Source organism: Rhodoferax fermentans (assembly GCF_002017865.1).
GTDB classification, from domain to species: domain Bacteria; phylum Pseudomonadota; class Gammaproteobacteria; order Burkholderiales; family Burkholderiaceae_C; genus Rhodoferax; species Rhodoferax fermentans.
Window position 1 is genome coordinate 2795777 of the sequence record NZ_MTJN01000002.1, and the last position, 56868, is coordinate 2852644.

At 61.8% G+C, this 56868-nt stretch carries 53 protein-coding genes (2 of these 53 only partly in view); 29 read left to right on the top strand and 24 right to left on the bottom strand.

Annotated elements, in window-relative coordinates; translation table 11 throughout:
- From nifH to RF819_RS13145, 5 genes are all read left to right on the top strand, one after another.
- Positions 1-602 carry the 3' portion of a nitrogenase iron protein gene (gene nifH, locus RF819_RS13125; protein WP_078365407.1) on the top strand. 313 nt of this gene lie to the left of the window's left edge, so only the last 602 of its 915 coding nucleotides appear in the window; the start codon falls outside the window, past its left edge; its stop codon occupies positions 600-602.
- Between the two features lie 168 nt (positions 603-770).
- Positions 771-2228 carry a nitrogenase molybdenum-iron protein alpha chain gene (gene nifD / locus RF819_RS13130; protein ID WP_078365408.1) on the top strand — a complete coding sequence of 486 codons (1458 nt, stop codon included), beginning with the start codon at positions 771-773 and terminating at the stop codon, positions 2226-2228.
- A gap of 156 nt (positions 2229-2384) precedes the next feature.
- Positions 2385-3941: a nitrogenase molybdenum-iron protein subunit beta gene (nifK, locus tag RF819_RS13135; protein WP_078365409.1), complete on the top strand. Its 1557-nt coding sequence runs from the start codon at positions 2385-2387 to the stop codon at positions 3939-3941.
- Positions 3942-4083: 142 nt separating this feature from the next.
- Complete coding sequence (locus RF819_RS13140) at positions 4084-4431, top strand: 2Fe-2S iron-sulfur cluster-binding protein (RefSeq protein ID WP_078365410.1); 348 nt, start codon at positions 4084-4086, stop codon at positions 4429-4431.
- 325 nt (positions 4432-4756) lie between these two features.
- Positions 4757-5458 (top strand): GntR family transcriptional regulator, encoded by a 702-nt coding sequence (locus tag RF819_RS13145; RefSeq protein WP_078365411.1) that lies wholly within the window; start codon positions 4757-4759, stop codon positions 5456-5458.
- Positions 5459-5510: 52 nt separating this feature from the next.
- Here the strand turns inward: RF819_RS13145 and manD are convergent, their stop codons facing one another.
- Positions 5511-6716 (bottom strand): D-mannonate dehydratase ManD, encoded by a 1206-nt coding sequence (gene manD / locus RF819_RS13150; RefSeq protein WP_078365412.1) that lies wholly within the window; start codon positions 6714-6716, stop codon positions 5511-5513.
- A gap of 227 nt (positions 6717-6943) precedes the next feature.
- Between manD and RF819_RS13155 the strand changes: the two genes are divergently transcribed.
- The 10 genes from RF819_RS13155 to RF819_RS13200 all read left to right on the top strand — a co-directional run bounded on the left by RF819_RS13155 (position 6944) and on the right by RF819_RS13200 (position 15868).
- The gene (locus RF819_RS13155) at positions 6944-7915 is read left to right on the top strand and encodes a C4-dicarboxylate TRAP transporter substrate-binding protein (protein ID WP_078365413.1); all 972 of its coding nucleotides are present in this window, start codon (positions 6944-6946) and stop codon (positions 7913-7915) included.
- A 9-nt stretch (positions 7916-7924) separates the two neighbouring features.
- Positions 7925-8416: a TRAP transporter small permease gene (locus RF819_RS13160; protein ID WP_078365414.1), complete on the top strand. Its 492-nt coding sequence runs from the start codon at positions 7925-7927 to the stop codon at positions 8414-8416.
- Entirely contained in the window at positions 8413-9699 is a 1287-nt protein-coding gene (locus RF819_RS13165; RefSeq protein WP_078365415.1) for a TRAP transporter large permease, read from the top strand. Before RF819_RS13160 ends, RF819_RS13165 begins: the two co-directional genes overlap by 4 nt.
- A 201-nt stretch (positions 9700-9900) precedes the next feature.
- A complete protein-coding gene (nifE, locus tag RF819_RS13170) occupies positions 9901-11409 on the top strand; it encodes a nitrogenase iron-molybdenum cofactor biosynthesis protein NifE (protein ID WP_078365416.1) in 1509 nt (502 codons plus the stop codon).
- Positions 11410-11437: 28 nt separating this feature from the next.
- Positions 11438-12826 carry a nitrogenase iron-molybdenum cofactor biosynthesis protein NifN gene (gene nifN / locus RF819_RS13175; protein ID WP_078365417.1) on the top strand — a complete coding sequence of 463 codons (1389 nt, stop codon included), beginning with the start codon at positions 11438-11440 and terminating at the stop codon, positions 12824-12826.
- A 104-nt stretch (positions 12827-12930) separates the two neighbouring features.
- Positions 12931-13341: a nitrogen fixation protein NifX gene (gene nifX, locus RF819_RS13180; protein WP_078365418.1), complete on the top strand. Its 411-nt coding sequence runs from the start codon at positions 12931-12933 to the stop codon at positions 13339-13341.
- On the top strand, positions 13338-13832 hold the full coding sequence (locus RF819_RS13185) for a NifX-associated nitrogen fixation protein (RefSeq protein WP_078365419.1): 495 nt from the start codon (positions 13338-13340) through the stop codon (positions 13830-13832). Before nifX ends, RF819_RS13185 begins: the two co-directional genes overlap by 4 nt.
- A 2-nt stretch (positions 13833-13834) precedes the next feature.
- Positions 13835-14029, top strand: coding sequence for a CCE_0567 family metalloprotein (locus RF819_RS13190; RefSeq protein ID WP_078365420.1), 195 nt, complete (start codon positions 13835-13837; stop codon positions 14027-14029).
- Positions 14030-14055: 26 nt separating this feature from the next.
- Entirely contained in the window at positions 14056-14367 is a 312-nt protein-coding gene (gene fdxB, locus RF819_RS13195) for a ferredoxin III, nif-specific (protein WP_078365421.1), read from the top strand.
- Positions 14368-14482: 115 nt separating this feature from the next.
- On the top strand, positions 14483-15868 hold the full coding sequence (locus RF819_RS13200; RefSeq protein WP_200224458.1) for an MFS transporter: 1386 nt from the start codon (positions 14483-14485) through the stop codon (positions 15866-15868).
- A gap of 36 nt (positions 15869-15904) precedes the next feature.
- Here the strand turns inward: RF819_RS13200 and amrS are convergent, their stop codons facing one another.
- Genes amrS through RF819_RS13220 form a run of 4 tightly spaced genes read right to left on the bottom strand, consistent with a single transcriptional unit; the run spans position 15905 to position 19619 of the window.
- The gene (amrS, locus tag RF819_RS13205) at positions 15905-16981 is read right to left on the bottom strand and encodes an AmmeMemoRadiSam system radical SAM enzyme (RefSeq protein ID WP_078365422.1); all 1077 of its coding nucleotides are present in this window, start codon (positions 16979-16981) and stop codon (positions 15905-15907) included.
- Positions 16981-17571, bottom strand: coding sequence for an AmmeMemoRadiSam system protein A (gene amrA / locus RF819_RS13210; RefSeq protein WP_078365423.1), 591 nt, complete (start codon positions 17569-17571; stop codon positions 16981-16983). The genes amrS and amrA overlap by 1 nt, the downstream gene beginning before the upstream one ends.
- Entirely contained in the window at positions 17561-18373 is an 813-nt protein-coding gene (gene amrB / locus RF819_RS13215; protein ID WP_078365424.1) for an AmmeMemoRadiSam system protein B, read from the bottom strand. The genes amrA and amrB overlap by 11 nt, the downstream gene beginning before the upstream one ends.
- 55 nt (positions 18374-18428) lie before the next feature.
- A complete protein-coding gene (locus RF819_RS13220; RefSeq protein WP_078365425.1) occupies positions 18429-19619 on the bottom strand; it encodes an MFS transporter in 1191 nt (396 codons plus the stop codon).
- Positions 19620-19680: 61 nt separating this feature from the next.
- Between RF819_RS13220 and RF819_RS13225 the strand changes: the two genes are divergently transcribed.
- The 3 genes from RF819_RS13225 to RF819_RS13235 all read left to right on the top strand — a co-directional run bounded on the left by RF819_RS13225 (position 19681) and on the right by RF819_RS13235 (position 23170).
- Positions 19681-21021: an AmpG family muropeptide MFS transporter gene (locus RF819_RS13225; RefSeq protein WP_078365426.1), complete on the top strand. Its 1341-nt coding sequence runs from the start codon at positions 19681-19683 to the stop codon at positions 21019-21021.
- A 101-nt stretch (positions 21022-21122) separates the two neighbouring features.
- A complete protein-coding gene (locus tag RF819_RS13230; protein WP_078366937.1) occupies positions 21123-21830 on the top strand; it encodes a response regulator in 708 nt (235 codons plus the stop codon).
- Positions 21830-23170 carry a sensor histidine kinase gene (locus RF819_RS13235; protein WP_078365427.1) on the top strand — a complete coding sequence of 447 codons (1341 nt, stop codon included), beginning with the start codon at positions 21830-21832 and terminating at the stop codon, positions 23168-23170. Before RF819_RS13230 ends, RF819_RS13235 begins: the two co-directional genes overlap by 1 nt.
- 311 nt (positions 23171-23481) lie before the next feature.
- Here the strand turns inward: RF819_RS13235 and waaF are convergent, their stop codons facing one another.
- From waaF to RF819_RS13250, 3 genes are all read right to left on the bottom strand, one after another.
- Positions 23482-24513, bottom strand: a complete 1032-nt coding sequence (gene waaF / locus RF819_RS13240; RefSeq protein ID WP_078365428.1) for a lipopolysaccharide heptosyltransferase II — start codon at positions 24511-24513, stop codon at positions 23482-23484.
- Between the two features lie 89 nt (positions 24514-24602).
- The gene (locus tag RF819_RS13245; RefSeq protein WP_078365429.1) at positions 24603-24806 is read right to left on the bottom strand and encodes a zinc-finger domain-containing protein; all 204 of its coding nucleotides are present in this window, start codon (positions 24804-24806) and stop codon (positions 24603-24605) included.
- A gap of 5 nt (positions 24807-24811) precedes the next feature.
- Positions 24812-25750 carry a branched-chain amino acid transaminase gene (locus RF819_RS13250; RefSeq protein ID WP_078366938.1) on the bottom strand — a complete coding sequence of 313 codons (939 nt, stop codon included), beginning with the start codon at positions 25748-25750 and terminating at the stop codon, positions 24812-24814.
- A gap of 190 nt (positions 25751-25940) precedes the next feature.
- On the opposite strand from RF819_RS13250, the gene RF819_RS13255 reads away from it, so the two are divergent.
- Both RF819_RS13255 and RF819_RS13260 read left to right on the top strand, forming a co-directional pair.
- The gene (locus tag RF819_RS13255) at positions 25941-26564 is read left to right on the top strand and encodes an outer membrane lipoprotein (protein WP_078365430.1); all 624 of its coding nucleotides are present in this window, start codon (positions 25941-25943) and stop codon (positions 26562-26564) included.
- Between the two features lie 50 nt (positions 26565-26614).
- Positions 26615-27178, top strand: a complete 564-nt coding sequence (locus tag RF819_RS13260; protein ID WP_078365431.1) for an OmpH/Skp family outer membrane protein — start codon at positions 26615-26617, stop codon at positions 27176-27178.
- Here the strand turns inward: RF819_RS13260 and radA are convergent.
- On the bottom strand, positions 27172-28554 hold the full coding sequence (radA, locus tag RF819_RS13265; protein WP_078365432.1) for a DNA repair protein RadA: 1383 nt from the start codon (positions 28552-28554) through the stop codon (positions 27172-27174). The genes RF819_RS13260 and radA overlap by 7 nt on opposite strands.
- A 195-nt stretch (positions 28555-28749) precedes the next feature.
- Here radA and RF819_RS13270 point away from each other — a divergent pair, with 195 nt between their 5' ends.
- The 5 genes from RF819_RS13270 (at position 28750) to RF819_RS13290 (ending at position 35488) form a co-directional block, all read left to right on the top strand.
- Positions 28750-29415 (top strand): response regulator, encoded by a 666-nt coding sequence (locus RF819_RS13270; protein ID WP_078365433.1) that lies wholly within the window; start codon positions 28750-28752, stop codon positions 29413-29415.
- The gene (locus tag RF819_RS13275) at positions 29412-30770 is read left to right on the top strand and encodes an ATP-binding protein (RefSeq protein ID WP_078365434.1); all 1359 of its coding nucleotides are present in this window, start codon (positions 29412-29414) and stop codon (positions 30768-30770) included. The genes RF819_RS13270 and RF819_RS13275 overlap by 4 nt, the downstream gene beginning before the upstream one ends.
- 83 nt (positions 30771-30853) lie before the next feature.
- Positions 30854-32344 (top strand): Do family serine endopeptidase, encoded by a 1491-nt coding sequence (locus RF819_RS13280; RefSeq protein ID WP_078365435.1) that lies wholly within the window; start codon positions 30854-30856, stop codon positions 32342-32344.
- 17 nt (positions 32345-32361) lie between these two features.
- Positions 32362-32697: a hypothetical protein gene (locus RF819_RS13285; RefSeq protein ID WP_244899904.1), complete on the top strand. Its 336-nt coding sequence runs from the start codon at positions 32362-32364 to the stop codon at positions 32695-32697.
- A 163-nt stretch (positions 32698-32860) separates the two neighbouring features.
- Positions 32861-35488, top strand: coding sequence for a cation-translocating P-type ATPase (locus tag RF819_RS13290; RefSeq protein WP_078365436.1), 2628 nt, complete (start codon positions 32861-32863; stop codon positions 35486-35488).
- A gap of 12 nt (positions 35489-35500) precedes the next feature.
- Here RF819_RS13290 and RF819_RS13295 read toward each other — a convergent pair whose 3' ends face one another.
- Entirely contained in the window at positions 35501-36712 is a 1212-nt protein-coding gene (locus tag RF819_RS13295; protein WP_143541706.1) for an HD-GYP domain-containing protein, read from the bottom strand.
- Positions 36712-37854, bottom strand: coding sequence for an alanine racemase (gene alr, locus RF819_RS13300; protein ID WP_078365438.1), 1143 nt, complete (start codon positions 37852-37854; stop codon positions 36712-36714). The genes RF819_RS13295 and alr overlap by 1 nt, the downstream gene beginning before the upstream one ends.
- Positions 37855-37983: 129 nt before the next feature.
- Here alr and lplT point away from each other — a divergent pair, with 129 nt between their 5' ends.
- Positions 37984-39267 carry a lysophospholipid transporter LplT gene (gene lplT, locus RF819_RS13305; protein ID WP_078365439.1) on the top strand — a complete coding sequence of 428 codons (1284 nt, stop codon included), beginning with the start codon at positions 37984-37986 and terminating at the stop codon, positions 39265-39267.
- Between the two features lie 38 nt (positions 39268-39305).
- Positions 39306-39791: a glutathione peroxidase gene (locus RF819_RS13310; RefSeq protein ID WP_078365440.1), complete on the top strand. Its 486-nt coding sequence runs from the start codon at positions 39306-39308 to the stop codon at positions 39789-39791.
- Between the two features lie 74 nt (positions 39792-39865).
- On the opposite strand, the gene RF819_RS13315 is transcribed toward RF819_RS13310, so the two are convergent.
- On the bottom strand, positions 39866-40924 hold the full coding sequence (locus RF819_RS13315) for a 3-deoxy-7-phosphoheptulonate synthase (RefSeq protein WP_078365441.1): 1059 nt from the start codon (positions 40922-40924) through the stop codon (positions 39866-39868).
- 298 nt (positions 40925-41222) lie between these two features.
- On the opposite strand from RF819_RS13315, the gene RF819_RS13320 reads away from it, so the two are divergent.
- Positions 41223-42050 (top strand): PRC-barrel domain-containing protein, encoded by an 828-nt coding sequence (locus tag RF819_RS13320; RefSeq protein ID WP_078365442.1) that lies wholly within the window; start codon positions 41223-41225, stop codon positions 42048-42050.
- Positions 42051-42475: 425 nt separating this feature from the next.
- Here RF819_RS13320 and RF819_RS13325 read toward each other — a convergent pair whose 3' ends face one another.
- The 8 genes from RF819_RS13325 to glnK form a co-directional block, all read right to left on the bottom strand.
- Positions 42476-43717, bottom strand: a complete 1242-nt coding sequence (locus RF819_RS13325) for a hypothetical protein (RefSeq protein ID WP_143541707.1) — start codon at positions 43715-43717, stop codon at positions 42476-42478.
- Between the two features lie 519 nt (positions 43718-44236).
- Entirely contained in the window at positions 44237-44608 is a 372-nt protein-coding gene (locus RF819_RS13330) for a hypothetical protein (RefSeq protein WP_078365444.1), read from the bottom strand.
- Positions 44609-44764: 156 nt separating this feature from the next.
- Positions 44765-46021 carry a glycolate oxidase subunit GlcF gene (gene glcF, locus RF819_RS13335; RefSeq protein ID WP_078365445.1) on the bottom strand — a complete coding sequence of 419 codons (1257 nt, stop codon included), beginning with the start codon at positions 46019-46021 and terminating at the stop codon, positions 44765-44767.
- A 15-nt stretch (positions 46022-46036) separates the two neighbouring features.
- A complete protein-coding gene (gene glcE / locus RF819_RS13340; RefSeq protein ID WP_078365446.1) occupies positions 46037-47164 on the bottom strand; it encodes a glycolate oxidase subunit GlcE in 1128 nt (375 codons plus the stop codon).
- 129 nt (positions 47165-47293) lie between these two features.
- Positions 47294-48262 carry an SMP-30/gluconolactonase/LRE family protein gene (locus tag RF819_RS13345; protein WP_078365447.1) on the bottom strand — a complete coding sequence of 323 codons (969 nt, stop codon included), beginning with the start codon at positions 48260-48262 and terminating at the stop codon, positions 47294-47296.
- 63 nt (positions 48263-48325) lie between these two features.
- Positions 48326-49612: a glycerate kinase type-2 family protein gene (locus tag RF819_RS13350; protein ID WP_078365448.1), complete on the bottom strand. Its 1287-nt coding sequence runs from the start codon at positions 49610-49612 to the stop codon at positions 48326-48328.
- 275 nt (positions 49613-49887) lie between these two features.
- Entirely contained in the window at positions 49888-51459 is a 1572-nt protein-coding gene (gene amt / locus RF819_RS13355) for an ammonium transporter (protein WP_078365449.1), read from the bottom strand.
- Positions 51460-51492: 33 nt separating this feature from the next.
- Positions 51493-51831: a P-II family nitrogen regulator gene (gene glnK, locus RF819_RS13360; RefSeq protein ID WP_078365450.1), complete on the bottom strand. Its 339-nt coding sequence runs from the start codon at positions 51829-51831 to the stop codon at positions 51493-51495.
- 253 nt (positions 51832-52084) lie between these two features.
- On the opposite strand from glnK, the gene RF819_RS13365 reads away from it, so the two are divergent.
- Complete coding sequence (locus RF819_RS13365; RefSeq protein WP_078365451.1) at positions 52085-53620, top strand: YifB family Mg chelatase-like AAA ATPase; 1536 nt, start codon at positions 52085-52087, stop codon at positions 53618-53620.
- A gap of 30 nt (positions 53621-53650) precedes the next feature.
- On the opposite strand, the gene RF819_RS13370 is transcribed toward RF819_RS13365, so the two are convergent.
- The 4 genes from RF819_RS13370 to RF819_RS13385 form a co-directional block, all read right to left on the bottom strand.
- Positions 53651-54262, bottom strand: coding sequence for a CDP-alcohol phosphatidyltransferase family protein (locus tag RF819_RS13370; RefSeq protein ID WP_078365452.1), 612 nt, complete (start codon positions 54260-54262; stop codon positions 53651-53653).
- On the bottom strand, positions 54255-54899 hold the full coding sequence (locus RF819_RS13375; protein ID WP_078365453.1) for an ATP-binding cassette domain-containing protein: 645 nt from the start codon (positions 54897-54899) through the stop codon (positions 54255-54257). Before RF819_RS13375 ends, RF819_RS13370 begins: the two co-directional genes overlap by 8 nt.
- Before the next feature lies 1 nt (position 54900).
- Entirely contained in the window at positions 54901-56520 is a 1620-nt protein-coding gene (locus tag RF819_RS13380; protein WP_078366940.1) for an ABC transporter permease, read from the bottom strand.
- 108 nt (positions 56521-56628) lie between these two features.
- On the bottom strand, positions 56629-56868 hold the end of the coding sequence (locus RF819_RS13385) for an ABC transporter substrate-binding protein (protein ID WP_078365454.1). 951 nt of this gene lie beyond the right edge of the window; the window shows 240 of its 1191 coding nt (coding positions 952-1191); its start codon lies beyond the right edge, outside the window; the stop codon is at positions 56629-56631.

Below are 56868 nucleotides of genomic sequence, written 5' to 3' on the forward strand. Positions count from 1 at the left end.
TCACCTCGATCAACTTCCTCGAAGAAAACGGTGCCTATGACGGTGTGGACTATGTGTCCTACGACGTGCTGGGTGACGTGGTGTGTGGCGGTTTTGCCATGCCGATTCGCGAAAACAAGGCGCAGGAAATCTACATCGTCATGTCCGGCGAAATGATGGCCATGTACGCGGCCAACAACATCTCCAAGGGCATTCTGAAATACGCCAACTCGGGTGGTGTGCGTCTGGGTGGCCTGGTGTGTAACGAGCGCAAGACCGACAAGGAATACGAACTGGCCGACGCCCTGGCGGGCATGTTGGGCAGCAAGCTGATCCACTTTGTGCCACGTGACAACGTGGTGCAACACGCCGAACTGCGTCGTATGACGGTGATCGAATACGCCCCTGACTCCAAGCAGGCCGGTGAATACCGCACGCTGGCGCAGAAGGTCCACAACAACGCGGGCAACGGCACCATCCCCACCCCCATCACGATGGACCAGCTCGAAGACATGCTGATGGAGTTCGGGATCATGGATGTGATCGACGAATCCCTGGTCGGCAAGGCCGCCGCAGAACTGGCCGCTGCCCAAGCCGCCGCAGCGCAGCTGGCTGCCGCGTAATTGGCCCACCCCCCGTTGCTTGCTCACTGCGTGTAGCCGCATCCCCCCTCAAGGGGGCGGCCCCAGCGGCCTGGCATAGCCAGATCCGCGGGGCCCCTGGCAACGCTGTATCTCGCTGACCGCAGTACCGCTAGCAACGCCTACTTTTTTATCACCGGAGTTACCACCATGACCGCCACCGTTGAAGAGCGCAAGGCCACCAACAAGGCCCTGATTGAAGAAGTGCTGAAGGCCTACCCCGAAAAAATGGCCAAGCGGCGCGCCAAACACCTCAGCACTTTTGAAGAAGGTCGCCCCGATTGCGGGGTCAAGTCCAACATCAAGTCGCTGCCTGGCGTGATGACCATTCGTGGCTGCGCCTATGCGGGTTCCAAAGGGGTGGTCTGGGGCCCGATAAAGGACATGGTGCACATCAGCCATGGCCCGGTCGGGTGTGGCCAGTACTCCTGGGCCAATCGCCGCAATTACTACATTGGCACCACCGGCATCGACTCCTTTGTGACGATGCAGTTCACCTCTGACTTCCAGGAGAAGGACATTGTTTTTGGCGGCGACAAGAAGCTCGACAAAATCATCGACGAGATCCAGGTGCTTTTCCCGCTGAACAAAGGCATCTCGATCCAATCCGAGTGCCCGATTGGGCTGATTGGTGACGACATCGAGGCCGTCTCCAAGAAAAAGAGCAAGGAGTACGAAGGCAAGACCATCGTGCCCGTGCGTTGTGAAGGTTTCCGGGGTGTCAGCCAGTCGCTGGGCCACCACCTGGCCAATGACGCCATCCGCGACTGGGTGTTCGACCGCACCGACACCGGTCACACCTCGCAGTTTGTGTCGACACCGTATGACGTGGCCATCATTGGTGACTACAACATCGGTGGTGATGCTTGGTCCAGCCGCATCCTGCTCGAAGAAATGGGTCTGCGTGTGATCTCGCAGTGGTCCGGTGACGGCACCATCGCTGAAATCGAGAACACCCCCAAGGCCAAGCTCAATGTGCTGCACTGCTACCGCTCGATGAACTACATCAGCCGGCACATGGAAGAAAAGTACGGCATCCCATGGGTGGAGTACAACTTCTTTGGCCCGAGCAAGATCGAAGCCAGCCTGCGCGAGATCGCCAGCCACTTTGACGACAACATCAAGGCCAAGGCCGAAGAGGTGATTGCCAAGTACAAACCGCTGATGCAGGCTGTCATCGACAAATACAAACCCCGTCTGCAAGGCAAGAAAGTGATGTTGTATGTGGGCGGTCTGCGTCCGCGTCACGTGATTGGCGCCTACGAAGACCTGGGTATGGAAATTGTGGGCACCGGCTACGAGTTCGCCCACAACGACGACTACCAGCGCACCACCCACTACGTCAAAGACAGCACGCTGATTTATGACGATGTGACGGGTTACGAGTTTGAGCACTTTGTGGAAGGCATCAAGCCCGACCTGGTGGGCTCAGGCATCAAGGAAAAGTACGTGTTCCAGAAGATGGGTGTGCCGTTCCGCCAGATGCACAGCTGGGACTACTCCGGCCCCTACCACGGGTATGACGGCTTTGCCATCTTTGCCCGTGACATGGACATGGCGATCTCCAGTCCGGTCTGGGGTTTGACCAAGGCCCCCTGGAAGAAATGACTCCCCCCGTTGCTTGCTCGCTTCGCGTAGCCGCCTCCCCCCTCAAGGGGGCGCATCCAACGGCCCGGCAAAGCCGGTTCCGTGGATGCTCTGGCCGATGCGCGGCGAAGCGCGCTGAACGGATCAACCCACGCCCACTACCTTTAGGAGCCCACCATGCCTCAAGTTGCCGACAAAGTCATTGACCACGAAATGTTGTTTCGTGAACCCGAGTACCAAGACCTCTTCGAGAAGAAGAAGGCCTTTGAATTCAACCATTCCGAAGCCACCATCGGCCAGACCGTGGAGTGGACCAAGACCGAAGACTACAAACTCAAAAACTTTGCCCGCGACTCGCTCGTGGTCAACCCGGCCAAGGCCTGCCAGCCGCTGGGTGCGGTGTTTGCCGCCAACGGGTTTGCCAAAACCCTGAGTTTTGTGCATGGCAGCCAGGGTTGTGTGGCGTACTACCGCGCCCACTTCTCGCGCCATTTCAAGGAGCCCACCAGCTGTGTGTCGTCCAGCATGACCGAAGACGCTGCGGTGTTTGGTGGCCTGAACAACATGGTTGACGGCCTGGCCAACGCCTACAGCCTGTACAAGCCCGACATGATCGCGGTGTCCACCACCTGTATGGCCGAGGTGATTGGGGACGACGTTGACGCCTTCATCAAAACCAGCAAACAAAAGGGCAGCATTCCCGAAGAGTTTGACGTGCCGTTTGCCCACACCCCAGCATTTGTGGGCAGCCACATCACCGGTTACGACAATGCCCTGCTGGGTGTGTTGCGCCACTTCTGGGATGGCAAGGCCAAGACCACTGAGCCGCTGGTGCGCGTGCCCAATGACAGCATCAACTTCATCGGTGGCTTTGACGGCTTTGTCGTCGGCAACATGAAGGAAATCCGCCGCATTTTTGACCTGTTCGGTGTCCAGGTGAACATCATCTGTGACCCGTCCGAGAGCTGGAACACGCCCACCGACGGCGAGTTCCGGATGTACGCCGGTGGCACCACCAAGGAAGAGGTGGTGGCCGCCCTGCACGCCAAGGCCACCATCGTGTTCCAGGAATTCTGCTGCGAAAAAACCAGCAAATTCATCGCTGAACACGGCCAGGAAGTGGTCACCCTCAACGCCCCGGTGGGTGTGGCGGGTACCGACAAGTTCCTGATGGAGATCTCGCGCCTGACCGGCAAACCGATTCCAGCCGAGCTCGAAAAAGAACGCGGCCAGCTGGTGGACGCGCTGGCCGACAGCCAGGCGCATTTGCACGGCAAAAAGTTTGCCCTGTACGGTGACCCGGACCAGTTGCTGGGCTACGCCGCCTTCCTGCTCGAACTCGGTGCCGAGCCGACCCATGTGTTGTCCACCAACGGAACCCCCGAGTGGGCGGCCAAGGTGCAGGCGCTGTTTGATTCCACGCCGTACGGCAAGGGTTGCAAGGTGTATCCGAAGCGCGACCTGTGGCACCTGCGCTCGCTGCTGTTCACCGAACCGGTCGATTTCCTGATTGGCAACACGTATGGCAAGTTCCTCGAGCGCGACACCAAGGTGCCGCTGGTGCGCTTGGTGTTCCCGATCCACGACCGCCACCACCACCATCGTTACCCCACCTGGGGGTATGAAGGCGGCCTGCGGGTGCTGGTGATGTTGCTCGACGAGTTCTTTGAAGCACTCGATGCGAACACCATGGCCATCGGCAAGACCGACTACAGCTACGACATCGTCCGCTAAGGGGCCGCATCCGTCTATTGCGCGGGCCGATCATGCGTCTGCAGTCCTCGCCGTACGAGAGTACGGCTGCGGGCTTCAACGCAAGCTCGACAACGACGGCTGCAGCACCTCAAGGGCTTCCTGCAAACCAATTGAGAACATCATGGCGAACGTAACTTTTAGCTCTCCTCGAATGAAAAAAGACCTGACGGTGTATGCCGTGGCAGGTGACACCAAGACCTTGCTCGCCGTGGCCAAAGCCAATAACGTGCCGCTGCAGTCCGAGTGTGAAAACGGCGAATGTGGCTCCTGCCAGGTGCAGGTGTCGGTGTTGTCGGGCAAAACACCGATTGGTGTGGCGCTGACCGAAAAGGAAAAACTGGTGCTCAAGCTCGCTGGCAAGATCACCGCCCAGCAGATCGCTGATGCCGAGACCAAAGACCTGCCTCCCCCGTGGCGGCTGGCCTGCCAGATGGTGGTGCGCGACGAGGACATTCTGGTCAAGTTTTGACCCCAAAACACCGGTTCACGGGTGCCCCGTTTGGCGCGCTCACCGTGGCATTAAAAAACGCAGAGGGCAGACCAGTTGGATCTGCCCTGTTTTATATGGAAAAAGTGCCTCTAGCCCTTAATCTATAGGGGCTTGTAGCAATTGATTTCATAGCGTTGTGTGGCTACTGCGTTGGCCACGCAGCGCGCTTGGCTGGTGCGTGGTGGCTTTCCCCGCATGGCACAGGAACGGCAGACGGTGGTATGGAGCCAACACCTGCCATACAAGAGCCAACTTGCTGCCTTCAGAAGGCCTGTTTTGTCAAGCCAGGTGCGATACTTGAGCCATGCGTTCGAAAACCAAATCCGTTCGCGCTTTCCAGCACGTTGAACCTGTCTCCATCGGCACCCAGCTGCATCGGCACCTGCGCGGCGCCATCATCCGTGGTGAGTTGCGCCCGGGTCAGGCCCTGTCTGAATCTGAAATCGCCAAACGCTATGAAACCAGCCGCCAGCCGGTGCGCGAGGCCTTCATCAAACTGGCCGAGGAGCGGCTGGTGGTCATCTTGCCCCAGCGGGGTACTTTTGTGATCAAGATCTCCGTGGCCGACGTGCTCGACGCCCGTTTTGTGCGTGAAGCCATCGAGGTCGCTGTGGCTGAGGAGGCCGCCACCTCGGCACCGCCCAGCGCCATCCAGGACCTGCGTGATTTGATCGCACAGCAAGCCAAGGTGGCGCCCGGTTTGAACGAGGAGTTTCTGGTGCTTGACGAGGAGTTTCACCGCACCATTGCGCTGTCGGTGCGCCGCACCTACGCCTGGCGCATGGTGGAGAGCATCAAGGCGCAGATGGACCGCATCCGTTACCTGAGCCTGGATGACGCCACGCCCATCCACCTGATCATCGAGCAGCACAGCCGCATTGTCGATGGCATTGAGGCGCGTGACCCGGTGGCGGCGGCGGCGGCCACCCGCGCCCATCTGCGCGAAATCATTGTCTCGCTGCCCGATATTGCGGCGCAGTTCCCGGATCTGTTCGAGTCAGCCTGAGCGGACTGCGGCACACTGCTGACCCGGTGTCAGCAGCGGCCGAATCACGCTTTTACCAATTCCACAAGGTGCCGTCTTCCAGGCGGGCCACCGGCAGGTAGGCTGGCTCGTACGGGTATTTCTTGGCCAGTTCCTCGTCGATTTCTACACCCAGCCCTGGTTTGTCACCCGGGTGCATGAAGCCATCCTTGTAGCTCCAGCCACATTGGAAGACGTCCATGGTCTGTTCGTGGTAACCCATGTACTCCTGCATGCCGAAATTGGGCGCCCACAGGTCAAAGTGCAGCGCGGCACCCATACACACGGGTGACAGGTCGGACGGGCCGTGGCTGCCGGTGCGCACCTGGTACATCGCGGCAAAGTCAGCAATACGGCGCATGTGGGTGATACCGCCCGAGTGGGTGATCGTCATGCGGATGTAGTCGATCAACTGCTCTTCGATCAGCTGTTTGCAGTCCCAGATGCTGTTGAACACCTCACCCACCGCAATCGGGGTGGTGGTGTGCTGGCGGATCAGGCGAAACGCCTCCTGGTTTTCAGCTGGTGTCGGGTCTTCGAGCCAGAACAGGCGTGAGTCTTCCACCGACTTGCCCAGACGCGCGGCTTCAATCGGTGTCAGCCGGTGGTGCGCATCATGCAGCAGGTGGGTGTCGAAGCCAAACTTCTCGCGGATCGCTTCAAACAGCTTGGGCACAAAATTCAGGTACTTTTCGGTGTTCCAGACCTGTTCTTCAGGCCAGCCTTTGGTGGCGGGCTCATACGCTCCGCCTTTGGACACGCCGTAGACCGATTTCATGCCCGGCACGCCGCACTGGGCGCGAATCGCCTTGAAGCCTTTTTCCTGGTATTTGGCAAAGGCGTCCAGCGTTTCAGGGATGTCGCGGCCGGTGGCATGACTGTAGACCATCACGTGTTCGCGGGAGGCGCCACCCAGCAACTGGTAGACCGGCATGTTGGCCAGCTTGCCCTTGATGTCCCACAAGGCCATGTCCACGGCGGCGATGGCCGACATGGTGACCGGGCCACGGCGCCAGTAGGCACCTCGGTAGAGGTATTGCCAGATGTCTTCGATCTTTTGTGGATCGCGCCCGATCAGCAAGGGGCAGACATGGTCTTTCAAATACGACGCAACCGACAACTCGCGCCCGTTCAGCGTGCCGTCCCCGAGACCGGTCACACCCTCATCGGTCGTGATTTTCAAGGTCACAAAGTTGCGGCCAGGGCAGCAAACAATCACTTCGGCATCAATAATTTTCATCACATCACTCCTGTTCAAATCAATTCAGACAGAGGGAAAAGCTGGTTCAGCCGATCACGCTGGCACGTGAATCCGGAGCCTCAAAACCACTGCGGCAACCACCTAACTTTCCCATCAAAAAAGTGCAAATATGTTGCAAGCTCTCGAAAAGTATACTACCATACAAGTGCCAGCGGGGTAACCGCAGGGCAGCAAGTTTCAAACACCCAACGATCGAGGAAGCAACTATGAAGAAGATCAAATTGTTGTCATTAACAGCCGCCTGCGTTTTGCTGGCCGCTGCGGCCCACGCGGCAGATTTCAACCTGAACGTGAGCTCGTCCCTGACAGTGGATGACCCGATGTTCAAGGGTCTGCAGCAGTTCAAGGATGGTGTCGAGAAGAACTCGGGCGGCAAGATTTCTGTCCGTTTGTTCCCCAGCTCTCAGCTGGGTTCAGACGAAGACGTGCTTGAACAAGCCCGTTCCGGTGCCGGTGTGGCGGTGCTGGTGGACGGTGGCCGTCTGGCACCGTTTGTCAAAGAGTTTGGTGTGCTTGGCGCGCCCTACCTGACCCACGGTTACACCGAAATGCGCAAAGTGGTGACCTCGCCGTTGATGGACGACTGGAACAACAAACTGCGTGCTGCCAGTGGCCACCAGATCCTGTCCTTCAACTGGTACCAGGGTGACCGCCAGTTGTTGACCATGAAGCCGGTCAAAACACCCGCCGATCTGGCTGGTGTGCGTATGCGTACCCCTGGTGCGCCGGTCTGGCTGGAAACCGTTCGTGGCCTGGGTGCGACCCCCACCCCGATGCCTTGGGCAGAGGTCTACTCGGCCCTGCAGATGAAGGCCATTGACGCCGCTGAAGCACAAGCACCTGCCACCTACGGTCAGCGCCTGTTTGAGGTGGTGAAGTACATCACCAAGACCGGCCACATCAGCCTGATCACCGGTTTGGTCGGCTCCAAGATCTGGTTCGACAAGCTGCCAGCCAATCTGCAAAAAGTGGTGCACGATGAAGCCCTCAAGGCCGGTGATACCGCGTCCAAAGCCACCATCGACTCCATTGGCAACTATGAAAAGCTGATGCGCGAAAAAGGTGTGCAGATTGTGGACATCGACACCAAACCTTTCGTGGCCTCCACCAGCGTGGTCTACGAGAAGCTGGGCTACACCGATCTGCGCAAGCAGGTGAATGCTGTATTGGCCAAGTAAGGACGTTTTGTGGCACATCTGCTATTTAAGCTGGAGGAACGCCTGGCGATGGCGTTCTTTGCAGCCACCTCTATCTTTGTACTGATCGGGGCTGCCACCCGGACGGCGGGTGTGCCCGTCATCTGGGCAGTGGACCTGGCCCAGCTCAGTTTTGCCTGGGCGTGTGTGCTGGGCGCTGATCTGGCGCTCAAGAAAAACACCCACATCGAAATCGACATCCTGACCCGCAAGCTTCCGCGTTCGGTCAGGAAGGTGTTGGCCATCATCTGGTTGATCGCCATCGCCTTTTTCCTGGGCTTCCTGGTCTGGTATGGCACCAAGCTCACACTGCAAAACATGGAACGTGTGCTGGGTGATGTCGGTATCAGCTACAGCTGGGTCACCGCGTGTATCCCGGTGGGTTCATTCCTGATGCTGGCCACCGCTGTCACACGTTTGTGGCGCGGTCTGACCGGGCGCGAGGTTCTTTCACTTGAAGGTCATGACGGGACGGCGATATGAGCGGCATCCTTACTCTTCTATTTTTGGTGCTGATGTTCCTCGGCATGCCGGTGGCGTTTGCGATTGGCATCTCGGCCGTGATGTTCTACATCTTTGGCCCGGTTCCGCCTGAAATTGCGGTTCAGAAAATTGCCACCGCAACCCAGTCCTTTCCGTTGCTGGCGGTGCCTTTGTTTGTGTTTGCCGGGCATTTGATGAATGCCTCGGGCATCACCAGCCGTTTGATCTCCTTGTCCACCGTGCTCACCGGCTGGATGCGTGGTGGTCTGGCGCAGGTCGCCATCATGCTCAGCGCCTTGATGGGGGGTGTGTCGGGCTCGGCCGTGGCCGACGCTGCGATGGAAGCCCGCATTCTGGGACCGGACATGATCAAACGGGGCTACACCCGTGGTTACACCAGCGCAGTGATCGCGGTGGGCTCACTGATCACCGCCACCATTCCGCCCAGCATCGGGCTGATCCTCTACGGCTTCATGGGCAATGTGTCCATCGGCCGCCTGTTTGTCGGCGGTATCGTGCCAGGCGTGTTGATGACCATTGTGCTGATGAGTGTGGCCTACATCGTGGCACGGCGCCGTGGTTACACCGCCGAGCTCGCCAAACCGCCAACGTTCAAAGAGATCGCGAATCGCATGTGGGAATGCAAATGGGCGCTGATGTTCCCGATCCTGCTGATTGTGGGGATCCGTTACGGGATCTTCACCCCCTCAGAGGCCGGTGCGTTTGCGGTGGCCTACGCGATTTTTGTGGGTATGGTGATCTACCGTGAACTGTCACTTGACGCACTGCTGAATGCGCTGCGCCATGCGGTATCAGACATCGGCATGATCATGCTGATCATCATGTTCTCGTCGATGATCGGTTACATGATCACACTCGAAGGTGTGCCTCAGGATGCGGCGTCCTTCCTGGTGGGCATCACCGAGAACAGGATCGCGCTGATGCTGTTGTTGATCACTTTCATCATTGTGCTGGGCATGTTCCTGGAGGCCACTGTGATTGTGCTGTTGGTGACCCCGATCCTGATGCCCATCATCATGCGTGTCGGCATTGACCCGGTGCATTTTGGTCTGGTGATGATGACCTGCGTGACCTTGGGCGGCATGACACCACCCGTGGGTGTGGCGATGTTCACCGTCTGCGGCATTCTCAAATGCCCGATGGACGAGTACATCAAGGAAGCGTTCCCTCTGCTGGCTGCTGTGATCGGTTTGGTGATCCTGATGATTGTGTGGCCGACCAGTGTGTTGTACTTGCCCAACCTGGTGTTTGGTGCGGGTTAAGACCTGACTGTCCCCCGTCAACGGCCCCCTTGTTTGAGCACTGTCTCGGCAAGGGGGCTTTTTTTTGTCGCAATTCCTTCAAACCTGCCAAATTTCCAGCCCAAGAAGGACAGTCCGAGCCAATAACACCGGTCTGATGGCCATTTGACCCTGGCACCAAAAATGCGATGACTCCTGCATTCACCCCATCAGGAGTATTCCATGTCGACTTTGCTCAAGGCCAGGATTGCCGACGTGTTTGAAGAACCTGGTTGTGACAAGAACCAGGGCAAAAGTGAGAAGGAGCGCAAAAAGGGCTGCACGGCACAGCTTGCACCCGGTGCTGCGGCGGGTGGCTGCGCCTTTGATGGCGCCAAGATCGCCTTGCAGCCGATTGCGGATGTGGCGCACTTGGTACACGGCCCCATTGCTTGTGAAGGCAACTCCTGGGACAACCGGCACAGTGCCTCAAGCGGCCCGCAGATTTACCGCACCGGTTTCACCACCGACATCAACGAACTCGATGTGATCTACGGCGGTGAAAAACGCCTGTTCAAATCGATCCGCGAAATTCTGGAGAAATACGACCCACCTGCGGTGTTTGTTTACCAGACCTGTGTCACCGCATTGATTGGTGACGACATCGAAGCGGTGTGTCAACGCGCCAGCGAGAAATTTGGCAAACCCATCATCCCGGTCAACGCGCCGGGTTTTGCGGGCATCAAAAACCTGGGCAACAAACTCGGTGCCGAGGCGCTGCTGGACTATGTGATTGGCACGGTGGAGCCCGAGTTCACCACCCCCTATGACATCAACATCATTGGTGAATACAACCTGGTGGGTGAGTTGTGGCAGGTCAAACCGCTGCTCGACGCCTTGGGCATCCGTATCTTGTGTTGTATGGCCGGCGATGGGCGGTACAAGGAAATTGCCAGCGCGCACCGGGCCAAGGTGAACATGATGGTGTGCTCCAAGTCGATGATCAACATCGCCACCAAGATGGAGAAGCGCTGGGGCATTCCTTACTTTGAAGGTTCTTTCTACGGCATTGGTGACATGAGTGACAGCTTGCGCCAGATCGCCAGACTTCTGGTGCAGCAAGGCGCGCCGGACGAATTGCTGGGCCGCACCGAGCGTCTGATTGCCGTGGAAGAAGCGCGTGCTTACCAGCGCATCGAGCAATACAAACAACGCCTATCTGGCAAACGGGTGCTGTTGATCACCGGGGGGGTCAAGTCCTGGTCGGTGGTGGCGGCGCTGCAAGAGGCCGGGCTTGAGATTGTGGGCACCAGCGTCAAAAAATCCACCAAAGAAGACAAACAAAAGATCAAGGAGATCATGGGGGATGACGCCCACATGATCGACAACATGACCCCGCGCGAGATGTACAACATGTTGCGTGATGCCCGCGCCGACATCATGCTCTCTGGGGGGCGCAGCCAGTTCGTGGCGCTCAAGGCGCGCATGCCCTGGCTCGACATCAACCAGGAGCGTTACCACCCCTATGCCGGTTACGAGGGCATGGTCGAGCTGGTGAGTCAGATTGACCGCGCCTTGTCCAACCCGGTCTGGCAGCAGGTGCGCATGCCCGCGCCCTGGGGCGACGACGGTGAGACCCTGGGTGCGGTGGCGACAAGCGCGCCACAGGCGACTGACCAGCAGGCCACCCGTTTTCTGTCTGAGGTCGCCGCCCATGCTCTGGGGCTGGTGCCAGAAGAAGTACCGGCCTGAATGAGGCTTCACCCGAGACGCTTCCTCCATGGCACACGTTGTTGACATCAAAAAAGCCTGTGCGGTCAATCCGCTCAAGATGAGCCAGCCGCTCGGTGCGAGTCTGGCCTTTCTGGGTTTGGACGCCTGTATGCCGGTGATGCACGGTTCGCAGGGCTGCACCTCGTTTGGCCTGGTGCTGCTGGTGCGCCATTTCAAGGAAGCCATCCCTTTGCAAACCACCGCGATGAACGAGGTGACTTCGATTCTGGGTGGCTACGACAACATCGAGGCGGCCTTGCTCAACATCCGCAAACGTGCAGCGCCGCACATCATTGCGATCTGCTCCACCGGTCTGACCGAGACCAAGGGTGACGATGTAGAGGGCTACCTCGTCACCATCCGCAAACGCCATCCCGAACTGGCCGACACCGAGATTGTGTATGCCTCGACACCCGACTATGTGGGTGGTTTTGAGGATGGTTACCGTGTTGCGGTGACGGCCATCGTGCGCACGCTGGTCAAGCCCCTGCCGCGCCAAACCGACCAGGTGACCCTGTTGCCGGGCAGCCACCTGTCGCCCGCTGACATCACCGAGTTGCGCGAGATCATCGAGGCCTTTGGCCTGTCGGTGATTGTCCTGCCCGATGTGTCTGGTTCGCTGGATGGCCATATACCGCCGGACTGGCGAGGCACCACCCTGGGCGGCACCTCGCTGCAGGACATCCGGGCAGCCGGTGCCTCGGCACTGACCTTGGCAGTTGGTGAGCAGACCCGCGAGGCAGCCTTGGCCTTGCAAGACATTGCCGGGACACCATTCGAGATGTTTGACCGGCTCACCGGCCTGGAAGTCAATGACCGCTTTCTGCAGTGTCTGTCCCAACTTTCTGGACGCCCCGTCCCCGCCAAATACCGCCGCCAACGCAGCCAGCTGCTCGACGCCATGCTCGACGGCCATTTCTACACCGGTGGTATCAAGGTGGCGATGGCTGCTGAACCTGACCTGCTGCTGGCGGTGGGCAGCCTGTTACACGAGATGGGCGCAGAACTGCGCTGCTGTGTCAGCACCACCAAATCAGCCTCACATGCACTGTTGCCCGCACCAACGGTGATCTTGGGTGACCTTGAAGACCTGGAGCGCGGCGCGGCAGACTGCGACCTCATCGTGACCCATTCCCATGGTCGCCAAGCCGCCGAGCGGCTGGACAAACCGCTGCTGCGTATTGGCTTTCCGGTGTTTGACCGTGTCGGCAACGCCCACCGCTGTTTGGTGGGTTACCGCGGCACCATGGCGCTGATTTTTGAGGTGGCCAACCTCATGATCGACCAGATCAAACACCACCACGCCGATGACTGGCCGCTGAGCCCCGAAGCGCTGCGCGCCGCCGCCCCTGTTGCCACACCCACCCCAACCGGTCTGGCTGTCGCCAGCGCCTGAACCACCCCAGGAGGAACCATGAGCCCCCTTGATCACCGTGTGATGTATTTGCCTGCCCCGGATGGGGTGGGCCTCAGCCCTCAGGCATGTTGGCAGGAGGCCCTATGAAAATTGCCTTCGCGACCCAGGACAAGGAACGGGTCGATGCACATTTTGGCTGGGCCAAAAGCATCGTGGTGTATGAGGTCTCGCCCACCGGGCACCATTTTGTCGAGAGTTTTGAGTTTGGCGACAAGCTCGAAGAAGACGGCGACGAGGACAAACTCGCGCCCAAACTCGAAGCCATCAAGGACTGCGCCATCGTGTATGTGGCCGCCATTGGTGGCTCAGGGGCCGCGCGTGTGGTGGCCATGAAGATCCACCCGATCAAAGTCCCGCAGCCCGAGTCCATCACCGGTATTCTGGACAAGCTCCAGGTGGTGCTGCAGGGGACACCGCCCCCTTGGTTGCGCAAGGCGCTGGCCAAGGACGGCGTGCGCACCTTTGACTTTGAAGAAGACGAGGTGGCCCCATGAACGAACAGAGCACCCTGGACATCCCCACCGAGCCAAGCAGCGACGAGGCCTATCTGGGTACGCCTTTTGTGCAGCAACTGATCAAGCAGTTGCGTGCGCAGGACATGAATGGCACCTGGGACAACAAGAGCGACCTGCAGCTGCTCAAACCCTTTATCCACACCGCCGAGGAGCGCCGTGCGCTACCGATCCTGGGGGACCCTGACCCTGAGACCTTGTGGCGCCTGGAGCTGTTCTACAACGCCATTGCGGTGGCCATCGAACGTGAAACAGGGCAGATGGTGTCGCCCATGATGAAGATGAGCCACGAGGGTTTTGGCCGCATGGTTTTGCTGGCAGGCCGTCTGGTGGTGGTCAACAAACAGCTGCGCGATGTGCACCGCTTTGGTTTTGCTTCGCTTGCCAAACTGTCCGAGGCGGGCACCAAGTTTCTGAACGAAGCGGTCACCATGATCCGGACCTACCCCGACGTGGCGCAATACGGAGCCTGACCATGGACATTGAAGAACGCAAGGCGCAGCTGAAAAAACTCAATGCCCGCGCCACCCAGGCCAAGATGGACCTGCATGACCTGTCTGAAGAATTGCCTACCCACTGGGAAAAAATCCCCGAGGTGGCGCAGCGCTGTTTTGAAGCCCACGTCTTGCTGATGGACGCACGCAAAGCCCTGGCAGCGGCCGAGGCCTGAGTACATTCCTAGAAAGAGAACCCACCATGAGCACCCCCTTCAGCGTCACCCTGCCCAGTGGCGAAATCTGGATTCCGGCCTTTGTCACTGCCATCGATGACGAGAAGTGCATCGGCTGCGGCCGCTGTTTCAAAGTGTGCCCGCGCGGCGTGATGGAACTGGTCGGCCTGACGGAAGACGGCGAGCGTATTGCGGTAGATATGGACGACGATGACGACGATGGGGAATACGAGAAGAAGGTGATGACCCTCGCGCACCAGGAGCTGTGTATCGGCTGCACCGCCTGCTCCAAGATCTGCCCCAAGAAGTGTTACAGCCACGCGCAAGCCAGTCTCTGAGTCTGCACGAGGTCTTCGCGCCCGCAGGGCACAGCGGGTGCTGAGGAATCAAAACGCCCAAAAACTATACACTGCCAGCTTTTCAAATGGCTTGTTTGTAATGAGTGGGGTTTTGATGTCGTCTGTTTCCATCCCGGCCGGTACACCAGCGTACCGGCGACTGATGACGGTGCTGTTTATTGGTGTTTTCATGTCGGCCTTGGACACCGCCATCATTGCACCCGCCATCCCCGCGCTTCGGGAGGCTTTCCAGATCGACAACCGGCGTGTGGGCCTGGTGATGATTGCGTTCATCCTGGCCTCGCTGTGCAGCACCGCACCGCTGGCCAGCCTGGGTGACCGCTATGGCCGTCGCCCCATCTACCTGATCAGCATCTCGCTGTTTGCCCTGGGCTCCCTGGTGATTGCGCTGGCGCCCACCTTTTGGGCGGTGGTGCTGGGACGGGTCATTCAGGGCATGGGTGGCGGCGGCATCATCCCAACAGCCAGTGCGGTGATTGCCGACGCTTTGCCGCCCAAGGAGCGTGGCCGTGCGCTGGGGCTGATTGGTGCGACCTACGGCATGGCCTTTGTGCTGGGCCCGCCGCTGGCCGGTCTGGTGATGGTGACCCTGGACTGGCACTGGATCTTCCTGGCCAACCTGCCGATTGCGGCCTATGTGCTGTTTCTCGGGGCGCGTGCCTTGCCCAGCCAGCGCCCGGCGGGTGTGTTGCCTGCGCTGGACTGGCGCGGCATTGTGGTGCTGTTCCTGCTGTTGTCGGCCCTGGTGGCCAGTGTCACACGCGTGCTGGACGACATGAGCGGGCAGCGTGTGTGGCCCTTCACGCTGGCCGCGCTGATAGTTTTGTTGCCTTTGTTCGTGTGGGTGGAAAAGCGTGCCGAGCAGCCGCTGATTCCGATCTCGATGTTTGCCAACCGGCAGCTGTCACTGACCTATTTTCTGACGCTGGGGGCCGGTTTTGGCATGGGCAGTGTGGTCTTCTTGACCTCCATCGCCACCTTGGCGTATGCGGTGGCGCGGCAGAACGCCGGTTTTGTGCTGCTGCCGATGGTGCTGTGTTCGATCATCGGCTCCATGGGCGCCGGGCGTTTGCTCAATCGCCTGGGCGCGCGCGTGTTGATCGTGGCTGGTTTTGCCCTGCTGAGTCTGGGGTACGGTGCTTGCGCCTACACCGGCTTTGGTTTGTGGGGCTTCCTGCTGGCCACCATGCCGGTGGGTTTGGGGGTGGGAGTGGTGGTGAGTGGGGCGCTGCGAACCATCGCCATCGAAGAGGCGCCCTTGGCCTTTCGTGGCACAGCGCAGGGTCTGATCAACATCTGCACCAGCATCGGCACCTTGTTGTCTGCCGCCACCATTGGCGCTTTGGCCGACTTCAGTGGCCAAGGGGCTGCGGGTTTCAGCGTGGCCTATGAAGTGGTGGCGGTGCTGATGGCGGGCATGCTGTTGTTGGCACTGGGTTTGCGCAAAAACAGCGCAGCCCTCAAGCCCGCCAAGGTGTGAGTCAAGGCGTCGCCAGACGGCGCCTGGGGGGCGTTTTCAGCGCCCGATGGTGATGGGAATGCGCTGCCGCCCAAAATCACCACCTGCCGCATCAAAGCGCCCGGCCAGGGGCGCACCACAGTCGGGGCAGCGTCCATCGGGTCTGAGCCGGTAAGACTTGATCTGGTACCAGTCGCGCACAATCAGCGGCGCCTGGCAAGCCGGACAAAACGTGGTGTCACCGTCGACATGGTGCACATTGCCGGTATAGACGTGGTGCAAACCGGTGTTGAGCGCAATGTGGCGAGCCCGCACCAGGGTGGCGGGTGGTGTGGACGGCACGTGACGCATCTTGTGGTCAGGATGAAACGCTGAAAAATGCAGCGGCACGTCCGGCCCCAGTTCCTGCAACACCCAAGCCGACAGCGCGGCCAGTTCTTCGTCCGAGTCATTCTGGCCAGGTATCAAAAGCGTTGTTAGCTCAAGCCAGACCTGGGTCTCATGCTTCAAATAGAGTAGTGTTTCGAGCACCGGTTGCAGGTGTGAGCCGGTGAGCTGGACGTAAAAGTCGTCACTGAACGCCTTCAAGTCAACATTGGCCGCATCGATCTTGGTGTAAAAGTCGCGGCGTGGCTGATCGTGCATGTAACCAGCCGTCACCGCCACGGTTTGCACCCCGGCCGCATGGCAGGCATCGGCCACATCCATCGCGTATTCCGCAAAAATCACCGGGTCGTTGTAGGTGAAGGCCACACTTTTGCAGCCGTGCTGAACAGCGGCGCTGGCGATGGCCTCGGGCGAGGCGGGGTCCATCAGCCGGTCCATGTCCCGTGATTTGCTGATGTCCCAGTTCTGGCAGAACTTGCAGGCCAGGTTGCAGCCAGCCGTGCCAAACGACAACACGCTGCTACCCGGGTGAAAGTGGTTCAGCGGCTTTTTCTCGATCGGGTCGATGCAAAAGCCCGATGAGCGCCCGTAGGTGCTCAGGACCATCTGGTCACCCTCGCGTTGGCGGACAAAACAGGCTCCGCGCTGGCCTTCGTGCAGCCTGCAGTCGCGCGGGCACAGGTCACACTGCAGGCGCCCGTCGGGCAGGCTGTGCCAGTACCGTGCCGGATAGCAGGGGCTGGACATCAGTCCCTCCTGTTGCGTGACGGCTCATGCCAGGACTGGACCGTGTAGCGTTGCAGGCGCACACCGGCATCCCAGAAGTTGGCAGGCAGACCGGCCTTGCGTTTGAGCTGTGCCATGAAGTCGTGGGCCTGCGGCAACTGCGCCCAGACCTGCGGCAAAAAGGTGCTGCGGTGGGGGCCAAACGCAAACACCACGCCGTCCACGCCGGGTCGCAACTGGGCCAGCGCATCGGCCTCATCCACAAACGGCATGGCTTGCATCGGTGACAACAGCGAGACCTCGATGTCCGTGTGCGCCAGTTCGGCCAGGCTCAAGGGTGCGAAGCGGGTGTCTTGCAGGGCGGCAGCCACCGCATTGGCCTGCACATCGGCCCGCAGGCTGCGTCGCGCCTGCAATGAACCGACACAGCCGCGCAACTGCCCGTGCTGGGTCAGCGTGACAAAGCAGGCGCCTGGGTCGAGCAGCCCGGCGACATCGTCTATGGCGTCGACCGGTTGGCCCAGGGCGGTGGAGATGCTGGCGCGGGCCAGGTGCAGCAGGCTGTCTCCCAGGGCCTCGGAACAGCCGCACGGTGCGGGTTCAGTTTGCATGGTCCACCTCCATGAACGCCACGGCCGCATAGCCCACCACACGCGCCAAGTCGCCCGCGGTATCTCCCGAGTTGCACATCCCGAGCAAACGGGGCTGCAGGCCATGGTGCCGGGCCGCCAGCAGCAGGCCGTTGATGGATGTGCCGCCACAGGCTTGCTGTTGGCTCAAGGGGCCATCCAGACGCAGGATGGCCTGCATGGTCTGGCTGTCGGCCTGTTGCGCGGCGCGATAGGGCAGAAAATGGGACAGATCGGAGCTGACAACCAGCAAGGTTTCCGGCCCACCCCACAGCCGTTCCAGAACCTCGGCAACATCCTCGGCGCTGGCATGGCCCACCACCAGGGGCACCAGTTGGAAGTCGTCCAGCACGGTTTGCAAAAAGGGCAGCTGCACTTCCAGGGCGTGCTCGTGGGCATGGACCGAGCGACTCACCACCACCTGGGGCAGCTGCGCGAGTTGCGCCACCGCCGCCCGATCTATCGCCACCTGACCGAGCGGGGTGGCCAGGGCGTCGTCATCGGGCAGCGCCAGGCCGCGCACCGGCACCCTATGCGCCGGACCCAGCAGAACCACACGTCTGATGCTGTGACGTGCGGGTGCCAGCCGGGCGTAGGCCAGCGCAGCGGTTGCGCCAGAGTAGATGTAGCCAGCGTGTGGCACGATCAGGGCTTTGGGCACCGGGCCAGCTGATCCGATGTGGGATGGCACCTCGGCCAACAAGGTGCTGACCTCATGCGCCAAGGCGGCGGCTTGGCCGGGGTAGAAGCTGCCTGCGACGGCGGGCTGACGGACCGAGTTCATGAACGCACTCCCAGTGCAAGGACTGCCCCCACAGATCAGGCCATCTGGCCGGATATCAAGTGGCTTTGCGCCACACCCCCAGCACAATCGCGGCGGCCAGCGCCTGAACGGCCGCGATGGTCAGCACCGAGCCGCTCCAGCCCCAGGCTTCATAAGCCAGGCCCGCACCCCAGGTGCCGACTGCACCCCCCGCGTAATAACTCATGTAGTAGAGGCCGGTGGCCAGCGAGCGCCCCTCGGTCACGGTTTTGGCCAGGGTGCTGATGGTGGCCGACTGGCACAAAAAGACACCGCTGGAACACACCGCCAAGCCGATCACAATCACCGGCAGGCTTGGCACCAGCGTCATCAGCAAACCGCTGGCGGAGGTGGCCAAGGCCCACAACAGCGCTTTCATGAACCCCAGGCGCTCCAGATGGCGGCTGGTCAGTGGCGTCACCAGCACACCCACCAGATAGACCGCAAACACATTGGCCAGCCCGGCCGAGGACAGGTGAAACGGTGCCGCCGCCAGATGCAGGTTGACGTAGGTGAAGGTGCCCACCAGCGAGAACAACACACAAAAACCCACGGCGCAAGAGGCCATCAGTCGCTGGTTATGCAGATGCCGCCACAGGGTGGTGAACGCGCCCTTGACCTGACGGTTGGGCACAAAGTGGCGCGAGGCAGGCAGACGCCACCACACCAGCAGAGCACCCAACAAGGTCATGGCGGCCAGCACCACAAAGGCGCCGCGCCAGCCCAGCCAATGCCCCGCGTGCCCGGTGATAAAGCGACCGCAAAAACCACCCATCACCGTGCCGCCGACATAAATCGACATCATGCGTGCCAGGCCGCCACCGCGAAACTCTTCGCCAATGTAGGCAATCAGCACCACCACAATGCCCGGGATCGCCAGCCCCTGCAAGAAGCGCAAGCCAATCAAGGCGTTCAGGCTGTGTGTCAGCGGGATCAGCGCGGTGGGCAGCGTCAACGCAAACAGCGAGACACAGATCACATTGCGGCGCCCCAGGGCGTCTGAGAGCATGCCGATGAACGGGGAGATCAGCCCCACGGCCAGCACCGTGGCGCCGACAGTCAGACCAGCTTGCAGCGGTGAGGCGGCAAAGTCGCTCATCACCATCGGCAGCACGGCCTGGATGGCATAAACGTTCAGGAAGGCAAAAAAACCGATCAGCCAGACGATGGGCTGCGCGACCTGTTGACCGTCACCAAGGAAATACAGGCGCAGTGGGTGGAGTGACATGCGGAAATTTTAGACACCCGAGGTGCAGAGGGTGCTGTTGTCGCCCCGCTATCATGCCGCGATGACTTTGAACGACTCAAGCGCCACACCCAAGCCTGTGGGCTGGCTGGCCACCCTGAAGGTGTATCTGGAACCGGCCTCGCTGCGTATGCTGCTGCTGGGATTTTCGGCGGGCCTGCCGCTGCTGCTGGTGCTGGGCACGCTGAGCTTCTGGCTGCGTGAGGCGGGCATTGACCGCACCACCATCGGTTACCTGAGCTGGGTGGGCCTGGCCTACGCCTTCAAATGGGTCTGGGCGCCGCTGGTGGATCGGCTGCCGATCCCGCTGCTGACGCGTTGGCTGGGGCGCAGGCGCAGTTGGCTGCTGCTGTCACAGCTCGCCATTCTGACCGGGCTGGTGGCCATGAGTTTCAACGACCCGCAGGTGGCGCTGGCGCCGGTGGTGTGGGGCGCATTGGCGGTGGCTTTTGGCTCGGCCACACAAGACATTGCGCTGGACGCGTTTCGCATCGAGTCGGCCGATGTGAAGCGGCAGGCCGCACTGGCCGCGTCCTACCAGACCGGTTACCGGCTGGCCATGATCTGGGCCGGTGCCGGTGTCTTGTGGGTGGCGGCACGGGCCCAGCCTGAGGGTGTGCTGGGTTACCAGCATGGCGCTTGGCAGACCGCTTATCTGGTGATGGCGGCCAGCATGCTGCTGGGGGTGTTGACGGTGCTGCTGTCGGACGAACCCCTGCGCCGAGTTTTGCCGCCCAGCAAAAACCTGGCCGAGTGGCTGCACGGTGCGCTGGTGGCGCCGTTTGCCGATTTTTTGAGCCGTTTTGGCTGGCAGGCCGCGCTGATCCTGGCGCTGATCGCCACCTACCGCATCAGCGATGTGGTGATGGGCATCATGGCCAACCCGTTTTATGTGGACATGGGTTACAGCAAGGACGAGGTGGCGGCGGTGACCAAGGTGTTTGGTGTGATCATGACCCTGGTGGGCGCGTTTGTGGGTGGTGTCTTGTCCATGCGGCTGGGGGTGATGCAGGTGCTGATGCTGGGCGCGGTCCTCAGTGCCGCCAGCAACCTGCTGTTTGCGTATCTGAGCACCCTCGGGCACGACCTGAGCTGGCTGATTGCGGTGATTTCGGCCGACAACCTGGCCGGTGGCATGGCGTCGGCGGCGTTCATTGCTTACCTGTCGAGTCTGACCAATGTGGCGTATTCGGCCACCCAGTACGCGCTGTTCAGCTCCATGATGCTCTTGCTGCCGAAGTTCCTGGCGGGTTATTCGGGGCGTTATGTGGACAGTTTTGGTTACCCCAGTTTTTTTGTCGCCACCGCTTTGCTAGGTGTGCCGGTGTTGCTGCTGGTGTGGCTGGCCTCAAGGCTAAAAGTGGCCTCTAGCCCTGATGAATAAAGGGCTGGTAGCTATTTGTTTTGAAATCTTTGTGTCGGCGTGTTTACCTATCTTTACGCACACTTCAAGCCTGCGAAGCGCTGGCTGACTAGACTGCCATGATGAACCAACAGCTTTTGATGATCGAAGACGATGCCCGCCTGGCCCACATGGTCTGTGAATACCTGGGGCAGTCCGGCTACACCGTGGCCCACGCCGGAGATGGCCAAAGCGGGCTGACCGCGCTGCAAAACAAACCGCCGCACCTGGTGATCCTGGACCTGATGCTGCCCGACATGGACGGCCTGGAGGTGTGCCGCCGCATCCGTGCGCTGCCCGGCGCGCTGGCCGCCACACCGGTGCTGATGCTCACCGCCAAGGGCGACCCGATGGACCGCATCATTGGCCTGGAAATGGGCGCCGACGACTACCTGCCCAAGCCCTTCGAGCCGCGCGAACTGCTGGCCCGTATCCGCGCGGTGTTGCGCCGCCATGTCGAAGGGGCCCAGCCGGTGGCCAGCAGTGTGCTGCGTTTTGGCTCGCTGGAAATTGACCGCGACGCGCGCGTGGTCAGTGTCAGCGGCCAGCCCTGTGAGCTGACCTCCTACCAGTTTGACCTGCTGGTGGCCCTGGCCGAGCGTGCGGGCCGGGTGCTGACCCGCGACCAGATCATGGAGGCGGTGCGCGGGCGCGAGTTGGACGCGTTTGACCGCTCGATCGACGTGCACATGGGCCGCATCCGCGCCGCCATTGAAATGGATGCCAAAGACCCCAAACGTATCCTGACGGTGCGTGGTGTGGGTTACGTCTTTGCCCGGCAGCAAGACTGATGTTCCAGAAACTCTACGTTCGCATCTGGCTCGCGGTGGTGCTGGCTGTGGCCGTGCTGATCTTGCTGGTGGGCTGGATCTGGCGCATGACCGCCGACCCGCCGCCGCGCGAGGTGGTGGTGAGTGACGAGGCCGGGCTGATCATTGGTCGCGGGCGGCCACACCACCTGCCGGACGATCTGTCCAGTCGCGAGTGGCGTGAGCAGCGCCGTGCCGCACGGGAGGCGCGGCAGCAAACCGAGCCGTTTGGCCCGGCCGTTCCGGCCGCGGGGCCTGCCAGCGATGAGTCCGGCGCTCTTGACCCGAAGGAGGCTGCGGCGTCTTCGGCTGCTGAGCCTGATCGCCCGGCAAGCCCTGAATTTGTCGTGCGTATGCGCGACGGGCAGACCATGCGCATGCGTCTCACGCGCCCGCCGCCTTCTGTCTGGAGCCGCCCGCCCTTTGGTTTTGCCTGGATGCTGGTGTGGGTGGGTATTGCGGTGGCGCTGGCCACCTACCCGATTGTGCGCACCCTGACACGTCGGCTTGAGCGCCTGCAAGACGGGGTGCAACAGTGGGGTGAGGGCAACCTGTCGACCCGTGTGCCTGAGACGGGTTCGGATGAGGTGGCCTTTCTGGCCAAACGTTTTAACCAGGCTGCCGAGCGGGTTGAAACCCTGGTGAAGTCACATGAAGCCTTGCTGGCCTCGCAGAAATCGCTGCTGGCCAATGCCTCGCATGAGCTGCGCTCGCCGCTGACACGCATCCGCATGGGGCTGGAGCTGCTGGGCCCCAGCGCGTCTGAGGCCTTCAAGAGCGAAATTGCCCGCAACATCAATGAGCTGGACCAGCTGATCGAAGAGATTTTGCTGGCCAGCCGACTCGATGCCCGCCAAAGTGACATGGGGACGGTCGAGTCGGTGGATCTGGTGGGCCTGTCGGCCGAGGAATGTGCCCGTGTGGGCGCCGAACTGGTCTTGCCAGAGGGTGAGGCGGCATTCCAGGAGCTGCCGGTGCAGGGTGTGGCCAAGTTGCTGCGTCGTGCGGTGCGCAACCTGCTGGAGAACGCGCGCCGCCATGCCGCAGGTGAGGTCAGTCTGAGTTTGTTGCAGACCAGCACCCAAGCGCAGATCCGCGTGTGTGACCAGGGGCCGGGTGTACCGCCTGAGCTGCGTGAACGCATTTTTGAGCCGTTTTACCGCCTGCCCGGCGCCACCGAGCGTGACGGGGGGGTGGGCCTGGGTCTGGCGCTGGTGAAATCCATCGCCGAACGCCACGGCGGCCGTGTGTTTTGTGAAGGTCGACCCGAGGGTGGCGCCTGTTTTGTCGTCGAATTGCCCTTGCAAGCCCCCAAAAATTAACGATTGCTTGCAAAAAAGTCATTTTTTCTGCAAAAAAACTCGCAATATCCCCCAAATGGGGGATACCCAAGACTGTATCAAGTCGGTAAAGTTCACCCAGCTGCTGTCACAGTCTTGAAGCAAAACTCTTGAAAAGATCGTTTGGTGTTTTCGAGTTTGCAAGGTTTCCAACGACGTTCCCTCTCGGGGGAACTTTACAAGCCACCTTCGGGTGGCTTTTTTTTTGCCTCAACGCGGGCGCTGTCACCCAGGTTGATCTGCCGGATTGGCATCAAAATGGCCTCTGGCCCTTTTGAAATAAGGGTTGATAGCTATAAAAAAGCAAGTGCCTGCGTGGCGTCGATGTCGTTCAGGCAGCGGGTGTGGCCCAGCGGGCAGATACGCTCAAAACACGGTGCACAGTCCAGCGGTGGTTGGTACGCGGGGTCGTTCTTGAGCCACAAGACATGCGCCGCCGCATTGAGCGGTGGGGTGTGCAAAGGGCTGCTGGAGCCAAAAATCGCCACCTGGGGCACACCAAACCCGGCGCCCACATGCATCAGGCCCGAGTCATTGCTGATCAGGCCCTGGGTGGCGCTGATCAGGCACAGCGCCTGGGCCAGCGAGGTTTTGCCCGCCAGGTTCAGGATCGTGGCCTGGCTGCTGCCATCGGCGCCCTGGCAGGCCTGTGTGATCTCGGCACACAGGTCCGCTTCCTTGCCTGAGCCCAGCAACACCACCGGTTTTTGGAGCTGGCGTGCCAGCTCGGCAAAGTGGCGGGTTGGCCAGCGTTTGGCCGGGCCGTATTCGGCACCAGGCGCCATCACGTAATAGCCGCTGCGTTGCAGACCCAACGCAGACAGGCAGGCATCGGCCTCGGTGGTATCCAGGTGCAAGCGGGGTTGGTCGCTGGCCACATCACCCTCACCACTGAGGGCCGAGTAAAACGCCACCATCGGCGGGCGCTGGCCCTTGGCGGGGTTTTTCATGCGGTGTGTGAGCAGGCCCACACGCGCTTCCCCGAGGTAACCGACACGCTCAGGGATACCCGCCAGAAAGGGCAGCAACGCACTTTTTAAGGAGTTGGGGCAGATGTAGGCCACATCAAACTGGCCGTCCATCTGTTTGGCCAAGCGCCGCCGCTCACGCAGTTGCAGCCCGCCGTGGGCAAACGGGAACTCGATCACCTCGGCCACCTGCGGCATGGCCCGGTACACCGGGGCCACCCAGGGCAGGGCGCCCACGGTCAGGCGCTCACCACGCGCCTGCAGGCGGCGCAGCAGCGGCTCGGTCATGACCGCGTCACCAATCCATTGCGGGGCAACGATCAGGGCGCGTTTGACCGGCGACGATGACGGTTTCATGGAGTGCTCAGTCGCTTCAATTCACACGCCAGCTGGCACCTTGCCCGCTCAGGTGCCAAGTGGGTGGCCCCTGCCACGTTGAGTGGCATTTAATGGCCGTGGAAGTGTTCGCCAGGCTTGAGCTGGTAGACCGTGCCGCAGTACGGGCACTTGGCCTGGCCAGTGCGTGCCACGTCCAGGTACACCTTGGGGTGGGTGTCCCACTGCTTCATGTCGGCCAGCGGGCTGGGGCAATAGACCCCGCCTGCATGGTTGAGGTCTTTGGCCAGGAGTTCGACAACAGGTTTGCTCATGGTGATCAGACTTTCGTGAGCCAGTGGGCGTATTTGGGGTTGCGTCCGTTGACGATGTCAAAAAACGCGCTCTGGATTTTTTCGGTGATCGGGCCGCGGCTGCCGCAACCAATTTCCAGACGGTCGACTTCGCGGATCGGGGTGACCTCGGCGGCGGTGCCGGTGAAAAACGCTTCGTCGCTGATGTAGACCTCGTCGCGGGTGATGCGTTTTTGCACCACCTCCAGGCCCAGGTCCTTGCAGATGTGCAGGATGGTGTTGCGGGTGATGCCGTTCAGGGCACCAGCCGACAGGTCGGGGGTATAGACCACGCCGCCCTTGACGATGAACAGGTTTTCGCCCGCGCCTTCCGAGACAAAACCGCTGGCATCGAGCAGCATGGCTTCGTCGTAGCCGTCGTCGGTGGCTTCCATGTTGGCCAGGATCGAATTGGTGTAGTTGCTGACCGCCTTGGCCTGGGTCATGGTGATGTTGACGTGGTGGCGGGTGTAGCTTGAAATCTTGACACGGATGCCACGTTTCATGCCCTCTTCACCGAGGTAGGCGCCCCAGGGCCAGGCCGCGACCATCAGGTGGATGGTGTTGCCTTTGGGCGAGACACCGAGTTTTTTGTCACCGATCCAGGTCAGCGGGCGCAGGTAGCCGGACTCCAGTTTGTTCTCACGGATCACCGCGCATTGGGCTTCGTTGACCTGCTCCGGGGTGAACGGAATCTTCATGCGCAGGATCTTGGCGCTGTTGAACAGGCGCTCGGTGTGTTCTGCCAGCCGGAAAATCGCCGGGCCGTTGACCGTGTTGTAAGCCCGCACCCCTTCAAATGCGCCGCAGCCGTAATGCAGGGTGTGGGTCAGCACATGGATCTTGGCGTCACGCCAGTCGACCATCTGACCGTCCATCCAGATTTTGCCGTCGCGGTCAGACATCGAGGGGGGAAGGGGGCTCATGGTGTATTCCTTAAAAGTCAGCGCACCGCTGAAGGTCAAATCGGCGATTTTAAGGGGCTGTTCTGAGCCCTTGCGGCGGCGCCACGGTGACATTTGCTCACAAGTCCGAGCCGGTCAAGTGGGCGGTTGGGAGTATCCTTGTTGTTTACCCGGTGGCTTGCCATCCTTCTGTTCTGATCTGGAGCTTCTTATGTCACACCCCGCCCGCTCTGTCCGTTCTGTCTATTATTTGGCCGGTGCTTTGTTGGCCCTGGCCGGCGGGCTTGCCGTTGCACAAACCAACTGGTCGTCCGAGCCTGCTGCAGTGGAGAGCCCGAAGGCTGCCAAGGCACGTTTTGAGGCTGACAAAAAACTCTGCGCCGACGAGTCCTCGTCCCAGGCGCGTCTGCAGTGCCGTCGTGATGCCCAGTCGGAATATGACAAGGCTCTGGCCAGCCTGCGTGCCAAGGGCACCTACAGCACCCAGCCCGCAGCAGCCAGCTGCGCCGAATGCGCCCGCGTCACTGCTGTGCAGGTGGTGGAAAGAGAGGGTGACAGCAATGCGGTCGGCCTGATCGCCGGTGGTGTGGCGGGTGCGGTGCTGGGGCGTCAGATCGGGGGCGGCTTTGGCAAAGACCTGGCCACCGTGGCCGGTGCCGCCGGTGGTGCCTATGCCGGTAAAAAAATCCAGGAACACATCAACACCACCCAGGTCTGGCAAGTCAGTGTGAGTTACACCCAAGGTGGCAGCGCCAAATTTGACTTTGCGCAGGACCCGGGCTTCAAAGTGGGTGATGCCGTCAAGAAATCGGGCAACACCTTGGTTCGGCAGTGAGACTTTCGTCGCACAATCCCAGTTTTACACTCACTTCATCTCCACACATCATGACCCAACGCAGCCCTTCACTTCTTGACTCATCCCGTACGTTTCGCCGCTGGGGCACCAGCCTGTTGCTCGGCTGTGTGTGTGCCATGGGCGTGGGGCTGGCCCAGGCGGCCGACTTCTCGGCCGGGCGCATTGCTTTTGTCAACATGGAGCGGGTGTTGAAGGAGTCGAGCCCTGCCAAAACCAGCATGGGCAAGCTGGAGAAAGAGTTCTCAGCACGCCAGAAAGAGGGCGCCGCCAAGGACGTCGCTTTCAAGGCCGCCGTGACCAAGTACCAGACCGATTCTCCGGTGCTCGCCGAAGCACAGCGTCTTGAACAACAAAAGAAGTTGCTCGAGCAGGAGCGTGACCTGCAGAACACCCAGCGCAGCTTTCAGGAAGATCTGAACAAACGCAAGAACGAAGAGTTGCAAAAACTCGTCGCCAGCACCAACAAGATCATCAAACAGATCGCTGCTACCGAAAAGCTGGACTTTGTTCTGCAGAGCGCGATTTTTGTTGACCCGAAAAACGATGTGACCGACCGGGTGCTGAAGCTGCTGGAGACCGCAGGCGCTCAATAAGCCAGGTCCCTGACCACCGCCATCGCCTGTTCGACCCGCTCCACCGCGTGGATCGTCAGGCCCTCAAAGTCTTTGGACTGGAGGTTTTTGGGCAGGTTGGCCTTGGGCACCACCGCCACACTGAAACCCAGCTTGGCGGCCTCTTTGAGTCTTTCCTGACCGCGCGGGGCCGGGCGCACCTCGCCCGCCAAGCCCACCTCACCAAACGCAAAAAAGCCCTTGGGCAGTGGCTTGCCACGCAGGCTTGAAGTAATTGATAGCAACACCGCCAGATCCGCTGCGGGCTCCGAGATCCTGACGCCCCCAACGGCGTTGACAAACACATCCTGGTCCATACACGCCACACCGGCGTGACGGTGCAATACCGCCAGCAACATCGCCAGCCGGTCCTTGTCCAGCCCGACACTCAGGCGCCGTGGGCTGGGGCCACCACTGTCCACCAGCGCCTGGATTTCCACCAACATCGGGCGTGTGCCTTCGAGCGTGACCATGACACAGCTTCCGGGCACCGGTTCGGCATGCTGGCTCAAAAAGATGGCGCTCGGGTTGCTCACGCCCTTGAGGCCTTTCTCGGTCATGGCAAACACACCAATCTCGTTGACCGCACCAAAGCGGTTCTTGATGGCGCGTACCAGCCTAAAGCTCGAATGCGTGTCACCCTCGAAATACAGCACGGTGTCGACCATGTGCTCCAGCACCCGTGGCCCGGCCAGAGCGCCCTCTTTGGTGACGTGACCGACCAGCACAATACACACCCCGCTGGCCTTAGCAGCACGCGTCAGGTGCGCAGCACATTCCCGCACCTGGGCCACCGAACCGGGTGCCGAGGTGAGTTGTTCGGAGTACACCGTCTGGATCGAGTCGATCACCGCGATGTCGGGCCGGGTCGATTCCAGCGTGGCCAGGATTTTCTCCAGCCCGATCTCGGCCAGCACCCGCACCTGTGAGCCGTCCAGCCCCAGGCGCCGGGCGCGTAAGGCCACCTGGGCACCACTTTCTTCCCCGGTGACATACAGCGTGTTTTGACCGCTGCGCTGCAGCGAGTCCAGCGCCTGCAGCAGCAGGGTCGATTTGCCGATGCCGGGGTCACCACCGATCAGCACCACCCCCCCTTCGACCATGCCGCCACCCAGTACCCGGTCCAGTTCGTCGTGGCCGGTGGGGATACGCGCCATGTCTACCGCGTCGATGTCACCCAGGATTGCCAACTCGGCCGTTTTGGCCAGCGAGGCGAAGCGGTTTTTGGTGGGTACGCTGCTCTCAGGGGCCGACTCCACCAGGGTGTTCCAGGCGTGGCAATGCGGGCATTTGCCCAGCCATTTGGGGCTGATGCCACCACATTCTGAACACACGAAAACGGTTTTGTCTTTGGCCATGCCGGGATATTACTGTATAAATCACCAGATTTTTAAGCGCCGTTGTGGTCGCCCGGTGGCTTCGCTGGCCTGGGTTTAAGTTTGATCTAAGCCAGGGCTGGCAGCATCCAGGGGATACACCCTGGGTGTGACCGTGCCAAGTGCCCGCCAGAAGGACGGGCTTGGCAGAATGGTGGTTCTGCTTTTCTCAAACCCATGCGACTACTTCTTGTTGAAGACGATGTGATGATTGGTGAGGCCGTGCTGGACCTGCTGCGCGCCGATGGTTACGCGGTAGACTGGGTCAAGGACGGCGCCCACGCCGATGAGGTGTTGCGTGAGCACGGTTATGACCTGCTGCTGCTGGACCTGGGCTTGCCCACCTGCGACGGCCTCACGGTGCTGGAGCGCCTGCGTGCACGCAAGGACCGGGTGCCGGTGTTGATCGCCACCGCTCGGGACGCGCTAAACCAGCGTGTGGCCGGGCTGGACAAAGGCGCCGACGACTACATCATCAAACCCTACGAATTCGACGAACTGCTGGCGCGCATCCGGGCACTGCTGCGCCGGGCCGCCGGGCGTGCTGAGCCGGTGTATGAACACCTGGGTGTCAGCATCGACCCCGCCACACGGGAGGTGTTGGTGCGCGGGCAGGCCGTGTCGCTGTCGGCGCGTGAATGGTCGGTGCTGGAGTTGTTGCTGGCGCGTCCGGGTTTGGTGCTCTCGCGCAAACAACTCGAGGACAAACTCTACAGCTGGCGCGACGAGGTCAGCAGCAATGCGGTCGAGGTGTACATCCACGGGCTTCGCAAAAAACTGGGGGCCGAGTTGATCCAGAACGTGCGGGGCGTCGGCTACATGATGCCCAAGGGTGCGCCGTGAAGCTGCCACATACCCATTCTCTGCGGGCCCGGTTGTTATGGTTTTTATTGGTGGCGGTGGTGGCCACGGCCTTGCTCCAGGCGGCTGTGGCCTACCGTGCCGCGCTGGCCGAAGCCGACGCCTTGTTTGACATCCAGATGCGGCAAATGGCCTTGTCGCTCAGCCCCGGCATGCCCGAGGGGGGGCAACTGGTGCCGAGTGACGGCAGTGGTGACCAGTATGATTTTTTGATCCAGGTCTGGACTTCTGACGGGTCGAGCCTGTTTCAGTCCACCACCCATGCGACCCTGCCCCAGCGTGCGGTGCTGGGTTACTCCACCATCCAGGCGCGTGGCACCACTTACCGGGTGTTCTCGTTCGATACCGGCTCGCAGGTGATCCAGGTGGCGCAGGATGAACAGGTGCGCCAAGCCATGGCGGCCAAGCTGGCGTTACGCACCGTGTTGCCCACCGTGGCGCTGGTGCCGCTGCTGATGTTGCTGGTCTGGTGGGTCGTGAGGTCCTCATTGGCTCCGGTGACACGGGTGCGCAAGCAGGTGGCGGCACGTGAGGCCGATGAACTCGGGGAGCTCGCCGAAGATCAGTTGCCCGACGAAATCCGTCCGCTGGTGCACGAGCTCAACCTCTTGTTTGGCCGGGTCACGCAGGCGTTTGAGGCACAGAAAAACTTTGTGGCCGATGCGGCGCACGAGTTGCGCACCCCGCTGGCCGCGCTCAAGTTACAGGTGCAGATGCTGCGCCGCGCGGCAGACGAGCGCAGCCACGACATCGCGATCAACCGGCTCAACGCCGGCATCGACCGGGCCAGCCGACTCATCGAGCAACTGCTGGTGCTGGCACGCCAGCAGTCCGGCACGCAGGCCCAGAGCACCACGGTGGATCTGGGCACCATGGTGAAAACCGTGTTGGAAGAACAGGCTTTCCCGGCCCAGGCCAAACAGATCAGCATCGATACCCAGATCAGCACCCCAGTCTGGGTGTTGGGCCAGGTGGATGCCCTGCAGATCCTGGTGCGCAACCTGGTCGACAACGCCATCAAATACACCCCGACCACCGGCCGCATCCTGGTGACGGTGTTGAGCGAGGACGGTCGACCCTGGCTGGAGGTGCATGACAGCGGTCCGGGGATTGCGCCCGCCGACCGCAGCAGGGTGCTGGACCGTTTTTACCGCGTGGCCGGTTCCGAGGTGGGTGGCAGCGGCCTGGGGCTGGCCATTGTCAAAACCATCGCCGATGCCCAGCAGGCACACATCACGCTCGACACCTCCGAGCTGCTGGGTGGTTTGTGTGTCAGGGTTGAATGGCCCACCCCGGTGTTGCCCCTGGCACCCAACGGCTTGACCCAAGCCTCTTAAGCCCGGTTTAAGCGGCTTTAAGCCCGCTCTAAGCTGGGGTTCACACACTGAACGGGTGTTCAACAAAGTGTGGAGAAACCGCTATGAAAAAACCGTTTGTTGCCAGCCGTGTGGTGTTGTCCCTGGTGCTTGGGGGTGTTCTGGGTGGCGCTGCCGTCACCACCTTCAGCCTGACCCATGCCCAGGCCGCCTCGCTGGTGTCCTCTGCGCCCGCAGTCTCAACCGCTGTGCCCAACGCGCCGATGGGCTTGCCAGACTTCTCGCAAATCGCCCAGCAGCATGGCCCGGCGGTGGTCAACATCACCGTCACCTCCCTGAAGAAGGTGTCCAACCAGGGCGGCGGCGGAGCGCTGCGCCAGCGTGGTTTTCCGGGGTTGGACCCGGACGACCCGTTTTACGAATTTTTCCGGCGTTTCCAGGGCCCTGGCGGTGATGTCTCCCCCACACCCACACGTGGTGAGGGCTCGGGCTTCATCGTCAGCGCCGATGGCCTGATCATGACCAACGCCCATGTGGTGCGTGACGCGACCGAGGTCATGGTCAAACTGACCGACCGGCGCGAGTTTGCCGCCAAGGTGCTGGGCTCCGACCCCAAGACCGATGTGGCGGTGATCAAGATCGACGCCCACAACCTGCCCACCGTGCCGCTGGGCCAGGCCAAGAACCTCAAGGTGGGTGAATGGGTGCTGGCGATTGGTTCACCGTTTGGGTTTGAGAACAGTGTTACCGCCGGGGTGGTCAGTGCCAAAGGCCGCTCCCTGCCCGATGACAGCCTGGTGCCCTTCATCCAGACCGATGTGGCGGTGAACCCGGGCAACTCGGGCGGGCCGCTGTTCAACACCCGCGGTGAAGTGGTGGGCATCAATTCGCAGATCTACAGCCAATCCGGCGGTTACCAGGGCCTGTCGTTTGCCATCCCGATCGAGCTGGCCAGCAAGATCAAGGACCAGATTGTGTCCACCGGCCATGCCAGCCATGCGCGTTTGGGGGTGGCCATTCAGGAGGTCAACCAGGCGCTGGCCGACTCGTTCCATCTGGTTCGTCCCGAGGGTGCGCTGGTGTCGAGTGTGGACGCCGGTAGCCCGGCCGACAAAGCCGGTTTGCAAAGTGGTGACGTGATCCTCAAGGTCAATGGCCAGCCGATTGTGGCTTCCAGCGACTTGCCTGCGCTGATTGGCGCTGCCGCACCGGGTGACAAGCTGGAGCTCGACATTTGGCGCCAGGGCAAGCCCGAACACCTCAGTGCCAAAGTGAGCGACGCCAGTGACAAGGCAGAGAACGTGGCGGCAGCGCCCGGCGCTGCCGGTCAAGGCCGTCTGGGCCTGGCCTTGCGCGCCCTGACACCGCAGGAAAAACGCGCGGCCGGTGTTGCGGCTGGTTTGTTGGTGGAAGACACCACCGGTCCCGCAGCATTGGCCGGTGTCCAGGCCGGTGATGTGTTGCTCGCGGTCAATGGTGCGCCGGTGCAAAGTCTGGAGCAGGTGCGCAGCCAGGTGGCCAAGTCGAACAAGTCGGTGGCCCTGCTGATTGCGCGTGACGGCAGCCGGATCTTTGTGCCGGTGCGGCTGGGCTGATGTGGCATCGGTCGTCATTGACACCGCGCCCACGTGGCGCGGCAGAGCCCGCCGCACCTGAGGCGGCGGGTTTGTCGGCCCACATCCTGCCCACCTCGGCCACGATGATTGGTGTGTGTATGACGGTGCTGTCCATCGGGCGCGTGGGTGCGGGCGCCAGCTGGCACATGCTGATCGACAAGGCGCTGGCGGTGGATGCGCTGATTTTCCTGGCCAGCGCCTTTTTGTCGTTTGCCGCCATGCGGGCCCAGGTGGGTGGGCGGCGTTATGAGCGCGGGGCTGACGTGGTGTTTCTGGCGGGTCTGGGGGTGCTGGTGGTGGTGGCGCTGAGCCTGGCTTTCACCATTCGCTGAGTGTCTGTCGGTGCGCTGCAGCCCACTTGGCGCGCCACTTTTGTCCAATAATGGGTGCGTGGACAGAGGGGCTGTAGCGACCTGCTGTTGCTGGGATGACCGGGTGGGCATCTTGTATTTTTGATAGCTACTAGGCCAATAAATACAAGGGCTAGGAGCCAAAATGACTGATAAAAACACGCCAGGTGCGTCACCGCTGGATGACACGCTGGCAGCGTCCGGTCTGACGGCCGCGCAGGCGGCAGAGCGTTTGCAGCAAGACGGCCCCAACAGCCTGCCGACCGACCAACCGCGTGGCCTGTGGGCCATCGTGCGCGAGACCTTGTCTGACCCGATGTTTGCCCTGTTGCTCGGTGCCGCTGTCTTGTACCTGCTGCTCGGTGACTTGCAGGAAGGGCTGATCCTGCTGGGCTTGGTGTTGGTGGTGCTGGCGCTGACCCTGTACCAGGAAGGCAAGACCGAACACGCGCTGGCCAGCCTGCGTGATTTGACCAGCCCGCGTGCGTTGGTGCTGCGCGACGGTGAACCGCGCCGTGTTGCCGGGCGTGAGGTGGTGCAGGGCGACCTGCTGATCCTGGCCGAGGGTGACCGTATTGCCGCTGACGCGCTGCTGGTGCAGGGTGAGGAGGTGCAGGTGGATGAGTCGCTGCTCACCGGTGAGCCCTTGCCGGTGGACAAACAGGCGGCGGTGGACGCGGGTGTGTTGCCAGCTGCGCCGTCCTCGCAGCTGTTTTCTGGCAGCCTGCTGGTACGCGGCCATGGCCGGGCACGGGTCACCGCCACTGGCGCACGCAGCGAGATTGGTCACATTGGCAGCGCCCTGGAGAGCCTCACAAGTGAGGCCTCACCGCTGCGCCTGCAAACCGCGCAACTGGTCAAAACACTGGCGCTGATCGCGGTGGTGGCCAGCCTGTGCCTGGTGCTGGCTTATGGCTTGCTCAAGGGCGACTGGCTCGGTGCGCTGCTGGCGGGCATTGCGCTGGCGATGGCACTGCTGCCACAGGAGTTCAGCGTGGTGCTCACGGTGATCCCGGCGCTGGGCGCCTGGCGTTTGTCCAAACACAAGGTGCTGACCCGACGTATTGCCGCGATCGAGACCCTGGGCGCCACCAGTGTGTTGTGTGTTGACAAAACCGGCACCCTGACCGAAAACCGCATGACCGTGGCCCAGCTGTATGCCGAGTCGGCCACCAGCCTTGCGGGTGGTGTGATCCAGGGGGAGAGCCTGGGCGTGGACTACGCCCGCAGCACCGAGTTGCCGGAGGCCTTCCACACGCTGGTGGAGTACTCGATCTTGGCCAGCATGAGTGACCCGTTCGACCCGATGGAGAAAGCCTTTCACCGCCTGGGTCAGCATTTTTTGAAAGACACCGAACACCTGCACCGCGACTGGACCCTGATGCAGCACTACGGCCTGACGCCCGAGTTGCGCGCCATGTCCCACGTCTGGAAAGCGGTAGAGGGCCAGGCCCATGTGGTGGCCGCCAAAGGTGCGCCCGAGGCGATTGTGGATTTGTGCCACATGGACAGTGCCGCCCAGGCACGCGTGGCGGCGGCAGTAGAGGTGATGGCGGCGCAGGGCCTGCGGGTGCTGGGTGTGGCACGGTCCCGTTTTGAGGGCATGGACTGGCCGGCCATCGAGCACGACTTTGCCTTTGAATTTGTCGGCCTGCTGGGCCTGGCCGACCCGTTGCGGCCAGAAATCCCGGACGCTGTGGCGCAGGCGCGCGGTGCGGGTATCCGGGTCGTGATGATCACCGGTGACTACCCGGCCACCGCCCAGGCCATTGCGTTGGCGGCGGGCCTGCCGGTGCCAGCGGTGGCTGGCCCCAACCAAGACTGGCTGTTGACGGGTGATGATGTGAATCAGCTCGACGATGCCGCCTTGCAGCAGCGCATGGACACGGTGAGTGTTTGCGCCCGGATTGCCCCGACCCAAAAGCTGCGTATTGTGCAAGCGCTCAAAGCCAACGGTGAGGTGGTGGCCATGACCGGTGACGGCGTCAACGACGCGCCAGCGCTGAAAGCCGCCCATGTGGGTGTGGCCATGGGCGAGCGCGGCACAGACGTGGCGCGAGAGGCGTCGTCGATGGTGCTGCTGGACGACAACTTTGCCGGGCTGGTGCAGGCGGTGCGGCTGGGGCGGCGCATTTTTGACAACCTGCGCAAGTCCATGTGTTACATCCTGGCGGTGCATGTGCCGATTGCTGGCATGGCGCTGCTGCCGGTGCTGCTGGGCTGGCCCACGGTGTTGTTTCCCTTGCACATTGCGTTTCTGGAGCTGGTGATTGACCCTGCCTGCTCGATGGTGTTTGAGAACGAACCACCCGAGCCCGACCTGATGCAGCGCCCGCCGCGCGATGTGACGACACCCTTGTTTGGTGGTCTGACGCTGCTGTGGGCCCTGCTGCAGGGCCTGGGCGCGCTGGCTGTGGTGCTGTTGGCCACCTGGTGGGGCATGGCCCATTTGGGGGAAGGTGCGGCGCGGGCCTTTGCTTTTGCCACCCTTGTGGCGGGCAACCTGGCGCTGATCCTGGTCAACCGCTCGCGCAGTGGCTCCCTGGTGAAGAGTTTGCGGGTGCCGAACCGCAGCTTGTGGTGGGTGTGTGCGGCTGCACTGGCCCTGATGGCGCTGGCCCTGTACCAGCCCTGGCTGGCAGGCCTGTTCATGTTTGATGTGTTGCCGCTGCCCTGGCTGGCCGTCGCACTGGGGCTGGGTGGCCTGCTGGTGGCGGTGTTTGAGGGTGTCAAAACCGCCGGGCTCCTGCACACAGCAGCCCGGGCTCGCTGAGGCCCGCGCGGGCTAAACCCCGTGCAGCTGGCGTAGGCGTTGCACCTTGTCCAGGTTGACCTTGACCTGCACCGTGTGGGCGGCCACCGCTGCTTTCACGGCCTGTGCGGCTTGGCTGGTGTTGCGGTAGCCGTAGGCGCTGACCGGCATGCCAGAGGCATTGATGATGCTGGCCACATGCGGGCTGTTGGCCTTGTGGCCGCGGGCAATCACCACCGCCGTCTCGCCAGTGGCCAGCAACACATAACTGCCGGGTGGGTAAAAACCCAGCGCCGCCGCCATGGCGTGGCGCAGCAAGGTGGTGTCGGGCGAGCTGTTTTTGACCAAAATTTTGGTGGCGTCCAATGGCAACATGGCTTGGCGCACCCGGCGCGGTGCCATTTTGGCGGTCAGCGTGTCGGCCAGATGCAGCAGGCGCACCAGCATCAAGGCGTTGGGGTCATCCGTCAGCAGGTCCGGCGTGTGGTGCCAGCGCACCAGGTCCAGCAGGCTGCTGTCCTTGACACCCAGCGCGCTCAGCATGCTCACACTCAGGCCCGCGTGCTGGTTGATGTCTTGCCGTTGTGCCGGGGTCGGGCTGGTTTTCTGGAGGGTCAGCGTGTCCTGCAGGCGCGCCATGCCCATGTTCATCACCAGCGCCGCGCGCAGCAGCGTGAAACGTGCCGCCAGCGGCAGCGCCAGCTTGTCGGCGGTGAGCACCGCCACCACACCGGTCAGCAGCGCATGGCTGGCGCAGTAGCCCAGTTGTAACTCGGGCAGTGCCTGGAACAGCACAAACAGGCCCTCGTCGGGGTCCTGGGTCAGCAAGGCCAGTGCCCGGTCTTCCAACGCCTGCAGCCGGGGCAGCGGGCAAACCGCCAGCTCCCCCTGGTAAAGCAGGCCACGCAACACATCCTGCACATCCATCCAGCCGCCGTTGAGCTCGTGGCCCGACAAAAAGTCTTCTTCCTCAATCACCCAGGGCAGTGGCAGCTGGGCAATCAGCAACATGTCGGCGCCCTCGTTGTAGAAGGCCCGCATCTGGCGCTCCAGGCTTTTTTGCCAGGCCTGGGCGTCGGTTTCAGTCATGCAGGCCTGGTGGCTGCGCAACATCTCGCGGTGCGCCTCAGACTGCAAGATCTGCTGGCGGCGTAGCAACAGCCGCCCGCTCGGGCTCCAGATGTCCACCGGCAGCGGTTTGCCCAGCTGCACCCGCTCCAGCGGCACTGGCCGATAGCTGGACATCAGTCCTGGACCTGGACTTGCACCGGCACCCGTGGCGCCAGTGCACACATCAGCTCGTAACCCAGGGTGCCCGCGTGTTGGGCCACCTCGTCAATGCTGAGCACGACACCATTGCTGGCGCGGCCCCACAGCGTGACCTCGGTGCCAAAACCAACCGCCTGGCCTGCCGCCACCAGCGGTGTGAGGTCCACCGCGAGCATGTCCATGCTGACGCGTCCGAGGGTGCGGGTGCGCACGCCAGCCACCAGCACCGGTGTGCCGGTCGGGCAAATGCGTGGGTAACCGTCGGCATAACCGCAGGCCACCACGCCCACAACGGTTGGGTGTTCTGCCACAAACTTGGAGCCATATCCGATGCTAGCCCCCGTATCTATTGATTGAGTAGCTATGAGTTTTGAGGACAGCGTCATGGTCGGCAACAAATCCCAGTCGGTGATGTTGTGCTCTGGAAAGTCGGGCGAGCTGCCATACAGCACGATGCCGGGCCGGATCCAGTCCGAGGCCAGGGCCTCGTCGTTGCCTTGGGCTGCATCGTCGTCGGGACGGGTGTGGCGCAGGGTGGCCGCGCTGTTGCTCACCGAGCGTTCGCCCGGCAAATCACGCGTGAACTGGTTGAACACCTTGATCTGGTGTTGGATGCCACGCTGGCCATCGGCGTCGCTGAAGTGCGTCATGAACGAGATCTCGTCCACCTGGGGCAGGGCGTTGAGGCGGCTCCAGGCCGACCGAAAACGCTCGGGCGTGAAGCCCAGGCGGTTCATGCCCGAGTTCATTTTGAGGAACACCCGGTGTGGCACATTGGTCTTGTGCGCCGCCAGCATGTCGATCTGTTCGTCGCAATGCACCGCATGCCACAGGTCCAGGCGCGAGCACAGCTCCAGGTCACGCGCCTCAAACACACCTTCGAGCAGCAGGATTGGGCCGCGCCAGCCCAGGCTTCGCACACGCTGGGCCTCATCCAGGTCGAGCAGGGCAAAACCGTCGGCACTGCGCAGGCCCTCATAAGCGCGTTCGATGCCGTGGCCGTAGGCGTTGGCTTTGACCACCGCCCAGGCTTTGGCGTCGGGTGCTGCGCGGCGGGCACGCATCAGGTTGTGTTGCAGTGCAGCAGGATGGATGGTGGCGAGGATAGGGCGTGGCATGGCAGAGGGGGCTTGGGGACAATAGCGACAGGCCAGATTTTGACACCGCTCTACCGTGCTATAACTCCGGCCTGTTCGGAGACAACTTACCTCGATTGGAGCCTGCAAGCCAGGCATGTCTTTTCCCTGATGAAACGCGGTTTTTACACCATCATGGCGGCGCAGTTTTTTAGCTCGCTGGCCGACAACGCCTTGTTTGTGGCTGCCGTGCAATTGCTGCGCTCCAACCACTCTCCCCAATGGCAACAAGCGGCTTTGGTGCCGATGTTTGCGCTGTTTTATGTGGTTTTGGCGCCTTTTGTGGGCGCCTTGGCCGACTCCATGCCCAAGGGCCGGGTCATGCTGATCAGCAACTTCATCAAGGTGGCGGGCTGTTTATTCATGTTATTTGGCACCCATCCGCTGATGGCCTATGCGGTTGTCGGCCTGGGTGCTGCGGCGTATTCACCGGCCAAATACGGCATTCTGACCGAGCTGCTGCCGGCCTCCCAACTGGTCAAGGCCAATGGCTGGATCGAGGGACTGACCATCGGCTCGATCATCCTGGGGGTGCTGTTGGGTGGCCAATTGGTGGCGCCCATGGTGGCCGACAAGATTCTGGCGGTGCATTTCCCCATTGCCTATCTGGGCATCAACACCCGGGCCGAGGCCGCCATTGCGGTGCTGATCCTGGTCTACCTGCTGGCGGCCTGGTTCAACACCCGCATCCCGTTGACCGGGGTGCTGATGCGCCCGCTGCCCAAGAAAATGAGCTCGCTGCTGCCCGATTTCTGGTCGTGTAATGCCCGCCTGTGGCGCGACAAGCTGGGCCAGATCTCGCTGGCCGCCACCACCCTGATCTGGGGTGTTGCCGGTAACCTGCGGTTTATTGTGTTGGCCTGGGCGGCTGCCGCGCTGGGCTACGGTGTGACCCAGGCCTCGGCCTTGCAAGGGGTGGTGGCGATTGGCATGGCGGTGGGCGCGGTGGTGGCCTCGATGCGCATGCGGCTCGAAGACGGCCCGCGTGTGATCACCCTGGGCATCGGCATGGGGTTGCTGATCATCATGCTGATCTTCATCACCAATGTCTGGGTGGCGGCGCCGTTTTTGATTTTGTTGGGCGCGCTGGGTGGCTTTTTGGTGGTGCCGATGAACGCGCTGTTGCAGCACCGGGGCCACAACCTGATGGGCGCCGGGCGCTCGATTGCGGTGCAAAACTTCAACGAACAGGCCTGTATTTTGGTGCTGGGCGCGCTCTACAGCCTGTCCACCGGCCTTGGGCTGCCGACCTTTGGCGCCATCACCATGTTTGGCCTGGTGATTGCTGGCTTCATGTGGCTGATCAAACGCTGGCATGCCCGCAACTGCCGCGACCATGCGACTGAGGTGGAGCGGCTTCTCGCGATAGCCAGAAACGACAAAGCCCACGGGTGATGTCACGGCGTGTTTTCACGCACATTCGAAAGGCTCCCATGACCACTGTGTATGACTTTGAGGCGCTGTCGATTGACGGCAAACCGGTGCCCCTGAACCAGTTCAAGGGCCAGGCGATGCTGATCGTCAACACCGCCAGTGCCTGTGGTTTCACGCCGCAGTTTGCCGGGCTAGAGAAGCTGCATGAAACTTATGGCGCCAAAGGGCTGGTGGTGCTGGGTTTTCCGTGCAACCAGTTTGGCGCGCAGGACTCGGGCAGCAATGGTGAGATTGCTCAGTTTTGCCAGCGCAACTACGGCGTGAGTTTTGCGATGATGGCCAAGATTGATGTCAATGGCAGCGGTGCCCACCCGCTTTACCAATGGCTGTGCAAGGAAGCGCCTGGTCTGCTGGGCAGCAAGGCGATCAAATGGAACTTCACCAAGTTTCTGGTGGGTAAAGACGGCGCCGTGCTCAAACGTTACGCCCCCACCGACACCCCGGCCAGCCTGGCCAAGGACATTGAGGCCGCGTTAGCGGCCTGATCCGGCGCCTCAGCCCCCCTCACCCCGACCCTCTCCCGTTGCGTGAGAGGGTGAGAGCAGTCGCTACGCGATGTTCACATGGAACGGCTTGCCAGCCGCAAAGCGGCGTCGCGCAGGGCGTCTTCGGTGGCCGTCCAGCCCAGGCAGGCGTCGGTGATCGACACGCCGTAACGCAGGTCTTCGGGCTTGCCCAGTTTCTGGTTGCCTTCCTGAATGTTGGACTCCAACATCACGCCCTTGATGGCGCGGTTGCCCTCCACCAGCTGGCCCACCACGTCCTTGAGCACCAGGCTTTGCAGGTTGTGGTTTTTGCGCGAGTTGGCGTGGCTGCAGTCGACCACGATGTTGACCGGCAGCTTGGCCGCCGCCAGCTCGTCGGCGGCCTCGGCCACCGACACCGAGTCGTAGTTGGGCACACTGCCGCCGCGCAGGATCAAATGGCCAAACGCATTGCCCCGGGTGTGGGTCAGTGCCACCTGGCCAAATTCATTGATGCCCAGAAACGCGTGGGGCTGGGCAGCGGACAACATCGCGTTCACCGCCACGTCCAGGCTGCCGTCGGTGCCGTTTTTGAAGCCGACCGGGCTCGACAGGCCGCTGGCGAGTTCGCGGTGGGTCTGGCTCTCGGTGGTGCGGGCACCAATCGCGCTCCAGGCAATCAGGTCGCCCAGGTACTGCGGGGTGATCGGGTCCAGCGCCTCGGTGCCGCAGGGCAGGCCCATGTCGTTGAGGTCTACCAGCAGCTTGCGGGCGATCTGCAGGCCTTCTTCGATGCGAAAGCTGTCGTCCATGTGCGGGTCATTGATCAGGCCCTTCCAGCCGACGGTGGTGCGTGGTTTCTCAAAATACACCCGCATCACCACAAACAGCTGGTCTTGCACCTCGGCCGCCAGCGCCTTGAGGCGCTGTGCGTAGTCCATGGCGGCCGGGATGTCGTGAATCGAGCACGGCCCCACCACCACCAGCAGGCGAGGGTCGCTGCCTTGCAGGATGTTGGCCACCGTCTGGCGCGCCTGGCTGACGGTGCGCATGGCACGGTCACTGGCGGGCACCGCGTCGTGCAGCGCGGTGGGTGACAGCAGGGTTTGCTGCGACAGCACGTTCAGGTTTTCAAAGGCGTTCGGGAAGGTCATGATGGTGTGATGAAAAATGTGGCTCTGGCCCTGATTTTACGTGGGCTGGCAGCTATGCTAAATATAGTGCGCTGGCGGCCATGGCGTGAGGATGCTGGGTGAGCAGTATCAGCCAGGCCACTTTTCTTGACAAGACTTTGCAAACTCAACTGCCAGCGGCTGACCCCATCAGCTCGGGCAGCTACTGATCATGTAGCGCATGTGTTTGCCGGGTGTGACCCTTAGCGCGCTGGCGCACAGAGCCCAGCCGGCAAAACGTCCACAGTGGGGCCTTGTTCACCACACTGAAGGATGCGCGATGTTGCGAAGCATGAACGACCTCAAGGGTTACACCATTGGCGCCACCGATGGCGAAATTGGCCACGTCACCGACTTTTTCTTTGACGACCAGCGCTGGACCATCCGCTTTCTGGTGGTCGAGACCGGCTCCTGGCTGCTCAGCCGCAAGGTGCTGATCTCGCCGTTTTCACTGATGCAGGCCGACTGGGAACACAAACGCCTGCCGGTGCGTATCACCCGCGAGGCGGTCAAAAACAGCCCCGACATCGACACCAACCAACCGGTGTCGCGCCAGCACGAGGTGCAGTACGCCGACTACTACGGTTACCCCTACTACTGGGGCAGCGACGACCTGTGGGGCAACGGCCTGTACAACCCGGTGCTGGCACCACCGGCTGGGCTGAACCCTGAGGCGCTGGCCCAAGTGCGGTCCGAGGTGGCTGGTGTCTACGCCCGCGCCGAGCAGACCCTGCGGCAAAACGACGACCCGCACCTGCGCAGTTGCCAGGCGGTGCTGGGTGACCACCTGGAAGCCAGCGACGGCGACATCGGCCATGTGCAGGGCATGCTGGTCGATGAAGACAGCTGGACCATCCGTTACCTGGTGGCCGACACCAGCAACTGGTGGCTGGGGCACCAGGTGCTGATCCCGCCAGACTGGGTCAGCGACATCCGCTGGGCCGATTCACGCGTCAGCGTCAACCTGAGCCGCCAGGCCATCCAGACCAGCCCGCGTTTTGATGGATCAACCCCACTGACCCGTGAGCAAGAGCAGGCGCTTTATCACCACTACGAACGCCCGAGCTACTGGGAGCGCGAGCACTCAACCGCGCCGGACCGGGCGTAGGCGGGTTGTCTGCGGGCTTGGCCTCGTTAGGTGTCGGCTGGGTATGTATGAAAACTGTCTCTAGCCCTTATTTCAAAAGGGCTGGTAGCTATGACTGCTGTAGCTGTTGCGAGGTGGCAGAGGCCTGCGTTGCGCAGTGTCGCCAATCATCAGTGCCGTCATTTGCTGCCCATGCGTGCGCCATTTTCGCCATACAGCCGAAGGCAGATTGAGGCTGAAAGCGGGTTCACACGACAGGCAGCTTTCAGTTTCGCCAGCCCCCCCGCTCAGCAGCCTTTCATGACCTTCGGTATCGTTCCCTTGGCGATCGGTGGCTACACGCTCCATAGCGGTCATATGCTCCCGTTAAATTGCGAATTCGAGTGCTTGCTGTACTGATGTCCAATGGGCAAACTGTCCGTCAGAATCTGATGCGCCGCAAGGCATCATGGTGTGTGTGGACGAGGACTCCGAAAACGACGCACCCGCGCGACGGTTTGTTTAAGCTTAGTGAGGACGGCAAGATCGGTGGGCATATCGAGAAATTCGTTTGCTTCATCAAGTGTTCGAAAACGGCCCGTGTTCCCTATGTGAAATAAGACCATTGGTCTAAAGTGCCGTTGCAGCTGAAAGCAGTAGGTCTTTGCTTGGGTACTTTCGCCTCCTGTGTGTACGCAGCTGTTGCGGTATTCCCGCAGGTGCTCTAGCGCCTGCGTGGCGAATCCCGTGTCGTCCCACAGGAATGCACATCGGCGTACGACCGCGTCGTAGTCGCCGTACCCAGGCGACGAGAGACGTTCGACTGCGCTCCAAAGCCGGGTGAAAGCGGTTGTCTGATTCCACTCGTCGAGTGCCCGCACATACATGAGCAGCGCCTCGACAATATCCTCACGGTACGGACAACGTGACAGCCTCCTCAGAGTCAAACGTACCCGCTGGCGAACCTTCGCTGCGTCTTTCGGCTTGTAGGGGTCTGTGGCTACGTTGTGCGGCTCGAACCAAATCTCTTCGGTAGCTGAGCTTCCATTAGGGCGGTGAATAGTGTGGATCGCTCCGAGGCGTACCGAATTAATCGGGATCCAGCTGCGCCCGTTCATCTCCATCTCTTTGTTACAAAACAAGCACCAGAGCGCCCGATGCAAATCGATAGCACGCATGGCCGCAGTCAAAGCCAGAGCCGGTCTCTTTGCAGTGACGGTAGCAATGATCTTGTTGTAGTTCTGAGGGCTTTCAGTAGCGGGCACTCGCTGATCTTGAATTTGTACAGATCGGCTCGTAGCAAACTTACGCGGATACATAGAACCACAAAACTGTATCTGCACATTTTCGACGATTGTCTTCCCAAGAATTAGCTGACTTTCAAACGAAACAGAAGTGAGTACGTGGAACTTTTCCTCGCGCTGCGAAAGCTCCACCGATAGTTGTTTGTTGAGCTCCTTTAAGAAGCTTTCCTTTGTTAGTTCACCAGGGTCGTATGCGACAGCCTTCCATATCAGATTGGCGTGGTCGATGTCACGTGCAACAGGGGGAAACACCAGCATGGAGTGCAGCAATGGCAAGGTGTAGTCGAGATCCCACCCGGAAAAAGAAGCGCCTTTGCCCTCTGGATTGCGCGTTCGCACTGCAACTATGCGATTCAGAACTAACTCTGGCTTGAAGCGAGGAGACTTTTTCCACTTAACGGGCATCACGGCATCCTCTCGTTCTCTTCAGTCATAGGCTCTCTCAAGTGATTTTCTTTGTAGGCACTAGAAATGACGTGGACATTTGCCTCGGGCAACAACTTTCAAAAAGTCACGAACCCAAAGCCTGTCTGCATCGTCTTATTGTGTACTCCATTTGAGCGGGCACACTTAAGTCCTACGCGGCATTTTGGATGCCTGTTGTTGAACTGGCCATTCACGAAGAGGGTGATCATTAAATACTCGACTCACGCTGAAAACCTGAGGCAGCTTCAGGATGGCTCGACCTGTTCATCCCCTACGCTGCTCATTGGAAATTGGCTTCCAAAATAGCGGTTACTGGTGAATTTCAGCACATGGTGAATGGCCGATGCGACAAGCCTTGAAATTGACGCCACATTGCTTACTGTCAGGCTTCTGGGGTGCCTGACCGGTCTGGAGCGATCATTTCAGGGAAACAGATGTCAGGAGACGCTGCAAAACGGTAGGCCACATCAGTACCTTTGCAAGACTTTTCGCCAATCCTCACTCAGACGCCAAGAAGCCAAATCGCTTGGCTACAACTGCACCTATCGCAGCCGCAATTGGTGTACCCAAGAAATAGATCAACCAGCCATTGGCAGCTTCATGCGACGCAGAAAACAGAACTATCAAGGCAACACAGGTGAGTAGTACGTTCAAGCCACTCAGTCCGCCCAAACACGAGGTGTCCGAAATTTCCAGGTAACCAGTGATGGCCAACCAAATCCAATGTGGCGCTGAATATGCCAGGTAGGTAAGCGCAGAACCTTCAACCGCGCTTTGCAGGCCTGCGGCGGTCATTTCTGGTGGAGGTGCAGCAACTGCGGTAGCAATGACAACCATGAGCGGGATGGCAAGTTGAATCAGGTAGCGCATGCCAGAGTCCTTCGGTGGCGAACAAAGTTCTCCTTAGATTGTGCCAAGGCCGACGCTTTAGACCATCCCCCGATTGAGGGATGCCACTGAATGACTGCAACCCTGCTTGCCACCTCCACCCGCGCCCCGTTCAGCGATGTCCAGCCCACGCAGTCCTCACACCCCAGCCTGCAGCGCCTCATCCAGCACCTCAATCCAATGCCGCACCGGTGTTGGGGTGCCGCTTTGCAGGTGGTTGATGCAACCAATGTTGGCCGAGGCAATGCTGTCTGGTGGGCCGTTCTCAAAGGTGTGGTTGATGTGGCCCAGTTTGCGGTCGCGCAGCTGGGTGGCGATCTCGGGCTGCAGCACGCTGTAGGTGCCTGCCGAGCCGCAGCACAGGTGCGACTCACAGCCGGTGATCTTGAGTTTGAAACCCAGCTCAGCCATGTATTTGTCCACCCCGCCACGTAACTTCATGCCGTGTTGCAGCGAACACGGCGGGTGCCAGACGATGGTGCTGGCGCGTGGTTTGACGCGCTCGCACAGTTTCTCGGTCAGTTCGGGCAGCCACTCGCTGATGTCGTGGGTGAGGTCGCTGATGCGTTGCGCCTTGGCCGCGTAGGCCGGGTCGTCGCGCAGGATGTGGCCGTAATCCTTGACGGTGGCGCCGCAGCCTGAGGCGTTCATCACAATGGCTTCGACCCCGGGGCGGCCCGCCACACCGTTGATGTAGGGCCACCAGGCGTCGATGTTGGCGCGCATTTCGGCCTTGCCACCGTCCTGGTCGTTCAGGTGGAACTTGAGGGCACCGCAGCAGCCCGCTTTGGGCGCGATCACCGTCTGGATGCCCGCGGCGTCCAGCACACGGGCGGTGGCGCTGTTGATGTTGGGGCTCATGCTGGGTTGGACACAGCCAGCCAGCATCAGCACCTGGCGTGGGTGCTGGCGCGTGGGCCAGGCGCCACCGCTTTGTTTGGCAGGCACTTTTTTCTGCAGTGCCTGGGGCAGCAGGCCACGTGCGAGCTGGCCCATGGCCATGGCTGGGGCAAACAGCGGGGAGGAGAGGCCTTCCTTGAGCGTCCAGCGCATGGCTTTTTCGTTGGCCGGGCGCGGCACCTGTGCGTCCACCAGCTTGCGGCCGATGTCGAGCAGGTGGCCGTATTGCACACCGCTGGGGCAGGTGGTTTCGCAGTTGCGACAGGTCAGGCAGCGGTCCAGGTGCAGCTGGGTTTTGCGCGTGGGTTTGGCGCCTTCGAGCACCTGTTTGATCAGGTAGATACGACCACGCGGGCTGTCGAGTTCGTCACCAAGCAGCTGGTAGGTCGGGCAGGTGGCGGTGCAAAAGCCGCAGTGCACACAGTTGCGCAGAATGGCCTCGGCGGTCAAGCCGTCGGGCGTGCCTTGGTATTGGGGGCTGAGTTGGGTTTGCATGGCGGATACGGCGGCTCAGAGCGAACGGAACATGCGCCCGGGGTTGAAGATGTTGGCCGGGTCAAACTCGGCTTTCAGGCGCGTATGGATCTGGTCGAGTGGCCGCTCCAATGGTTCAAATCGGTCGCTAGCCCTTGTTGAGTCTGGATTATTAGCTCTGAAAAGCATAGTTGTTCCGCCCACGGCCTGGCTCAGGTCGCGCAACTTGGCGGCGGCCGACTCGGGTGCCCAGACCCAGCGCAGGCCGCCGTGCCATTCCACCAGCTGCGGCCAGAGCAGGTTCAGCCCCGGGGCGGTCTGCGGCAGGCTCAGGCGCCACAGGGCCTGGCCCGGGTGGGCGGTGGCGTCAAAAAACGGCAGGGTCTGGTCGCGGCAGGCAGTCCAGTCGGCGCTGGCTAGGGCGGGGTCCACGGTGTGGCCGGGCAGATCCTGCGTCATTCTGGTGATGGCCGAGTCCACCGCCGCACCCGCGCCGCGCAGGCGCACAAAGAGTTGGCCGACCTCGCCGGGTTCGTGATCACCTTGTTCCCAGCGGCTGGCGTTGAGCGGCAGCGGCTGCGCGCCCCAGCGGTGCAGCTGTTCCAGCGCGCGGGCCTGGTCAACCTCGAACACCAGGGTGGCTTCGGCCGCAGGCTGCGGCATCACCTTGAGCGACACCTCGGTCAGCAGGCCCAGGATGCCCAGGCTGCCCACCATCAGGCGGCTGAGGTCGTAGCCAGCCACGTTTTTCATGACCTGGCCACCAAAAATCAGGTGTTCAGCCCGGCCATTGACCATCTGCAGACCCAGCACATAGTCACGCACACCGCCTACGCTGGCGCGCGACGGGCCACTGAGCCCGGCTGCGACCATGCCACCCACGGTGCCACGCCCGCCAAAACGCGGGGGCTCAAACGCCAGGCACTGGCCCTGCTGTGCCAGCGTGGCCTCCAGCTCAGTCAGTGGGGTGCCCGCGCGTGCGGTGATGACCAGTTCGGTCGGTTCGTAACTGACGATGCCGGTGTGGCCGCTGGTGTCGAGTAACTCACCTTGCAGCAGCTCGCCATAAAAATCCTTGCTGCCGTGGCCCCGGATGCGCAGTGGTGTGTGGGCTGCGGCGGCGGCGCGGATGGTGTCGATCAGGGCGGGCAGGGTGTCGGTCATGGCAGTGCGGGCAGGAAAAGGTGGCCCATGTTAGGGCCAAGTCCTGACGGCAGGCTTGAATTTTTTGAAACGTCTGTGTTCGAAAAATTGTCAAACTCCCGCCGCCCCCAATGCTGCGGCCGAGCCGACTCAGTCGCGGAAAAACTGCACCGGCAGCCCGGCCACCGCCACCCGCATTGCCACCACCTGGCCCGACAACGGGTAGGTGGCCAGCTCGTCGGCAGGGCGGTTTTTGCTGGCGCTGGTGAGGTACAGGGTTTTGAGGTCTTCGCCACCAAAACAGGGCATGGTGGGGCAGACCAGCGGGGTCGGGATGTCGGCCAGCAGGCGGCCATCCGGCGAAAACTGGCAGACGCGCTGGCCTTCAAACATGGCGACCCAGTAGTTGCCCGCCACGTCGACGGCGGCGCCATCCGGGCGGCCACCGTAGACCAAGGGTGTGGCGGCCGTGCCTGGCCAGCCTTCGGGTTTGGGCTCAAAGCTGGCAAACACCCGCTGTGCTGACATGGCGCCGCTGCTGGGCTCAAAGTCCCAGGCCCAGACCGTGTGGCTGGGGGAGTTGGCCCAGTACAGGGTGCGGTTGTCGGGGCTCCAGGCCAGGGCGTTGGCGGTGGTGAAGCTGCCGTTGGGGGCGATCTTGCAGCTGATATGGACCTGGCCCGGGTGCTCGGGGTGCTGGGTGTCCAGGCAATAGAGGCCCACGTTTTTGAGCTGGCGCGTCTCGTCCAGGGTGCCGATCCAGAGGCGACCCTGGGCGTCACATTTGCCGTCGTTGGCGCGCATTTGGGTGGGGTCGTAGTCCAGCGTGGCCAGCAGTTGTAACTCACCACCCCATTCGCGGGCGCGGAACACGCCGTGGCGCAGGGCGATCACCAGCCCGCCGCTGGCAGCAGGCGCGATACAGCCGGGCTCGCAGGGCAAGTCCCAGGTGTCGACCGTGCCCATGTAGGTGTTGGCGCGCAGCACCTGGCGGCCCGGGATGTCGAGCCAGTACAACATCTGCTCTTGCGGGTGCCAGAAGGGCGACTCACCCAATTGGCAACGGTGGGGGGCGACGGTTTGCCAAGTGGCTGGGTGCTCGGGGACGGAAGGATTCATGTGGGGCAGAGTGGCATCAAAGGGAGGTGCCATTGTGCCCGGCAAACCGCGGCCTGTAGCGGTTCAGGCCGTGGGCGGGTTGATCAGAATCGCGCGGAAATCGTTCACATTGGTCAGTGTGGGCCCGCAGACCACCGAGTCGCCCAGCGTCTGGAAAAAGCTGTGGGCGTCGTTGTTGTCCAGGTAACTGCGCGGGTTCATGCCCAGCGCCCAGGCACGCGCCAGGGTGTCGGGGGTGAGCAGGGCACCTGCAATCTCCTCGGCACCGTCGACGCCGTCGGTGTCTGCCGCCAGCGCGTAGACCCCCGGGGTGCCTGCCAGTGCGATGCCCAGCGCCAGCAAAAACTCCACATTGCGCCCGCCCCGGCCTGTGCCGCGCAGGGTCACCGTGGTCTCACCGCCGCTCAGCAACACGCAGGGCGCGGGGAACGGCTGGCCCTGGCGGACCACTTGGTGGGTCAGGCCCGCCAGCACCTTGGCCACATCGCGCGACTCGCCCTCCAGGCTGTCGCTCAGGATGTGGGGCGTGAACCCGGCTGCCTGGGCCACCTGGGCTGCCGACTGCAGGGCGATCTGCGGTGTCGTGACCAGCTTGACCACACTGTGGGCCAGACGCGGGTCACCGGGCTTGATGGTTTCCCCCGCGCCACTATCGAGCAATGCGCGTGCTGCCGAGGGGAGCTTGATCTGGTAACGCTGGACGATGGCCAGCGCATCGGCGCAGGTGCTGCTGTCACCCACCGTGGGGCCGGAGGCGATGTCCATCGGGTTGTCGCCCGGCACGTCCGAGATCAGCAGTGTGAGCACTTTAGCCGGGTGGCAGGTCGCGCCTAGGCGGCCCCCCTTGATGTCTGAGAGGTGGCGGCGCACACAGTTCATCTCAGAAATGCTGGCGCCGCTGGCCAGCAGGGCGGCATTGACCGCCTGTTTGTCTTGCAGCGTCAGACCCTCACCCGGTGCCACCAGCAGGGACGAGCCACCGCCCGAGATCAGCGCTATCACCAGATCGTCAGCTGTCAAACCGGTGACGAGGTCGCGCAGACGTTGTGTGGCCTGCAGTCCGGCAGCATCGGGCACCGGGTGGGCGGCCTGCACAATCTCGATACGCTGACAGGGCACCTCGTAGCCGTAGCGGGTGATCACCAGGCCCTCGAGGGGGCCAGGCCAATGGTCTTCGAGCGCACGCGCCATGGCGGCCGAGGCTTTGCCCGCACCGATCACGATGGTGCGGCCCTTGGGTGGCGGCGGCAGATGGGGTGGCAGGCATAACGCGGGCTGCGCGGCGGCCACGGCGGCATCGAACATCTGGCGCAGCAGGGCGCGCTGCTGGGTGACTGGGCTGGGCGTCATGGGCGGTTGGGGTGGGCTTTGGCAGATAAACTGCGTTTATACGCCAAATGGGCTTGTAGCCCTTTTTCCATATGGGGTGGCAGCTACAAATCCAGAAGCGATTTGAGGGGTGGCGTTGGCGCCAAGCGGTGCCAAAGAAGCGCGCTGGGTGGCATGGGGCCTGAACAGACCAAAAAAAACCCACCGGGGTCGCAAACACCCGGTGGGCCAACTCTCTAGGAAGCACTCAAAAAATACCCGTTGCAGGCAGTTGGCCTGCAACCATCAGACAGACCTTAGCGGCCGTAGGCAGACTCGCCGTGGGAGGTGATGTCCAGACCTTCGCGTTCGCTTTCTTCGCTGACACGCAGACCAATGGTCATGTCCACAATCTTGTAGGCCACGAACGACACCACACCCGACCAGATCACGGTGGTCAACACCGCCTTGGTTTGCACCCAGACTTGGGCTGCGATGGAGTAGTCGGCCGATGTCACCATGGTGGCCGTGACCCAGTCGGCCACGTAGCCGGGGCCGCCCAGAGCGGGGCTGTTGAAGACACCGGTCAGGATGGCACCCAAGATGCCGCAAACACCGTGCACACCGAACACGTCCAGCGAGTCGTCAGCGCCCAGCAGTTTCTTCAGGCCATTCACACCCCACAGGCCGGCAAAGCCAGACAGGAAACCAATCACCAGCGCACCACCGATACCGACGTTGCCGGCAGCGGGTGTGATGGCAACCAAACCCGCCACACAACCGGAAGCCGCACCCAGCATGGAAGCTTTGCCGCGCATCAGGGTTTCACCGATACACCAGGCCAGGATGGCCGCAGCGGTAGCACCAAAGGTGTTGATGAAGGCCAGGGCGGCGAAGCCGTTGGCTTCCAGAGCGGAGCCAGCGTTGAAGCCAAACCAGCCCACCCACAGCAGGGACGCGCCGACCATCGTCAAAGTCAGGCTGTGAGGCGCCATCGACTCTTTGCCGTAGCCAATACGTTTGCCAACCATGTAAGAACCCACCAGGCCAGCCACAGCAGCGTTGATGTGCACCACCGTACCACCCGCGAAGTCCAGCGCACCCCACTGCCAGATCATGCCGGCTTTGCTGGTCATTTCTTCAGCCACGGCGGCGGCGCTGTAGGCATCCGGGCCCATCCAGAACCAGACCATGTGGGCAATCGGTGCGTAGGCAAAGGTGAACCACAAGACCATGAAAGCCAACACTGCAGAGAACTTCATACGTTCGGCAAAGGCGCCCACGATCAGGGTACCGGTGATACCGGCAAAAGTAGCCTGGAAGGCGGCGAACACAATCTCAGGAATCACCACGCCCTTGCTGAAGGTGGCGCCATTGGCAAAGGTGCCTGCAGCGTTGTCCCAGATGCCCGACATGAACAGCCGGTCAAAGCCACCAAAAAACGAGTTGCCCTCGGTGAACGCCAAGCTGTAGCCGTAAATGAACCACAACACCACAATCATCGAGAAGGTCACCATGACCTGCATCAGCACCGACAGCATGTTCTTGGAGCGGACCAGGCCGCCGTAGAACAGCGCCAGACCGGGCACCGTCATCAAAATCACCAACAGGGTGGAGACCATCATCCAGGCGGTGTCGCCCTTGTTTGGAACAGGTGCGGGTGCGGCAGCGGGCGCAGCAGCTTCGGCGGCGGCCGGGGCCGCAGCGGCGGCTGCAGCAGGTGCCTCGGCAGGCGCAGTGGCCGCCGGAGCAGCGGCGTCAGGAGCGGCCGGTGCAGCGGTGGTGGCAGCAGCTTCAGAGGTGGGGGCGGCGGGCGCTTGTGCCAAAGCAACGGTGCCGCCAAGCAACAAGCTCATGCCCAACGCAAGGGATGCAAGTAGTTTTTTCATGTTGTGGATCTCGTGTGAAGTGAGAAGTGGGCGTCAGAGCGCTTCCTTGCCGGTTTCGCCGGTGCGGATGCGGATCACCTGCTCAACCGGTGTGACAAAAATCTTGCCATCACCAATCTTGCCGGTGCGTGCTGCGCCTTCGATGGCTTCGATGACCTGGTCGAGCATCTCGTCAGACACGGCGGCCTCAACCTTGACCTTGGGCAGAAAATCCACCACATACTCTGCACCCCGATACAGTTCGGTGTGTCCCTTTTGGCGACCAAAGCCTTTGACTTCGGTAACGGTGATGCCCTGCACGCCGATGGAGGAGAGCGCTTCGCGCACCTCATCGAGCTTGAAGGGTTTGACAATTGCAGTGACAAGTTTCATGAGTTCTCCTTGGCTTGGAAAGAGTGGGTCACACTCGGCGGGTTCAGAGTCATCGGCCTCTCCAACAAGTGGGTTGACGAGCAAGTAAAGCAGGGTTCGTGCCAGACGCCCGGATTGGCCTGGCTGGAGCCTTGCAAATCAGCACGAGATCTGTGGGTTAAGATATCTGTATAAATAACCAGTAAGCACCAGCATGGTGCATCAATCGGATGCGTGGCCTGTTGACAGCGCACCGTTTTAGTCAGGAGGTTTCATGAGTCTGTCTTTGGTGCAAAGCCGGGCCCTGCTGGGCCTGGATGCGGCCGCCGTGACGGTCGAAGTCCACTTGGCCAACGGTTTGCCGAGTTTCACCTTGGTGGGTTTGGCTGATGTTGAGGTGAAAGAAGCGCGTGAGCGGGTGCGCTCGGCCATCCAGAACTCGGGGCTGGAGTTTCCGAGCAACAAAAAAATTGTGGTCAACCTGGCGCCAGCCGATTTGCCCAAGGACTCGGGCCGGTTTGATCTGCCCATAGCGCTGGGCATTCTGGGCGCCAGTGGCCAGATTGATACTGCGGCGTTGGCGGGCTGGGAGTTTGCTGGCGAGTTGTCACTGTCGGGTGAGTTGCGCCCGGTGCGGGGTGCGCTGGCCATGAGCCTGGCCCTGCATGGCAGTGGTGTGGTCACCCAGCTGGTGCTGCCACCCGAGAGCGCCGAAGAGGCCGCCCTGGTGCCCAGTGCCCAGGTGTACCGCGCCCGGCATTTGCTCGATGTGGTGCAGCATTTTTTACCGACCACTTCAGAAAACAGAGCAGCTGAGCCAGGTGAAGGTTGGGCTAGAGTCGATTCTGTGCCTTGTGTGCAAGCGGCTGACTACCTCGATCTGGCCGATGTCAAAGGCCAGCTTGGGGCCAAACGGGCGCTTGAGATTGCTGCCGCCGGTGGCCACAGCCTGCTGTTGATGGGGCCACCGGGCTCGGGCAAATCGATGCTGGCGCAGCGTTTTGTCGGTTTGCTGCCGCCCATGACCACCGATGAGGCCTTGCAAAGTGCCGCTGTCGCCAGCCTGGGCGGGCGTTTTTCGCTGGCCAGCTGGGCGCGTCGGCCCACCTGCCAGCCGCACCATACCGCGAGTGCTGTCGCTTTGGTCGGTGGCGGATCACCGCCGCGTCCCGGAGAGATTTCGCTGGCGCACCACGGGGTCTTGTTTCTGGACGAATTTCCGGAGTTTCCCCGCGCCGCTTTGGAGGCGCTGCGTGAGCCGCTGGAGACCGGCACCATCACCATCTCGCGGGCGGCGCGGCGCAGTGAGTTCCCGGCGCGTTTCCAACTGATTGGTGCGATGAACCCCTGCCCCTGTGGTTACCTGGGCTCCAACCAGAAGGCCTGCCGTTGCACGCCCGACCAGGTGGCGCGTTACCAGGGCAAACTCAGCGGTCCGCTGGTGGACCGCATTGACCTGCATGTGGAGGTGCCCGCCGTGACGTCCAACGAGCTGATGCAGACGCCGCCGGGTGAAGCCAGTGCCGTGGTCCAGGCCCGTTGTATGGCCGCACGTGAACGCGCCATCACCCGCCAGGGCAAGCCCAACCAGGCCTTGCAGGGGCAGGAAATTGACCAGTTTGTGCTGCTGGACGAGGCTGCTGCCAAGTTCTTGAACGTGGCCGCCACCCGGCTGGGCTGGTCGGCACGCAGCACCCACCGGGCGCTCAAGGTGGCGCGCACCATTGCCGACCTGGCCGGTGCACACAGCACCCAGGTCACCCATGTGGCCGAGGCCATGCAGTACCGCCGGACGCTGAAGTCAGCCTGACGCCACCCCAGATGCCTGCCTCTTGAATGCTCAATCTGGCCTGAAAGTGCGGATGCCTGCGACGATGCGGGTCACTGTGGTCAGCGCACACAAGGCCGCAAAACCGTAGGCCAGCGGTGCAAACCAGCTGGGCGCCAGGCACATCAGCGTGAACACGGCCATGGTTTCCACACTCTCGGTCAGGCCCCCCAGGTAATACAAACCTTTGCTGGGGTAGGCCTCGCTGCTGATCTGGCGTTTGGCCGCCAGCACCGCAAACGCCAGAAAGCTGCCTGCCGTGCCCACAAAGCTGTAGATCAGCACCGCAGCGGGCAGCGCGTTGGCCATCGGGTCTGCCAGCGCAAAGGCCAGCGGAATCGATGCGTAAAACAGGAAATCGAGCGTGATGTCCAGAAACGCGCCACGGTCGGTCGGCCGCGTCAGGCGCGCCACCGTGCCGTCCAGACCGTCCGCCAGCCGGTTCAGCGCCATGGCCGCCAGCGCCCACAGCGGGTGGCCCAGCGTTATCAGCGGCAGTGCGAGCAAGCCCAGGGCAAAACCGATCCAGGTGAGTTGATTGGCCGACCAACCACGGCGCACCAAGTGCGTGGCGACCGCTGTCAACGGGCGTTTGAGCAGCGCGTTCAGGGCACGGTCAAACATGGTCTGGCTGCCAATGGCTGATGTCCAACACCCGCCCGCCCGGCGGCACATCGGCCACGTCGTGGGTGACCAACAGGGTCGGGATGCCCAGACGGGTGATTTGTTCAAACACCAGACTGCGAAACTGCTCCCGCAGCACCGCGTCCAGCCGCGAAAACGGTTCATCCAGCAACAGCGCCTGCGGTTGCGCCAACAGCGCACGCAGCAGGCTCACCCGGGCGCGCTGGCCACCTGAGAGTGTGGCCGGGTCGCGGTCGTGGAACCCCGCCAGGCCAACCTCGGCCAATGTCTGTTCGGCCCGCTCACGGCGTTCTGCGCCGCGTTGACCAGCGGGCAGGGCAAAGGCCAAGTTCTGGCCCACGCTCATATGTTCAAACAACAAATCGTCCTGGAACAGGATGCCAATGCGGCGCGCCTCAATCGGCAGGTTGTGCACAGGGCGGTCGTTGAGCCAGAGTTGCCCCTGGGCGTTAAACGCCGGTGCCAGATCCCCGAGCAGCCAGCTCAGCAGGGTGGATTTGCCCGAGCCGGAGACGCCGGTCAGCGTCAGGATCTCCCCCGGCTGGATACTCAGATGTAAGTTTGAGAGCAGCGCTTGGCGCCCCAGAAACAGGTTCAGGTCAACAATTTTGAGCATCTCAGCGCACCCCCTTGCGGTTGCGGCCCCAGGCGCTTGCCAGAGTGGTTGCCAAAACAAACGCGGCCAAAGGCAGCGCCACCTGTAACAGGGCTTGCACCGCCAGCACCTGGCGGCTGCCTCCCGCACTCAAGGCCACCGCCTCGGTGGTGACCGTATCAAAACGTCCTGCGCCCGCAAACAGCGTGGGCAGGTATTGCGCCACACTCACTGCGAACCCGACCGCCCAGGCCGCCAGCATGGGGCGCAGCAGCAGCGGCCACTTGACGCGTAAACAGGCTTGCAGTGGCGAGCAACCCAGCGCACGGGCACTGGTCATCAGCCGGGCGTCAAAAGCCCGGTAGGTACCCACCAGCGTGAGCAACATGTAGGGCAACACCCACAGCAGGTGGCTCCACACCAGCGCCAGCGCCGTGGCGTCCAGCTGCAAGCGCAACAGCGCCGCGTATTGCGCCGCCACCAGTGGCAGTGTCGGAACAATCAGCGGCAGGTACAACACCGCGTTCCAGCGTTGTGGCCCCCATTCCAGCCAAATCAGCACCACGGGCAGGCTCAGCAGGCTCACTACCAGCGCCAGCCAGAGGGTGGTCCAGAATGGCGCGAGCTTGGCACTGCGCCAGGCATCCCAGGACAGCCCATCGGGCCAAAGCGCCGGGAAAAACCAGCTGTCTGCCACCGACCAGAGTACCAACACAGCCAACACCGCATAACTGATGGCCAACAGCGGTGTCTGCCACGGCCAGGGGTGTTGCACATCAGCCCGACGCTGCCCGCTGGGGTAGGCCCGCCAACGCCGCAGCAGCCACCATACGCCACAGGCCAGTGCGCTGATGACCCCAAACAACAGCAACAGCGCTAAGGCCGCTGCACCACCTTGCGCTTGCACGCTGGTATCTGGGTCACTGAGCCAGTGCCAGGTCAGCACCGCCAGGGTGGGGGGAGTGCCCGGCCCCAGAATCAGCGCCATGTCCACCACCGACAAGCTGTAGGCCAGGGCCGCCGCCAAGGGCCAGCGCAGTCGGGGCAGCAGCTGCGGCCACAATACCTGGCGCCAGGTTTGTGCCGGGCTGTAACCCAGTGAACGCGCCACCGCGAGTTGCCGTGTCACCGCCTGTTCACCCAGCAGCGCCGCCAGCACCCACAGCAGAAACCAGCTTTCCTTGAGTGCCAGCGCCAGTGCCAAACTCAGACCATACGGGTCTTGCACCGTGACCCAGTCCGGTGGGCTGGTCCATGATAAAAACAGGCCTGCAGCCCTTGCCAACCAACCGGAAGGTGCTATCAAAAAAAACAGGCCCACAGCAAACGCCACATGCGGCACAGACAGCAACACAGGCAGGCGCTGCTGCAGGCGCTGCCAGGTGGGACTGGGGTAGAGGCGAGTGGCCAACCCGGCGGTGATCAGCCCCGCCAGCAAGGTGCCCAGCAGCGCCGACACCAGCGTGGCAGACACCGCTTGTGACCACTGCGGATCACTCAGCAAGGTTTGCCACACCACGATCTTGAAACTGGGGCCCAGTGCCCAGTACAGGCCCGGCAGCAGCGGCACAAACACCAGCCCGACCAGCGTCAGTGCCAGCAGCTGGCCCCACCCGCCAAGGCGCAGCTGGCGTGTTTCCATCAACGGGAGCTGTGGCATCGGGGTGGTCATGCGGCTGTCACGGGCTGCGCCCAAACGCTGGGCGGCCCATCCAACCCGGTCTGGCGTTCTGTGGCCTGGACCAGGCGCTCAGCGGGCGCCGTAACGCTTGAGCCACTCGGTCTCCAGCGCCTCAACCCAGCTGGCATGGGGTTCGGCCAGGGTCGGCACGGACTCTGCCAGTGCGCCCGGTGCCTTGTTGCGCATGAGCGCTTGCACGCCAGCAGACAATTTGCCCAGGTCCAACACGCTGCCATCTCCCCAGATCCGGGTGTCGGCTTTGTGTGCCTGGGCTTCGGGCGAGAGCAAGAAGTTGGCAAACACCTGGGC

Coding starts and splice junctions, on each gene's coding strand:
- RF819_RS13200 (WP_200224458.1), top strand. CDS start 14,483: ATGTCGTCTGTTTCCATCCCGGCCGGTACACCAGCGTACCGGCGACTG.
- glcE (WP_078365446.1), bottom strand. CDS start 47,164: ATGACCGACACCCTGCCCGCCCTGATCGACACCATCCGCGCCGCCGCC.
- RF819_RS13255 (WP_078365430.1), top strand. CDS start 25,941: ATGTCACACCCCGCCCGCTCTGTCCGTTCTGTCTATTATTTGGCCGGT.
- RF819_RS13155 (WP_078365413.1), top strand. CDS start 6,944: ATGAAGAAGATCAAATTGTTGTCATTAACAGCCGCCTGCGTTTTGCTG.
- RF819_RS13245 (WP_078365429.1), bottom strand. CDS start 24,806: ATGAGCAAACCTGTTGTCGAACTCCTGGCCAAAGACCTCAACCATGCA.
- RF819_RS13310 (WP_078365440.1), top strand. CDS start 39,306: ATGACCACTGTGTATGACTTTGAGGCGCTGTCGATTGACGGCAAACCG.
- glnK (WP_078365450.1), bottom strand. CDS start 51,831: ATGAAACTTGTCACTGCAATTGTCAAACCCTTCAAGCTCGATGAGGTG.
- RF819_RS13260 (WP_078365431.1), top strand. CDS start 26,615: ATGACCCAACGCAGCCCTTCACTTCTTGACTCATCCCGTACGTTTCGC.
- RF819_RS13235 (WP_078365427.1), top strand. CDS start 21,830: ATGTTCCAGAAACTCTACGTTCGCATCTGGCTCGCGGTGGTGCTGGCT.
- RF819_RS13325 (WP_143541707.1), bottom strand. CDS start 43,717: ATGCCCGTTAAGTGGAAAAAGTCTCCTCGCTTCAAGCCAGAGTTAGTT.
- RF819_RS13230 (WP_078366937.1), top strand. CDS start 21,123: ATGAACCAACAGCTTTTGATGATCGAAGACGATGCCCGCCTGGCCCAC.
- manD (WP_078365412.1), bottom strand. CDS start 6,716: ATGAAAATTATTGATGCCGAAGTGATTGTTTGCTGCCCTGGCCGCAAC.
- RF819_RS13220 (WP_078365425.1), bottom strand. CDS start 19,619: ATGTCACTCCACCCACTGCGCCTGTATTTCCTTGGTGACGGTCAACAG.
- lplT (WP_078365439.1), top strand. CDS start 37,984: ATGAAACGCGGTTTTTACACCATCATGGCGGCGCAGTTTTTTAGCTCG.
- RF819_RS13330 (WP_078365444.1), bottom strand. CDS start 44,608: ATGCGCTACCTGATTCAACTTGCCATCCCGCTCATGGTTGTCATTGCT.
- RF819_RS13370 (WP_078365452.1), bottom strand. CDS start 54,262: ATGTTTGACCGTGCCCTGAACGCGCTGCTCAAACGCCCGTTGACAGCG.
- RF819_RS13295 (WP_143541706.1), bottom strand. CDS start 36,712: ATGTCCAGCTATCGGCCAGTGCCGCTGGAGCGGGTGCAGCTGGGCAAA.
- RF819_RS13375 (WP_078365453.1), bottom strand. CDS start 54,899: ATGCTCAAAATTGTTGACCTGAACCTGTTTCTGGGGCGCCAAGCGCTG.
- RF819_RS13345 (WP_078365447.1), bottom strand. CDS start 48,262: ATGAATCCTTCCGTCCCCGAGCACCCAGCCACTTGGCAAACCGTCGCC.
- nifK (WP_078365409.1), top strand. CDS start 2,385: ATGCCTCAAGTTGCCGACAAAGTCATTGACCACGAAATGTTGTTTCGT.
- RF819_RS13185 (WP_078365419.1), top strand. CDS start 13,338: ATGAACGAACAGAGCACCCTGGACATCCCCACCGAGCCAAGCAGCGAC.
- fdxB (WP_078365421.1), top strand. CDS start 14,056: ATGAGCACCCCCTTCAGCGTCACCCTGCCCAGTGGCGAAATCTGGATT.
- amrA (WP_078365423.1), bottom strand. CDS start 17,571: ATGCAAACTGAACCCGCACCGTGCGGCTGTTCCGAGGCCCTGGGAGAC.
- RF819_RS13165 (WP_078365415.1), top strand. CDS start 8,413: ATGAGCGGCATCCTTACTCTTCTATTTTTGGTGCTGATGTTCCTCGGC.
- nifD (WP_078365408.1), top strand. CDS start 771: ATGACCGCCACCGTTGAAGAGCGCAAGGCCACCAACAAGGCCCTGATT.
- glcF (WP_078365445.1), bottom strand. CDS start 46,021: ATGCAAACCCAACTCAGCCCCCAATACCAAGGCACGCCCGACGGCTTG.
- radA (WP_078365432.1), bottom strand. CDS start 28,554: ATGGCCAAAGACAAAACCGTTTTCGTGTGTTCAGAATGTGGTGGCATC.
- RF819_RS13350 (WP_078365448.1), bottom strand. CDS start 49,612: ATGACGCCCAGCCCAGTCACCCAGCAGCGCGCCCTGCTGCGCCAGATG.
- amrB (WP_078365424.1), bottom strand. CDS start 18,373: ATGAACTCGGTCCGTCAGCCCGCCGTCGCAGGCAGCTTCTACCCCGGC.
- RF819_RS13380 (WP_078366940.1), bottom strand. CDS start 56,520: ATGGAAACACGCCAGCTGCGCCTTGGCGGGTGGGGCCAGCTGCTGGCA.
- RF819_RS13315 (WP_078365441.1), bottom strand. CDS start 40,924: ATGACCTTCCCGAACGCCTTTGAAAACCTGAACGTGCTGTCGCAGCAA.
- RF819_RS13270 (WP_078365433.1), top strand. CDS start 28,750: ATGCGACTACTTCTTGTTGAAGACGATGTGATGATTGGTGAGGCCGTG.
- amrS (WP_078365422.1), bottom strand. CDS start 16,981: ATGTCCAGCCCCTGCTATCCGGCACGGTACTGGCACAGCCTGCCCGAC.
- RF819_RS13290 (WP_078365436.1), top strand. CDS start 32,861: ATGACTGATAAAAACACGCCAGGTGCGTCACCGCTGGATGACACGCTG.
- nifE (WP_078365416.1), top strand. CDS start 9,901: ATGTCGACTTTGCTCAAGGCCAGGATTGCCGACGTGTTTGAAGAACCT.
- RF819_RS13140 (WP_078365410.1), top strand. CDS start 4,084: ATGGCGAACGTAACTTTTAGCTCTCCTCGAATGAAAAAAGACCTGACG.
- waaF (WP_078365428.1), bottom strand. CDS start 24,513: ATGAAACCGTCATCGTCGCCGGTCAAACGCGCCCTGATCGTTGCCCCG.
- RF819_RS13365 (WP_078365451.1), top strand. CDS start 52,085: ATGAGTCTGTCTTTGGTGCAAAGCCGGGCCCTGCTGGGCCTGGATGCG.
- RF819_RS13280 (WP_078365435.1), top strand. CDS start 30,854: ATGAAAAAACCGTTTGTTGCCAGCCGTGTGGTGTTGTCCCTGGTGCTT.
- amt (WP_078365449.1), bottom strand. CDS start 51,459: ATGAAAAAACTACTTGCATCCCTTGCGTTGGGCATGAGCTTGTTGCTT.
- RF819_RS13225 (WP_078365426.1), top strand. CDS start 19,681: ATGACTTTGAACGACTCAAGCGCCACACCCAAGCCTGTGGGCTGGCTG.
- RF819_RS13250 (WP_078366938.1), bottom strand. CDS start 25,750: ATGAGCCCCCTTCCCCCCTCGATGTCTGACCGCGACGGCAAAATCTGG.
- alr (WP_078365438.1), bottom strand. CDS start 37,854: ATGCCACGCCCTATCCTCGCCACCATCCATCCTGCTGCACTGCAACAC.
- RF819_RS13190 (WP_078365420.1), top strand. CDS start 13,835: ATGGACATTGAAGAACGCAAGGCGCAGCTGAAAAAACTCAATGCCCGC.
- nifN (WP_078365417.1), top strand. CDS start 11,438: ATGGCACACGTTGTTGACATCAAAAAAGCCTGTGCGGTCAATCCGCTC.
- RF819_RS13145 (WP_078365411.1), top strand. CDS start 4,757: ATGCGTTCGAAAACCAAATCCGTTCGCGCTTTCCAGCACGTTGAACCT.
- nifX (WP_078365418.1), top strand. CDS start 12,931: ATGAAAATTGCCTTCGCGACCCAGGACAAGGAACGGGTCGATGCACAT.
- RF819_RS13320 (WP_078365442.1), top strand. CDS start 41,223: ATGTTGCGAAGCATGAACGACCTCAAGGGTTACACCATTGGCGCCACC.